The organism is Roseovarius sp. MS2, from assembly GCF_051447875.1.
Classification (GTDB): domain Bacteria; phylum Pseudomonadota; class Alphaproteobacteria; order Rhodobacterales; family Rhodobacteraceae; genus Roseovarius; species Roseovarius mucosus_A.
In genome coordinates, this window is sequence record NZ_JBKHVF010000005.1 from 1 (window position 1) to 56,272 (window position 56,272).

The 56,272-nt window shown below is 61.5% G+C and carries 52 protein-coding genes and 4 pseudogenes (1 of these 56 cut by a window edge); 31 read left to right on the plus strand and 25 right to left on the minus strand.

From position 1 onward, the window contains the following. From ACLGGT_RS21485 to ACLGGT_RS21520, 8 genes and pseudogenes are all read left to right on the plus strand, one after another. Positions 1–645 (plus strand): annotated as a pseudogene (locus ACLGGT_RS21485) (cytochrome c biogenesis CcdA family protein); the annotation flags it as partial. A 274-nt stretch (positions 646–919) separates the two neighbouring features. Further along, positions 920–1,090, plus strand: a complete 171-nt coding sequence (locus ACLGGT_RS21490) for a hypothetical protein (RefSeq protein WP_437197718.1) — start codon at positions 920–922, stop codon at positions 1,088–1,090. A 37-nt stretch (positions 1,091–1,127) separates the two neighbouring features. After that, positions 1,128–1,566, plus strand: a pseudogene (locus ACLGGT_RS21495) (prolipoprotein diacylglyceryl transferase family protein). 581 nt (positions 1,567–2,147) lie between these two features. Further along, on the plus strand, positions 2,148–2,309 hold the full coding sequence (locus ACLGGT_RS21500; RefSeq protein ID WP_437197622.1) for a hypothetical protein: 162 nt from the start codon (positions 2,148–2,150) through the stop codon (positions 2,307–2,309). A 174-nt stretch (positions 2,310–2,483) separates the two neighbouring features. Beyond that, positions 2,484–2,654, plus strand: coding sequence for a hypothetical protein (locus ACLGGT_RS21505; protein ID WP_437197623.1), 171 nt, complete (start codon positions 2,484–2,486; stop codon positions 2,652–2,654). A 42-nt stretch (positions 2,655–2,696) separates the two neighbouring features. Beyond that, positions 2,697–3,572 (plus strand): sterol desaturase family protein, encoded by an 876-nt coding sequence (locus ACLGGT_RS21510; RefSeq protein ID WP_437197625.1) that lies wholly within the window; start codon positions 2,697–2,699, stop codon positions 3,570–3,572. Further along, positions 3,569–3,973, plus strand: a complete 405-nt coding sequence (locus tag ACLGGT_RS21515; protein ID WP_437197627.1) for a DsrE/DsrF/TusD sulfur relay family protein — start codon at positions 3,569–3,571, stop codon at positions 3,971–3,973. The genes ACLGGT_RS21510 and ACLGGT_RS21515 overlap by 4 nt, the downstream gene beginning before the upstream one ends. Beyond that, a pseudogene (locus tag ACLGGT_RS21520) lies at positions 3,883–5,242 on the plus strand (ISKra4 family transposase). Before ACLGGT_RS21515 ends, ACLGGT_RS21520 begins: the two are co-directional and overlap by 91 nt. A 205-nt stretch (positions 5,243–5,447) precedes the next feature. Here the strand turns inward: ACLGGT_RS21520 and ACLGGT_RS21525 are convergent. The 3 genes from ACLGGT_RS21525 to ACLGGT_RS21535 form a co-directional block, all read right to left on the minus strand. After that, a complete protein-coding gene (locus tag ACLGGT_RS21525) occupies positions 5,448–6,290 on the minus strand; it encodes a hypothetical protein (protein WP_437197628.1) in 843 nt (280 codons plus the stop codon). 240 nt (positions 6,291–6,530) lie between these two features. After that, positions 6,531–7,187, minus strand: coding sequence for a hypothetical protein (locus ACLGGT_RS21530; RefSeq protein WP_437197629.1), 657 nt, complete (start codon positions 7,185–7,187; stop codon positions 6,531–6,533). A gap of 580 nt (positions 7,188–7,767) precedes the next feature. After that, a complete protein-coding gene (locus ACLGGT_RS21535; protein WP_437197630.1) occupies positions 7,768–8,652 on the minus strand; it encodes a WYL domain-containing protein in 885 nt (294 codons plus the stop codon). Positions 8,653–8,782: 130 nt separating this feature from the next. On the opposite strand from ACLGGT_RS21535, the gene ACLGGT_RS21540 reads away from it, so the two are divergent. The 5 genes from ACLGGT_RS21540 to ACLGGT_RS21560 all read left to right on the plus strand — a co-directional run bounded on the left by ACLGGT_RS21540 (position 8,783) and on the right by ACLGGT_RS21560 (position 21,029). Then, positions 8,783–11,446 carry a PD-(D/E)XK nuclease family protein gene (locus ACLGGT_RS21540; protein WP_437197632.1) on the plus strand — a complete coding sequence of 888 codons (2,664 nt, stop codon included), beginning with the start codon at positions 8,783–8,785 and terminating at the stop codon, positions 11,444–11,446. Beyond that, positions 11,446–14,847, plus strand: a complete 3,402-nt coding sequence (locus tag ACLGGT_RS21545; RefSeq protein WP_437197633.1) for a UvrD-helicase domain-containing protein — start codon at positions 11,446–11,448, stop codon at positions 14,845–14,847. The genes ACLGGT_RS21540 and ACLGGT_RS21545 overlap by 1 nt, the downstream gene beginning before the upstream one ends. A 127-nt stretch (positions 14,848–14,974) precedes the next feature. Next, entirely contained in the window at positions 14,975–16,228 is a 1,254-nt protein-coding gene (locus tag ACLGGT_RS21550) for a DUF6361 family protein (RefSeq protein WP_437197634.1), read from the plus strand. Next, positions 16,225–18,030, plus strand: a complete 1,806-nt coding sequence (locus ACLGGT_RS21555; RefSeq protein WP_437197635.1) for a phospholipase D family protein — start codon at positions 16,225–16,227, stop codon at positions 18,028–18,030. The genes ACLGGT_RS21550 and ACLGGT_RS21555 overlap by 4 nt, the downstream gene beginning before the upstream one ends. Beyond that, positions 18,027–21,029 carry a helicase gene (locus tag ACLGGT_RS21560; RefSeq protein ID WP_437197636.1) on the plus strand — a complete coding sequence of 1,001 codons (3,003 nt, stop codon included), beginning with the start codon at positions 18,027–18,029 and terminating at the stop codon, positions 21,027–21,029. Before ACLGGT_RS21555 ends, ACLGGT_RS21560 begins: the two co-directional genes overlap by 4 nt. 170 nt (positions 21,030–21,199) lie before the next feature. Here ACLGGT_RS21560 and ACLGGT_RS21565 read toward each other — a convergent pair whose 3' ends face one another. Then, positions 21,200–21,358, minus strand: a complete 159-nt coding sequence (locus ACLGGT_RS21565) for a hypothetical protein (protein WP_437197637.1) — start codon at positions 21,356–21,358, stop codon at positions 21,200–21,202. Positions 21,359–21,669: 311 nt separating this feature from the next. On the opposite strand from ACLGGT_RS21565, the gene ACLGGT_RS21570 reads away from it, so the two are divergent. The 14 genes from ACLGGT_RS21570 to ACLGGT_RS21635 are packed head-to-tail and all read left to right on the plus strand — an operon-like array spanning position 21,670 to position 33,083. Next, positions 21,670–22,029: a hypothetical protein gene (locus tag ACLGGT_RS21570; RefSeq protein WP_437197638.1), complete on the plus strand. Its 360-nt coding sequence runs from the start codon at positions 21,670–21,672 to the stop codon at positions 22,027–22,029. Next, positions 21,968–22,738, plus strand: a complete 771-nt coding sequence (locus tag ACLGGT_RS21575) for a lytic transglycosylase domain-containing protein (protein ID WP_437197640.1) — start codon at positions 21,968–21,970, stop codon at positions 22,736–22,738. The genes ACLGGT_RS21570 and ACLGGT_RS21575 overlap by 62 nt, the downstream gene beginning before the upstream one ends. Then, positions 22,735–23,025 carry a TrbC/VirB2 family protein gene (locus tag ACLGGT_RS21580; RefSeq protein ID WP_410304676.1) on the plus strand — a complete coding sequence of 97 codons (291 nt, stop codon included), beginning with the start codon at positions 22,735–22,737 and terminating at the stop codon, positions 23,023–23,025. Before ACLGGT_RS21575 ends, ACLGGT_RS21580 begins: the two co-directional genes overlap by 4 nt. A gap of 9 nt (positions 23,026–23,034) precedes the next feature. Beyond that, positions 23,035–23,313 carry a type IV secretion system protein VirB3 gene (locus ACLGGT_RS21585; RefSeq protein WP_437197641.1) on the plus strand — a complete coding sequence of 93 codons (279 nt, stop codon included), beginning with the start codon at positions 23,035–23,037 and terminating at the stop codon, positions 23,311–23,313. Further along, a complete protein-coding gene (locus tag ACLGGT_RS21590) occupies positions 23,303–25,687 on the plus strand; it encodes a type IV secretion system protein B4 (RefSeq protein WP_437197642.1) in 2,385 nt (794 codons plus the stop codon). The genes ACLGGT_RS21585 and ACLGGT_RS21590 overlap by 11 nt, the downstream gene beginning before the upstream one ends. Beyond that, the gene (locus ACLGGT_RS21595) at positions 25,684–25,899 is read left to right on the plus strand and encodes a hypothetical protein (protein WP_437197644.1); all 216 of its coding nucleotides are present in this window, start codon (positions 25,684–25,686) and stop codon (positions 25,897–25,899) included. The genes ACLGGT_RS21590 and ACLGGT_RS21595 overlap by 4 nt, the downstream gene beginning before the upstream one ends. A gap of 4 nt (positions 25,900–25,903) precedes the next feature. Continuing rightward, on the plus strand, positions 25,904–27,082 hold the full coding sequence (locus tag ACLGGT_RS21600; protein ID WP_437197645.1) for a lytic transglycosylase domain-containing protein: 1,179 nt from the start codon (positions 25,904–25,906) through the stop codon (positions 27,080–27,082). Beyond that, positions 27,079–27,876, plus strand: a complete 798-nt coding sequence (locus tag ACLGGT_RS21605; protein ID WP_437197646.1) for a type IV secretion system protein — start codon at positions 27,079–27,081, stop codon at positions 27,874–27,876. Before ACLGGT_RS21600 ends, ACLGGT_RS21605 begins: the two co-directional genes overlap by 4 nt. A gap of 26 nt (positions 27,877–27,902) precedes the next feature. Next, positions 27,903–28,550, plus strand: coding sequence for a virB8 family protein (locus tag ACLGGT_RS21610; protein WP_437197719.1), 648 nt, complete (start codon positions 27,903–27,905; stop codon positions 28,548–28,550). Continuing rightward, positions 28,547–29,263 (plus strand): TrbG/VirB9 family P-type conjugative transfer protein, encoded by a 717-nt coding sequence (locus ACLGGT_RS21615; protein WP_437197647.1) that lies wholly within the window; start codon positions 28,547–28,549, stop codon positions 29,261–29,263. The genes ACLGGT_RS21610 and ACLGGT_RS21615 overlap by 4 nt, the downstream gene beginning before the upstream one ends. Next, entirely contained in the window at positions 29,260–30,585 is a 1,326-nt protein-coding gene (locus tag ACLGGT_RS21620; protein WP_437197648.1) for a TrbI/VirB10 family protein, read from the plus strand. Before ACLGGT_RS21615 ends, ACLGGT_RS21620 begins: the two co-directional genes overlap by 4 nt. A gap of 1 nt (position 30,586) precedes the next feature. After that, a complete protein-coding gene (locus tag ACLGGT_RS21625) occupies positions 30,587–31,621 on the plus strand; it encodes an ATPase, T2SS/T4P/T4SS family (protein WP_437197650.1) in 1,035 nt (344 codons plus the stop codon). Between the two features lie 17 nt (positions 31,622–31,638). Beyond that, positions 31,639–32,058, plus strand: a complete 420-nt coding sequence (locus ACLGGT_RS21630) for a hypothetical protein (RefSeq protein WP_437197651.1) — start codon at positions 31,639–31,641, stop codon at positions 32,056–32,058. Beyond that, entirely contained in the window at positions 32,058–33,083 is a 1,026-nt protein-coding gene (locus ACLGGT_RS21635; protein WP_437197653.1) for a type IV secretion system protein, read from the plus strand. The genes ACLGGT_RS21630 and ACLGGT_RS21635 overlap by 1 nt, the downstream gene beginning before the upstream one ends. A gap of 196 nt (positions 33,084–33,279) precedes the next feature. On the opposite strand, the gene ACLGGT_RS21640 is transcribed toward ACLGGT_RS21635, so the two are convergent. From ACLGGT_RS21640 to ACLGGT_RS21670, 7 genes and pseudogenes are all read right to left on the minus strand, one after another. Further along, positions 33,280–33,801 carry a hypothetical protein gene (locus ACLGGT_RS21640; RefSeq protein WP_437197654.1) on the minus strand — a complete coding sequence of 174 codons (522 nt, stop codon included), beginning with the start codon at positions 33,799–33,801 and terminating at the stop codon, positions 33,280–33,282. Positions 33,802–33,980: 179 nt separating this feature from the next. Further along, positions 33,981–34,925, minus strand: a complete 945-nt coding sequence (locus tag ACLGGT_RS21645; RefSeq protein WP_437197656.1) for a toll/interleukin-1 receptor domain-containing protein — start codon at positions 34,923–34,925, stop codon at positions 33,981–33,983. Positions 34,926–35,055: 130 nt separating this feature from the next. Next, positions 35,056–35,304 (minus strand): hypothetical protein, encoded by a 249-nt coding sequence (locus ACLGGT_RS21650; protein WP_437197657.1) that lies wholly within the window; start codon positions 35,302–35,304, stop codon positions 35,056–35,058. A 394-nt stretch (positions 35,305–35,698) separates the two neighbouring features. Continuing rightward, complete coding sequence (locus ACLGGT_RS21655) at positions 35,699–37,021, minus strand: SbcC/MukB-like Walker B domain-containing protein (protein WP_437197658.1); 1,323 nt, start codon at positions 37,019–37,021, stop codon at positions 35,699–35,701. A gap of 359 nt (positions 37,022–37,380) precedes the next feature. Next, a pseudogene (locus ACLGGT_RS21660) lies at positions 37,381–38,214 on the minus strand (DUF2493 domain-containing protein); the annotation flags it as partial. Positions 38,215–38,584: 370 nt separating this feature from the next. Then, on the minus strand, positions 38,585–39,616 hold the full coding sequence (locus ACLGGT_RS21665) for a DUF7146 domain-containing protein (protein WP_437197659.1): 1,032 nt from the start codon (positions 39,614–39,616) through the stop codon (positions 38,585–38,587). Between the two features lie 3 nt (positions 39,617–39,619). Then, on the minus strand, positions 39,620–43,999 hold the full coding sequence (locus tag ACLGGT_RS21670) for a strawberry notch-like NTP hydrolase domain-containing protein (protein WP_437197660.1): 4,380 nt from the start codon (positions 43,997–43,999) through the stop codon (positions 39,620–39,622). 176 nt (positions 44,000–44,175) lie between these two features. On the opposite strand from ACLGGT_RS21670, the gene ACLGGT_RS21675 reads away from it, so the two are divergent. Beyond that, positions 44,176–44,469, plus strand: a complete 294-nt coding sequence (locus ACLGGT_RS21675; RefSeq protein ID WP_437197661.1) for a hypothetical protein — start codon at positions 44,176–44,178, stop codon at positions 44,467–44,469. Positions 44,470–44,493: 24 nt separating this feature from the next. Here ACLGGT_RS21675 and ACLGGT_RS21680 read toward each other — a convergent pair whose 3' ends face one another. The 12 genes from ACLGGT_RS21680 to ACLGGT_RS21735 form a co-directional block, all read right to left on the minus strand. Next, on the minus strand, positions 44,494–45,516 hold the full coding sequence (locus ACLGGT_RS21680) for a nucleotidyl transferase AbiEii/AbiGii toxin family protein (RefSeq protein WP_437197662.1): 1,023 nt from the start codon (positions 45,514–45,516) through the stop codon (positions 44,494–44,496). Continuing rightward, on the minus strand, positions 45,509–46,102 hold the full coding sequence (locus tag ACLGGT_RS21685) for an AbiEi antitoxin N-terminal domain-containing protein (protein ID WP_437197663.1): 594 nt from the start codon (positions 46,100–46,102) through the stop codon (positions 45,509–45,511). The genes ACLGGT_RS21680 and ACLGGT_RS21685 overlap by 8 nt, the downstream gene beginning before the upstream one ends. A 57-nt stretch (positions 46,103–46,159) precedes the next feature. Beyond that, positions 46,160–46,804 carry an antitoxin of toxin-antitoxin stability system gene (locus tag ACLGGT_RS21690; RefSeq protein WP_437197665.1) on the minus strand — a complete coding sequence of 215 codons (645 nt, stop codon included), beginning with the start codon at positions 46,802–46,804 and terminating at the stop codon, positions 46,160–46,162. Continuing rightward, a complete protein-coding gene (locus tag ACLGGT_RS21695; RefSeq protein ID WP_437197666.1) occupies positions 46,797–47,210 on the minus strand; it encodes a hypothetical protein in 414 nt (137 codons plus the stop codon). The genes ACLGGT_RS21690 and ACLGGT_RS21695 overlap by 8 nt, the downstream gene beginning before the upstream one ends. A gap of 75 nt (positions 47,211–47,285) precedes the next feature. Further along, entirely contained in the window at positions 47,286–47,483 is a 198-nt protein-coding gene (locus ACLGGT_RS21700; RefSeq protein ID WP_437197667.1) for a hypothetical protein, read from the minus strand. Between the two features lies 1 nt (position 47,484). Beyond that, the gene (locus tag ACLGGT_RS21705; RefSeq protein ID WP_437197669.1) at positions 47,485–47,862 is read right to left on the minus strand and encodes a DUF6915 family protein; all 378 of its coding nucleotides are present in this window, start codon (positions 47,860–47,862) and stop codon (positions 47,485–47,487) included. Positions 47,863–47,872: 10 nt separating this feature from the next. Then, positions 47,873–48,364, minus strand: a complete 492-nt coding sequence (locus ACLGGT_RS21710; protein WP_437197671.1) for a DUF6878 family protein — start codon at positions 48,362–48,364, stop codon at positions 47,873–47,875. 103 nt (positions 48,365–48,467) lie between these two features. Next, positions 48,468–48,986, minus strand: coding sequence for a DNA repair protein RadC (locus ACLGGT_RS21715; RefSeq protein ID WP_437197672.1), 519 nt, complete (start codon positions 48,984–48,986; stop codon positions 48,468–48,470). Between the two features lie 96 nt (positions 48,987–49,082). Continuing rightward, a complete protein-coding gene (locus ACLGGT_RS21720; RefSeq protein ID WP_437197674.1) occupies positions 49,083–49,583 on the minus strand; it encodes a hypothetical protein in 501 nt (166 codons plus the stop codon). Positions 49,584–49,673: 90 nt separating this feature from the next. After that, positions 49,674–50,873 carry a DUF932 domain-containing protein gene (locus tag ACLGGT_RS21725; RefSeq protein WP_437197676.1) on the minus strand — a complete coding sequence of 400 codons (1,200 nt, stop codon included), beginning with the start codon at positions 50,871–50,873 and terminating at the stop codon, positions 49,674–49,676. 123 nt (positions 50,874–50,996) lie between these two features. After that, a complete protein-coding gene (locus tag ACLGGT_RS21730) occupies positions 50,997–52,034 on the minus strand; it encodes a hypothetical protein (RefSeq protein WP_437197678.1) in 1,038 nt (345 codons plus the stop codon). A 184-nt stretch (positions 52,035–52,218) separates the two neighbouring features. Then, a complete protein-coding gene (locus tag ACLGGT_RS21735) occupies positions 52,219–52,623 on the minus strand; it encodes a single-stranded DNA-binding protein (RefSeq protein ID WP_437197680.1) in 405 nt (134 codons plus the stop codon). A 424-nt stretch (positions 52,624–53,047) separates the two neighbouring features. On the opposite strand from ACLGGT_RS21735, the gene ACLGGT_RS21740 reads away from it, so the two are divergent. The 3 genes from ACLGGT_RS21740 to ACLGGT_RS21750 all read left to right on the plus strand — a co-directional run bounded on the left by ACLGGT_RS21740 (position 53,048) and on the right by ACLGGT_RS21750 (position 55,314). Then, positions 53,048–53,368, plus strand: coding sequence for an H-NS histone family protein (locus tag ACLGGT_RS21740; protein ID WP_437197682.1), 321 nt, complete (start codon positions 53,048–53,050; stop codon positions 53,366–53,368). Between the two features lie 285 nt (positions 53,369–53,653). Further along, positions 53,654–54,244 carry a hypothetical protein gene (locus ACLGGT_RS21745; RefSeq protein WP_437197684.1) on the plus strand — a complete coding sequence of 197 codons (591 nt, stop codon included), beginning with the start codon at positions 53,654–53,656 and terminating at the stop codon, positions 54,242–54,244. After that, a complete protein-coding gene (locus ACLGGT_RS21750) occupies positions 54,244–55,314 on the plus strand; it encodes a helix-turn-helix domain-containing protein (protein ID WP_299566686.1) in 1,071 nt (356 codons plus the stop codon). The genes ACLGGT_RS21745 and ACLGGT_RS21750 overlap by 1 nt, the downstream gene beginning before the upstream one ends. A 93-nt stretch (positions 55,315–55,407) precedes the next feature. Here ACLGGT_RS21750 and ACLGGT_RS21755 read toward each other — a convergent pair whose 3' ends face one another. Together ACLGGT_RS21755 and ACLGGT_RS21760 are read right to left on the minus strand one after the other, a co-directional pair. Continuing rightward, positions 55,408–55,572 carry a hypothetical protein gene (locus ACLGGT_RS21755; RefSeq protein WP_317389062.1) on the minus strand — a complete coding sequence of 55 codons (165 nt, stop codon included), beginning with the start codon at positions 55,570–55,572 and terminating at the stop codon, positions 55,408–55,410. 387 nt (positions 55,573–55,959) lie between these two features. Beyond that, positions 55,960–56,272 carry the 3' portion of a hypothetical protein gene (locus ACLGGT_RS21760; protein ID WP_437197686.1) on the minus strand. The gene runs 161 nt beyond the window's last position, so the window shows 313 of its 474 coding nt (coding positions 162–474); its start codon lies beyond the right edge, outside the window; its stop codon occupies positions 55,960–55,962.

Genomic DNA, 56,272 nt, shown 5'->3' on the forward strand with positions numbered 1-56,272 from the left:
TGTGCTTCCGCTCGTGCCAGGCTATGTCTCCTATATCGCGGGGCGCTCGGTAGGCGACGCAGTGACCCCGGGCCGCGGCCAGGTTGTCTGGCTCAGCCTTTGGTTTGTGCTGGGATTCTCCACGATTTTCATGATCCTCGGGGCCTCGGCCACCGCCCTTGGGCAATCGCTGCTGCGCTGGCGCTATGAGCTCAACTTCCGGCGGTGGAATCATCATCCTGTTCGGGCTCTTCATGCTGGGGGCAGCACGTATTCAGGCGATGAGCGGGATTTTCGGTTTCACCTCGACCCGGGAGGACGCCCCACGGGCTCTTATGTGCTTGGGCTCGCCTTCGGCTTTGGCTGGACTCCCTGCATCGGTCCGATCCTTGGCGCGATCCTGACCGCCAGCGCGACAAGTGCCACCATTGGAGAGGCGTGACATTGCTTGCGATCTACTCCGCCGGGCTTGGCATCCCGTTCCTGATCGTCGCCGCCTTCACCGACCGCCTTACGGGTCGCCTGCGCGGTGTGGGACGTTTGGGCCGTCGTCTGCATCAGGGCAGGCGTGGTGATGATTCTTATGGGATCGCCATGATCACCGGTCAGCTCAGCGCCCTGTCATACTGGTTACTCGATGTGTTTCCGGTGCTGGGTCAGATCGGTGAACGAGCTCCCTCATATGCTTCGGAGTTCGGCAAAGGGAGGTTGTCCGCCATGACCGACGGCAATCACCGCCAAGTTCATAAAGAGGAATGTTGATGCGCGAATCGTAATTTCTTTCGGCTTCCTATCCCGAAAAGTAACAAAGGAGCATGATCCTTGCTTACCGCAGCAATACCATTCCCCGACATAGGAACGGACCTTTTTCATTTGATATCTGGGGATTCCCAGTTGCGCGCTCCGTTGGTATGCGCTCGCGTATATCGTCGGAATCCTCATAGGATGGCGTATCTGCTTGGCGGCTGTCCAACGTCCGCCAATCTGGCCCCATGAAGGCCCTCCGCTTGACCCACGACGAATCGAAAGTCTTTTGACTTGGATAATTCTGGGTGTGATCGTCGCGGCCGCCTCGGCTTTGTTCTGTTTTATCAGCCCAGTCATTTCCTAACCAACCCTTGGGAGATCTTCATGGTATGGCAAGGGGGATGTCGTTTCACGGCGGCTTTGCAGGTGTGGCCATGTCGACTCTGGTATTTTGCATCCGTCATAAGGCGCCTCTTCTGAGCACGGCAGACATGCTTGCCCTTGCAACTCCGCCGGGGCTGTTTTTGGGGCGTCTGGCCAATTTCACCAACAACGAGCTTGGGGCAGACCGACGATGTGCCATGGGCCGTTATCTTTCCCGCGAGCAGCGCAGACTTGTCCGGGCCTTGTCAGCCTTTGCGCTCGCCATCCTCGCAACTCTATGAGGCGCTTCTCGAAGGACTTCTGCTTGGACTTCTGCTGCTCTATCTTGCCTGGCGACGCGACTGGCTGAAAGCGCCGGGCGCTTTGGCTGGCGCGTTTCTAGTTGGATATGGGCTTGGCAGAAGTTTTGTGGAACTGTTCAGGCAGCCTGACGCACAGTTCGTGAGCGGCCGATAACCCGATCGGTCATGCACTTCATTTCGGTGCTTGGGGGTTGACGATGGGTCAGGCGCTATCGGTGCCGATGATCCTGCTCGGGACGGGACTATTACTTCACGCCATGGGCAAGACGAAAAGTCTGAAACACAATTGGGGGGTAAGTGACTTGCGCCGGATGAGCTGGTGCCGCGCTCTGCCACCTAGAGGCCTGAAGAGTGCGACCTGCAAGGCAGGTATTGACACGGGAGCGCCGAAGTCTTGGACCAGATACATGGTTGATAGAACGCTATCTGTTGTTGTCAGGCGGGAGTTGCAAATTCCAATCTATGCCAGATCAGAGCTTAGTTTTCTCAAGGTTTGGTGATCAGGTCGTCACCAAGTGACCGCTGATGTCGGACATCAGAACAACCGGGTTCCGTACTCACCGCCCGCCCGTCCTCGCGCCATTCGGGCAGGCCGCCGCCATGCGGCGCGCGTTGAAGCCGTGATGGCGGAGGCGGGCCACGGCCTGATGGGCGTAGATGCAATAGGGACCGCGGCAATAGGCGACGACTTCGGCTTCTGGTCGAGCGCGGGCAAAAGCCGGTCGAGATCGGCCAATGTCGTGTTCTGCGCGCCGGGGATTGGCCTGCGGCGAACTCGTCTTCGGGTCGGATGTCGAGCAGGGTGACGGCGCCCTGCGCCAGACGTTCGGCCAGATCGGCGCGGTGATCGGCTCGGGCGCGGGGGCCTCCCCCGAAGCCCTCGAGAAATATCCGTGACCTGCGCCAGATTGGCCTCGGCCACCTCGCTCAGCAACCCCATGAGCGCGATGCTGCGCGCGTCCTTCAGCCGGTAGATCACCGCCTTGCCCGCGCGGCGGCTGGTGACGAGCCCGGCACGGCGCAGCTGCTGCAGGTGTTGCGAGGCGTTGGCGACCCGAGAGCCCGTCTTGCGTGCGAGGCCTCGACCGCCGCCTCGGTCTGCGCCAGCTGTTCCAGCAGCATCAGGCGCGCGGGGGCGGCAAGCGCCTGCGCGACGAGGGCGTATTCCTTCAGGAGGGCTGTTTCGGGCTGGTTGACATGGCGGGAGCGCGCCTTTACTCAATCAAGTTATTACTTGAATGATAACCGTTCCACGTCGCCGCGCAACCCCCGAAGGATCTGCTCATGTCCGACATGCTCCTGAATGCAGAAGCTGCGATCCGCCTCACGATCTTTCTGGGCATTCTCATCGGCATGATGCTCTGGGAACTCTCCGCGCCGCGCCGGCGGCAGGAGATCCCGCGCGTGCTCCGCTGGACAAACAATCTCGGGCTGGTGGTGCTGGACACGGTGATCCTGCGGCTGACCTTCCTGTGCTTGCTGTCGGTCTGGCGGTGCTCGGGGCTGAAAAAGGCTGGGCCTCTTCAACAATATCGACGCACCCGCCTGGGTGGCGACCCTCGTCTCGGTGCTGGTGCTCGACCTGGCGATCTACCTGCAGCATGTGCTGTTTCACGCAGTGCCGGGGCTGTGGCGGCTGCACCGGATGCATCACGCCGACCTCGAATTCGACGCCACCACCGGCTGCGCTTCCACCCGGTCGAGATCGTGATGTCAATGGGGATCAAGCTGGCGGTGGTGGCGGCGCTTGGCCCGCCTGCGGTGGCGGTGCTGATCTTTGAGGTGCTGCTCAACGGCACGGCGCTGTTCAATTCACGCCAATATCGACCTGCCGCGCCGGGTGGATCGCTGGTGCGCCTGATCGTGGTGACGCCCGACATGCACCGGGTGCATCATTCCACCGATCCACGCGAGACCAATTCCAACTATGGCTTCAACCTGCCGTGGTGGGACAGGCTGCTCGGCACCTATGTGGCGCAGCCCGCCAAGGGGCATCACGGCATGGAAATCGGGATCGGAGCAGTTCCGAACGCGGCGCGATCTGTGGCTCGATCGGATGCTGGTGCAGCCCGGTTCGCGGCCCGGCCTCGGGCCATGCCCTGGACCCCCGGATCACAACGAAGGAGCCAACGAAATGAAACACCTGATCCTGCTAAATGATCCGCCCTACCGGCACCGAGCGCAGCTTCAACGGGCTGCGCATGACGCATGCGCTAGCCAAGCAGGATGACGAAGCTGAGATCACCGTGTTCCTGATGGCCGATGCGGCGCAATGCGCCAAGGCGGGGCAAAAGACGCCCGAGGGGTTCTACAATATCGAGCGGATGCTGCGCCGGGTGCTGTCGGCGGGCGGCCGCGTGCTGATCTGCGGCACCTGCATGGATGCACGCGGTCGGAGTGGACAAAACATGGGGGTCATCTTCGTCGTTGCGGCCCGTGCTAAGGTGAGTTCTTTGCGTGGGGGGATGCCATGGACGTACGGACTACAATCGAAACTACCTTCGACAACGGGGAGAAGCGCACTCATCAGCTTGACGGCATTTCTCGACCCTACCGGGTGACCTGTCCAGACGGGATCGGGTTGCGCCTTGAGGATGGGAAGAGGGTTGTCGAACAGATTCAGCGGGCAATTCTTTGCGATCAGGTTGAGGAAATCATCCGAGAAAGCCGCGTATGCCCGGATTGCGCCTCGGTTCGTCCCATTCATGACTATCGCACGCGCGATCTCGACACGCTCTTTGGGCGGGTTCGGGTAAAAGCCGCGCGCTTGCGCCGCTGTTCTTGTGATGCCAGGTCAGCGGCAATGCCCGGCGGACCTATTTCTCCGCTGGCCTATTTTTTTCCTGACCGGTCTACCCCGGAGCTGCAGCGGCTCCATGCGGAACTCGGGTCCCGGCATTCCTTTCGCGAAGCCGCGCGGCTGATGAAAAGCTTCCTCCCCTGCCATCCGCCCCATCACACCACGGTGCGTGACCGGTTGGGAAGAGTAGCCACTGCGCTCGAGAAAAATCGAAGGGCATCAGGCGATCCCGTTGAAGCACCGCCCAAAGGTGGTTTGACGGTTTTTCTGGACGGTGCGCATATCCGCTGTCGACCGGAGTATCAGCAGCGACACCTGGATCTTGTGGTCGTAAGATTGAAAGTCGCAATATGTGCCGACGATTTGGCTTGGTCGCCAATGCGACGGCATCGCCAGGCAGCCGGATGCGAGAAGAGCTGTCAGACTTTGGATGGAAGCCGGGCCGTCTGTTGACGGTAATCTCTGATGGCGAGCTTGCTCTCCCGAACCTCATACGGAATGCCATGGGTGGCGACGGCCAGGTGAAGCATATCCTCGACTGGTGGCACATCTCGATGCGCATTCGACATGTCGAGGCCGCCGTTCAGGGTCTGGTCCAGATACCGGGATTCCCTGGATTCCGGTGCTGTTCCAGCGCCCCGCGAAAAGCCTCCGCTGGTGGCTTTGGCATGGCAGAGCACGGGTCGCGGAAACATATCTGAAGGCGCTCATGTATGATTGCACCCGCCTTGCGGAAGAGCCCCTGGCTGTCCGCACCGCTGCCGCTCGTGTGCAGGCCCGTTGCGAGACACTGTACACCTATCTCGCGAACAACATGGAATCCCTCGTCGACTATGGCCGACGGTACCGTACCGGGCTGCCCATCTCGTCATCACGTGCCGAAGGATCAGTCGATGACATTGCCAATGCCCGCATGGGAAAGCGCAGAAGGATGCGGTGGTCGCCCAAAGGGGCTCACCGAGTAGCCGTCACAAGGGCCGCAGTTCTCGATGGTCGGCTGACCGTCGCAAACAGAAAACGCGCCGCATGACCCCCATGTTTTGTCCACTCCCGATTTAAGGGCTACGCGACACCGCCCAAGAGTGTTGACGAATATCTGTCGATCCTGACGCAACAAGGGCTGGTCGCAACTGTTGCTGACCTGGAGCAGTTTGCCGATCTGCTCTGATTGGCGCCATCGCGGGTCTTGGCGTACTCAACTCGTTTTGGCATTGCAGGTGCTAACCTCTCCATTGTCACCGCGCAATCTCCCCAGCCAATACAGCTCGACCATGCACAGCCAGCATGGCCGTGAACCGCTGGCATCCAAACTGGCGGATGACCTCGAGAACCCGCGCCTCATAAGCGGCCATACCGATCTTGCTACACAGGTCGGAAGCATGAAATTGGCGGTTTGTGCTCGGCGCGGCCTTGATCTGATCGCGTAGCTCACGCTCGCGCGGATCGAGCATCGCTTGCGGTTTGGGCACTTCTTTTGGCCGAGGTGTAGCGCCCGGCGCGGTGCGCCACCTGCGCATGAATCCGAGCAAGAACCCCGCTGGAACCTTCTCGTTGCCGCGCGCGCGGTTGAACGCAAGGAAGCGATCCCAGATCACTTGCGTGTCGACATTCCAGCATGGAAGCACGGTCTTCGCAGCCTTGATCAAGTCGGCCCAGCAAGTCTGAAACACGTCTGAAACTGCATTAATGTTGATATGTCCTGAGAATACAGTTTTGTTATAGTCTTTACTAGATAGTGATGTGTCGTCTCTACCTGACGCGACATCTTCGATCTCGCCTTCTTCATCAAAGGCTGTGAAGCGAAAGAGCCAGGGTGCATACTTGCCATTGGGCTTTTGGCGGGTGAGTTGCAGCTGGGAGGCTTCGAGTTCAGTCAAGAGCACGGTCAGATACTGGCGCGAGACGCCCATTTTTTCTGCGAGCGTAGATAGAGTGAACGCGGCCGTCCCGCGTGACAGGCCGTTGTAGCCTTCCTTCCAGGCAATGCCATCGAGGATGATCGTGGCCAATTTATGGGCGGATACGGAAAGCTCTGTCTGTGTGATCCGTCGCAAGATCAGGCCGGTTGTGGGTTCCATGGTCGGTGTCTCCTGAGAGAGCCGAGGCCATGCCGTGAGGTAACAACATTTTTGCCAGCAAAACAACTTTGCTGGTTGCAGAGGTTCGGACAGTGCGCTAGAAAAATCTTGTTCACGGGTTTTTTCTAACGCGGCGTCAGGCTTCACGGTCTGGCGTCGTTTCCCTTTTTGGGGTCGGTGCACAGTCTCTGGTGCAGGGTTTATCGGATACGGGCCGGCGCTACGCCGCCCCGCGCAGTGTCAGTAGCGGACCTCTTCGAAGCCGTAGTTTCCCTCGTGGTCGCGCCAATCCACGAAGACGGAGCGGTAGCTGATCGATCTGCAGTGAACGGGCTCCGGAAGTTGTGATGCTGGCGGAACATCGGCTACGCTCGATCGTGTCCAACGATAGTCGCCTTGCACCCCATATGAACCGAGGCGGGTGCTATCGTAACGGTTGCAATCCCCATCCCGGTTTTCGCGCTGGCTGAACTGGATGTGATAGACGCGAATGCTGCGAACGAAGTCGAAGGCATCGCCCGAGATGTCGATGTCAGCCTGTTCTTCTGCCTGCACCGGCAAAAAGAGCGGCGGGTCTTGCGGCACGCTGATCTGAGGCTCAGTTCGGAAAGCGATGTCGTAGAGCCGTTCCAACGGCGAAAGCGGGGCAGGGGCGCTGAACGACACTCCCATCGGGCAGCGCCAGATCTGTAGCGGCGGCTCGATCGGCCACGGTGTAATCCGCCGAATGAAGACGGACCGCGCATGGGCGCAAGGCGCCGATGCTGGCCAGCCTCCGGCCAGACAGAGCAAGATGGCGCAGTCAACCTGGTAGGCTTGCGCCTGCTCGACTGAACCGATGAGGCTCGATACGGTGATGGCAGCGGCGGCTGCCGCGCTTCGGACCCTGTGCTTCATGACGCCGACTCCCACTATAATGGTGCTGCGATACAAAACAACACGCACGATAGCAAGGCGATTTCATCGTATCCTGCTGTGTCGGCACTCAAGGCTTCGTCGGTAAAGGTTCGGACCTTTGCGGGCGCGCAAGCATTGATAGTGATGCGCGGCGGCAGTTCTCGAAGCAGTCTTGCGATAAGTGAGCGGCCAGATCATAAAGCGAGATACTGCGACTACGAGGGTACGGGTCGCTGGAAGCGCCGCCCTGCCTCGAAGCAGGGAGCAGCCGTCTACGAAGCGGCTGTCAAAAAACACAATAAATCCGTGGATTAGTCAGGCACGGTCGGCGGAGAAACCGGAAGCCTTCAAGCCGGGCTCAGCCGCGCCGGCGCCGTGATGATCTCAGCACCGATATTGAGCGCGGTCATCGCCGCGGCAGGCTAGCACTTGCTCGGGAAGGGGGACGGTTTTTGACGCGGCCAAGCCCACGTCTTGTCGGGTCGATAAGCCCAAGCAATCACGAGGCTCTCGTTGAGCACCAGCACGCTAGTACTGAAAGTCATCCGGTAACAATGATCCGGTACACAATAGCCAGAACTCACAGGGCGAAATTCGCCTTTTCCAGAGCTGCGGCTGTTTCAGCCCTGTTGATCACTACTATATGCTGGCTCCGGGCTGGCAATTGAGCGGCATCACCTAGAAGGCCTAGGCGTTTCAGCACATAAAAGAGCATCGCGTAGCGGGCGGTCAGAACGGCCGAACCGCCTGCCATCCCATAGTCCTTTGCGACCACCGCCTTCTGACTTTCAGTGAGGTCGGGATGCGGGCCGATCTTGACAGTAAAGTGCATCTGCCAAAGAGCGTCTTGACCAGCAGGTGCGCCTGCATCACCAAGTTCGCCCACATCAAGAATGCGCGGTAGGAGGAAGTCTTTGAACTTGTGAGTGATGTGGCAGTAGCCGCGCACATGCCAGCGAAAGCCATCATAGCCAAAGGCATGCGGTGTGATGCGACGCCAAGTCGGATCGGGGCGATCCTCGCTCATCGACTGATAGTGGAGATCGATTGATTTTACGTCCCGCACCGCGCTCAATACGGTGCGCAGCACCTCAGCGTTGATATCGCGGCGGGGTGTCAGCGCGATGTCGGTGTCGGGCATCTGAGTGATCCACGAATCCTTCAGTTCGATCAATCCCTCGGCGACCGAGCGCAGGCGTGACAGATAGCCAGAGGGGTCTGGCTTCAGGAAAATGGGCTCAAAATCCGGGCCGGCCACATAGCGCCTAGCGCTTTTGTCATAGAGCGCATTATGCGGCGCGCGCTCCTGATAGAGCGTTAAATCCTTCGATGCCTGCGGCACCGACACATCGAACATATCAATGATGTCCGAGCGGTTGACGCCGCCTTCCCAGAACAGCCGGAACTCAATGAATTCCAGGCGGCGTTCAACGCCCCACTTCAGTGCTGGCCCCTCGCTGATCATCCGCCTTCATTCCTTCACATCAGGAGGGCATAAAAACTATATGGACATATCTACGATGCCCATATATTTTTTATCTACACGATGGAGTCGCGTCAAGCGGAACCAGCGAGACAATAGGAGGAAGTTGGCGGTGAACACCAATCCTAATCGGCGCACGATCGTCGCGCATGGCCGTTTGGCGATACGCGAACTGCGCCTCGATGCCGCCCGGCAGAGGTTTCACGGTCTGCAGATTCTCTCCTTCGAGCAGCTCGCCGTCCGGCTGGCTGGAGGCTTCACGCGGCTAATCGACGACGAGAGCCTGCGCAGCGCGATCCAAGCAGCCTTGCCGGAAACGCCGCTGGGTGAGCTCGATGGCATCAAACTGCTGCCGGGCATGGTCGATGCAGCAGCCGATACGCTCCACAAGGTCTGGCGCTCGGGGATCGACTTGGCCGCGCGCGCCCATGACCATCAACGCCTCGCGTCGATTGCACGCCTTGAAGCTGCTGTTCAGGAGCGGTTGCTGCCTGGAATGATGCGCCCCGCCGATCTGGTGGCGGCTGCGCTCAAGCGACTGGTCCATGCACCGGCGGCCATCGGCCCCGTCGAGATCGTCGGCATCACAGAACTTTCGCCGAGCTGGCGTCCACTTCTGGCTGCGCTTTCGGAGCATGTACCAGTCTCATGGGTCGCAGGACCGCGCCCCGTCCCGGAATGGCTTGCCGCAACCGGGATCAAGGTGCATCGCTCGGATGCACGGACACCTGAGCAGCACATTATCAGCGCAGCCACCGGCTATCACGAAGTTGTCGAGGCTATCCGCTGGGCGCGCGAGCTGATGGTGACAGACGGCGTCGATCCTGCCGACATCGCCATCGCCGCCGCCTCGACCGCCGAATATGATGATCACTTTCTCGCCTTGCGTGGGGACGCCAACCTCGACCTTCACTTCGTCCATGGCATCAAAGTCACCACCACCCGCGAAGGTCAGGCCGCAGCGGCGCTTAGCGATATTCTGATCCGCGGGTTCTCTCAGACCCGCATACGCAGGCTCGCGGCGCTTTGCGGATCAGAAACCGGCCCGTTCCAGTCATTGCCGCAGGGGTGGCTGCGCGTTCTGCCCGCGGACGCCCCGCTTGCCTCGCTCAGCGCCTGGGATAGGTTGCTCTCTCGTCTTACGGCTGCGGACTGGCCCGATGAGCGGGATCACACGGCGACCTTGCGTGCGATCATCGATCTGCTCGCAAAGGGGCATGCGGAAGCCGACGAGGTCGGCGCAGCGTTCCTGACCGGTCGAGCGCTATCGATCTGGCGCAAAGCACTTCTTGCTGGCCCGTCCGTGTCGCTCGATAGAACGCTCGAGTATCTGAAGCAGGATGACGGCCTTGAGGCCTGCGTGTCGCCGGCATGGATGCCTGCAAGCGCGCTCGCGGCATCGCCGCGTCGCCATGTGCGCCTCATCGGCCTCAACTCCTCGCGCTGGCCGCGCGGAATTTCCGAAGACCGGCTCATCTCCGACCACATCATCCCCACCGCCGAACTCGATCCGCTTCCGATCGGCGCTGCAGACCGGCGCGATTTCGAGACCATCTTGGCGACAACCGAGATCGAGGTCACAATGTCGCGGGCACGTCGCGACAGCGAGGGCCGGCTCCTTGGCCGCAGCGCCCTGCTCGGCCCGGTCGTGGAAGAAATTTACATCGCCCGTAACGCCGTACCCACTCATGCTTTCAGCGAGACCGACCGCCTGATGGCGCGGCCACATGAGTTCGCCAGCGACACACAGGCCGCCAGCGCGCTTGCCACCTGGCGCAATTGGCATCGCAAGGAAATTACGCCGCACGACGGATTGGTTCGCGCGGAACACCCGTTGCTGCTCTCCATCCTGGCGCAGGTCCAATCGGCCAGCTCGCTGAAGATGCTCCTGCGTAGTCCACTAGGCTTCGTCTGGCGCTATGGCATGCGCCTGAGGCTGCCTGAAAGCGGCACCGACCCGCTGGTGCTCGACGCACTCGCGATGGGCGATCTCGTCCACATGACTCTTGACCTCGCGCTTCAGGATCTGGAAGCGAATGGCGGCCTTGCCAATGCAGGCGATGCCAAGATCTCCGATGCAATCGAAGTCGCAGCCGGGAGCGTCGCGGGCGTCTGGGAAAGTGAGCGGGCAGTCCCGCCGCCGGTTATCTGGCGACGTATGCTCGACGATGCCCGCACACTCGCAGAACGCGCGCTGACCTATCGGGGTGAGCATATGGACGACGCTCGTTCCTACGGGGAAGTGGCCTTTGGTGGCGCCTCGCCCAAGACCGGCGCCGGCAGTCCATGGGATACAGCGATCCCGGTCGCTATCCCCCAAACCGGCATTGCTATCAAAGGCTATATCGACCGGCTCGATCTTTCGGGTGATGGCACGCGCGCGCTCGTCCGCGACTACAAGACTGGCCGACCGCCCAAGGACGATATCGGCATCGATGGTGGCCGCGAGTTACAGCGCTGCCTCTATGCGTTCGCGGTGAAAGCCCTTCTGGGAGCGGGCGTGTCGTTCAGCGCCTCGCTGCTTTATCCGCGTACCCAGACCGACCTTCTGCTCGCCGATCCCGAAGCGACGCTTGGCGAGCTCACCGCCTATCTGCAGTCTGCGAGCACCAGCCTGAGCGCTGGCCATGCGCTGATCGGACCGGACACCGGCGGGACATATGACGATCTCGCCTTCGCGCTGCCCGCCAACGCTGGCGCGACATACTGCAAACGCAAAATGCCGGCTGCGACTGAGCTCTTCGGTGACGCTGCTCTAGTTTGGGAGGCCCAATAATGACCGTCGCTCTGAATATCCTGCGGGACGACGCTGCGCGCCGTACTGCGATCAGCAGCCATGACCAGTCGCTCCTCGTGGAAGCCGGTGCCGGTTCCGGCAAGACCGCCGTCATGGCTGGCCGGATAGCGGCCATGCTGGCGCAAGGCGCTGTTCCCAAATCGATCGCGGCGGTGACGTTCACCGAGCTGGCCGCGAGCGAGCTTCTTGTGCGCGTCCGCGACTTTGTCAGCGAGCTTGTCGCCGGGACGATCCCGACCGAACTCAAGATCGCTTTTGCCGGTGGGCTCTCCGAACAGCACAAGGCGCATCTCGCAGAGGCTGCTGCGCATATTGACGAGATCACTTGCTCGACCATTCACGGCTTCTGTCAGCGTTTAATCAAACCCTATCCGGTCGAGGCCGATATCGATCCCGGCGCGAGCGTCATGGATCGCAATCAGGCCGACCTCGCTTTCATCGAAATCGTTGAAGCGTGGCTGCGCGAACGGCTTTCCGGTGCCGAGGGCGGCCTCATTGCCGAGATGGTGCTCTATAACCCTAGCGAAACGGTTGGCCTTATCCACCGGATCGTCGAGAATCTGCGCAAGCGGCGTACCGTCGCCGCCCCCGCCGCTGACCCGCTTGCTCCTCATCTCACAGCGTTTCGGGCAGCGGCAGCGGAATTCGCGGAGTTCATCCGCACCGTGCCGGCCGTCGAGGAAGAGACAGCGGTCTTCGCCGAGCGCTTTGCGGAAATGGCGGATCGCCTTGAGGGCGGACCCGCAATAGATACGCCCGCCGGGCTCGTGCGACTGCTGACCCTACCGCCGCATCCCGACCTTTGCACCAAGGCCGGCACGTTCCTGGCCTTCAAGAAAAAGGGCAAATGGGTCGAAGCGGCCAAACGCGAAGGTCTCGCCAAAGCAGATGGCGAGCGGCTCAATCTCGCAGCGGAAGCAGCTTATTCGACATGCTGCGTGGCATGGCAGACGCTCACCCAGAATGTCGCGGGCCGTGTCCTTGCCGACTTGATCAGCGAAGTGCGCCCCTTACTCGATCACTTCCGCGACTATAAGCGGTCCGCCGCGTTGCTCGATTTCGACGACCTGATCTTCGCGGCGCGCGGTCTTCTGCGCGACCATGACGATGTGCGCCGCGCACTAGCCGGCCGCTTCACCAAAGTGCTGGTCGATGAGTTCCAGGACACCGATCCGCTCCAGACCGAAATCTTCTGGCGCCTATGCGGTGAGCCCGTGGAGGCTGGAGATGCGAATGATTGGACGAGTTTCGTCATCCGCCCCGGGGCCCTTTTCCTGGTGGGCGATCCCAAGCAGGCGATCTACCGTTTCCGCGGCGCCGACGTCTCGGCCTATGTCCGTGCCCGCAATGCGTTTGTCGCCCAGGACGAGGACAGCGTCCTGTCGATCTCGACCAACTTCCGGTCATGTGCTCCGATCCTGACCTTCGTGAACGAAAGGTTCGAGGGGCCGCTCTCGAGCGACGGCCAACCCGGCTTCATGGCGCTCGACCCCTTTCATGCCGATCGCGGGGAAGCGCTGTGTATTGCCGCACTTGACGTCGCGGTCGCCGGCGAGGACGGCAAAGCATCAGCCGAGCAACAGCGCGATGGCGAGGCCGAAGCCGTAGCGCAGATGTGCGCCCGGCTCATCGGCAGCGAAATGATCCTTGATCGGCGCACCGGCGCAGGGCGCTTGTGCCGCCCAGGCGACATCGCTTTGCTTGCGCCCACCGGCAGCGATCTATGGCGCTATGAGGAAGCCCTGGAGCGCTATGGTATCCCGGTCGCGACCCAAGCCGGCAAAGGCCTTTTTCGCCGGCAGGAAGTTCAGGATCTGATCGCGCTCACCCGCGTCTTGGCGGATCGTCGCGATACTCTCGCTCTCGGCGCGCTGCTGCGTGGGCCGCTCGTCGGCCTGACTGAAGAGCAACTCCTCGACATCATCTGGGCGCTGCCGCGCGCTGAGGACGCACCCGACAAACTTCCGCGGTTTGACATGGGCGTCGATCCGGCCGACATCGCGCATCCGTTGGCTCGTGCCACGATCGAGAAACTTCAAGCGCTCCAGCGTCAATGCAACAGCACCACGCCGCATGAGCTATTGTCTCACGCAATCGATGCGCTGCGGGTGCGGCCGATCCTCTTGGCGCGTCACCGCGGCCAGGCCGAGCGCGCGCTGGCCAATGTCGATCTCTACCTGAGCCTGACCTCGGCATTTGCGGTACGCGGGCTGCGCGCCTTTGCCGAGAAGATGACAGCGGCCTGGACCGACGAGGCACGCGCCGTCGAAGGGCGGCCGGACGCTCAGGAAGAAGCGGTTGCGCTCTACACAATGCACGCCGCCAAAGGGCTCGAGTGGCCGATCGTCGTCCCCATCAACACGATGACGGGGATTAAGGCGCCCGATAGCGCAGTCACCGACCGCGACAGCGACACTTTCTATTGCCCGGTCTTCGGCGTGAAGCCGGCAGGCTATGAAGCGGTGCTCGACGCCGAGAAAGCTGAACTCGACCGCGAACGCATCCGTCTCTGGTATGTCGCGGCGACCCGTGCCCGCGAATTATTGGTGCTGCCGCGCCTCGATGCGCCACAGTCCAAGTCCGCATGGATTTCGCTGGTCGATCTGTCGCTGGCCGAACTGCCGGCGCTCGATCTTTCGCATCTGCCCGAAGGGATGGGTGCGGCAGCGGAACAAGCAGTCAATATTCAGACTCGCGATAGCTTTGCTGCCGAAGCCGCCGCGATCCTCGATAAGCGCCAGCGCCTCGTCTGGCTCGCGCCAAGCCGCGATGAAAGCCACGCTGGCCCGGTACTGACGCCTGAAGCCGTGGATATCTGGGCGGCTGGCGATGACAGCCAGCCCGATGACAAAGGGCTGGCGCCGAACGTCCAGGGTGGGCGAGAGCGAGGCCTCATCCTCCATAAGCTGCTTGAAGAAGTGCTGACCGGCGAGACCGATGGCGGTGAGGCGGCGTTGGCCGATCGGGCTCAGGCACTTATCTTGGAAATCGGGAAGCCGGTGATGGACGATCCTGCCCTAGGCTTGAGCCACGACGAACTCGCCGGCTGCGTGGTACGGACGCTCAACCTACCGGAAATCGCCGAGCTGCGGCCCAGTCTGGTGCCTGAACTGACCGTTTATGCGGCGATTGAGGTTGAAGGGGTTGAGCAGGCAACGATCGGTATTGCTGATGCGACCAGTTTTGGCAGCGACGGCAAGCCTGCTGTCGTAATCGACTGGAAAAGTGATGTACAGCCGACAGCGGAGACCATTGAGCACTATCGCGCGCAGGTCCGCGCCTATCTCGACATGACCGGCACCGAACGCGGGCTGATCGTACTGGTGACATCCGGCCAGGTGATCACCGTCGAGCCAAGTCCGACAGGCGTCGCTGCCTGAAGCGCAGGGAGGCATGGAAGCGATGCAGAAGCGAACGATGGCAGTCAATAGTACGCGGCTGCCACCAAGCATTTAAATCCGCAGGCATTTATGCTCTGATTCGATCACGTCTAGGGGGGCGGGCCTCGTGTCATCTTTTGGTTTTACGTTTCTTTCGCGCAAAGCACTCGGTCAGGCTGAGCAAATGATGTTCGGCGGTAAGGCTGGCGTGCGCGACGAGGTCGGCTTTCTCATCGTCCACCAGCGCTATGCCGATCATTTCTTTCCAGGGACCTCGGTTCTGCAGACACGGTTACGTTATGCGCTCCTCATCCCTTGGCTCTATCAGAGCTTGCGAACGAGGCGCCCGATTCCCAAGGATTTTGCGCTGGCCTTTACCGATCTCGAACACGAACTGACCGGACGACTCAAATTTGCCGAGGGACTGGGCGGAGAGAAGGATGGCGTGATCGGTGGGGAGGTTTATCCCCGCGCGATAAGCCAGCCACCCGCCTATGTGTATTGGACTGCGCTCGCCAAGTGGGGCCTGATCGGCACTCGCCCTGACGGTCGTCCCTGGGGTCGCCCGGATATGGCCAAACTCCTCGCCTCATCCAGCAAACGGACAATCCACGACGACGACGGCAAACCTTTTGAGGCAATGGCTTGGCCGATCTCAGGGTTGATCGATGCCCCCGCAGATTGGGAGGACTGGGGAAACTGGAACGAGCGGTACAACGAGGATGGCGATGGAAAACTGACCCTCGACCTGACTCCTCGGGAGCAAAGCTATATCGCTGGCAAGTTGCGCGCCGTCCGTTCGCCGAACGACCCCGGCGAACCGTCGCTCTTGGCTAAACTGGTAGGAAAGCCGCTCGATGGCGCAGACCATTGCTGGGACGCAGCGATTGTATCTCTGGCCGGCCATGAAGCTCCGATGCTAAAACGCGCCGGCCAAGCTGCGGCGCTATCGGCGATAGGCAGGGCGATCTACGCAGCCTTGGTCGAGATCCTCAAAGAGAACAGAGATAAACGCCCGCAGCCTGATCGGCATCGATCGGCGCTCAAAGACACCGTCGATCAATGGGGCAAGCAAGCCTCTCGGCTTGATATGAACCTATTCCTTGACGAAATTGGGCATCTTCCACCGCCGGTCGAGGCTGTCTTGAAGGATACCTTCGCCTGGGTTCGGGCGGGCGGCAAGGATCCCATGTCGCTTCTTGATGTCTATGCCGGAGCCGAGGTGAGCAGGAAGGACGATCGCGCACGACTCGCTGCCAATCAGTTCGGTGTAGATCGCCGCATGGAGTGGCAAGGCGAACACCATGGGCAAGCCGATCCGCTCCACTATCGCTGGGGCAACGTAAAGCGCCTGCTGCGCGATCTGGAGGGTGTTGCATGAGCGACCGGCAAGCATGGCCCGGCCAACCCTATCTCGACGAGCTGCGACCGGGGCGACTGGAAACGGTCAGGCTAGCGCTCTTTGCAACCTATTCGGTTGACCTCTCCGCGGTCGCTGCGACGTTGCTGGCACTGATCGGCCGCAACAACGAGAAAGGCAGCGGCACAGCGGTCGATTTCGCCCAAGCGATCGATACGCTGCGTGATCGCGTCAGGATCATCATACAGCGCGGCCGGATCGCGCGACCAGTCGCGCTGCCTCGCATTGCAGGCATCCTCGATCAGTTTATCGCCGAGCAGGATCATGATGAACGTGATCGCAGCTGGCACCCCAAGATCGCCCTTGTTGCCTACGATTGTCCTAGAGGGGAAATCCGCTGGAAACTGTGGATCGGCAGTCGAAATTTGACTAGATCGCAGGATCTCGATGTTGGCGTTCTGCTGGACGGAACCAACAAGCGCGCGAAGGGTCGCGGCCGCCTTAAAGGCGTTGGTGCGCTGGCGGCAACTCTCGCACGGGCTGCATCGCGTACCGATGCCGAACACTTGGCCGAGCAGCTGGAAGCGATCTGGTGGCAGGCCCCAGAAGGCTTCCAGTTGCGCTCCCTGCTCAACGGGCTCGATGAAGATACTCCGCTTCCCGCACAGCCGCCCACCGGCCAGATCGATGGAATAACGGTCATCAGCCCTTTCTTGTCGCCCGGGTTCCTGAAGACGGCCGGCAAATGGGGACCGGACGGTTCCAGAACGCTGATTTCGTCGATGCCAGCTCTTGTAGATATGGCCAGTCGATCGAGCAAGCCGCTCAAGGCATTCTCAAAAATCCTAGCCTATGCCGCACCAGATATGCTGCCCGACAAAAGCGCCGTTGCGCTCCCAAGCAATGAGGCTGTCACCGAAGATGATGCTGAGCCGTCCCCGCTGGCTTTACACGCGAAGCTCGTTTGCTTTCATTTAGGCGAAAGGACGATCTTCAGGATCGGGAGCGCCAACGCGACCGAGCGTGCGTGGGCGGGCCGCAACTCGGAGGTTATGGTGGAACTGGAGGCTGGTGACGCATTCACGTCCGGCTTGGTTTTCCTGGTCGGGAAGGCAACGCCAGTCTCCATCGAGGAACTTGCTGCAACTGCAGCACCAAATGCGAGCGAGGCTGACGCGTTGGAAGAATCGCGCAAGATGCTAATGGCCTCGTGGCAGCCGATCCTGCGGCGCGACGGCGAGCGCTTCTTGATCGATGCAGGCGCAACGCCGTTGCTCGCATATCAAGCTCACCAGCTCGACGCTGGGTCCGTAAATGGAGATCTTCTGCCTTGGCCAAGCGGCGTTAGTCGGCTCGATCTCGGAACTATTCCCCTATCGCACCAATCCGCTTTCATTCAGGTTCAGATCAAAGGCCCGGACGGCGCCGTTCGATGGATGCAGCGGGTCGTTATCGATCCCCCGTTGGACGAGCAGCGCGACCTTGCCGCGCTCGCTAGTCATATGGGGCTTCGCGCATTCCACGACTGGATGCGCGCAATGCTGAGCGGAGACACGCTTCCGGTTGGCGGTGGTGACTGGGATGAAGATACTCGTTCGCCTGTAAAGCGTCATAAAGGCCAAGGCTATGATCGCCTGACGCTGGAGGACATTCTCACCGCCTGGGCGCGCGATCGAAAGGCGTTCGGTCGTGCCGATCGTTACTTTGCGCCCTACGTCGACGCACTTCTCGCGCATGGCGACAATCTCAGCGACGCGGAGAAGGTAGACTTGAATGAACTCGCGCAAATCTGGGCCATCGCACGGACCAGGCTCACGTTATGAGCGCTAGATCCATGCCTTTCCAAGCCGCGACGGTTAAGGCGGCTACCGCAGCCCTTTCGGGCGATAATCCGCTCCGTCGCTTTCTTGTCGCCGATGAGGTGGGTCTCGGTAAAACTGTTGTTGCGCGCGATACACTTGCCGCGCTCGCAGATAGGGCACGCAAGTTTACGGTCTATTATATCACCAGCGGGCTGAAGGTCGCCGACCAGAACAAGCTTGAGCTGCTGCGATTTCTCGACAAGGACGACGCTAAACATGCGCTGTCAGGCATCGATCGAGTCGGACTCATTCCCTTCGAGGAAAAGCGCAAAGGCAAGCTGCGTCTGTACGCTTTTACGCCAAGGACCTCATTCTCCAACTCCCAGCGTCTTTACGGAGGGAAGGCTGTCGAGCGTGCGTTCATCAAACTGTTGGTGGACGAGCTCTATCCGGGGCTTTCGGATGAATTTCCCGAAGGCTACATCGAATATGGGGCGACTTCGGGCTGGCCTTGGGCATGCGGTGCAGCCCAAGATAAATTCGACAATGTCTCTGGTGTCTTCAAAGCCGCCTATGGGCGTGCGCTACGTGCGGAATTTGGCAAGCCGGCACGCGAAAAAATTCTGCGTGCAATAGAGACAAGCAAGCACGGTCAGAGCCTGGGCCGGATGCGAAAGGCGCTTGCCCAAGCTGCGTTGGATTCCGCGCCTCCCGATCTCGTGATTTTCGACGAGTTTCAATGCTACCGCGACCTTCTCAACGCGGGCGAGGATAATCCGCTGGCGCGCCAATTGCTGGAAGGACAAGAAGGGGAAGCGCCGCCGCCGATCCTCCTCTTGTCTGCCACGCCCTATCGCTTTTACGCCGAACGCTGGGAAAACGGCACCGGAGCCGCACCACACCTCGAATTTTTTGAGATTATCGAGTTCCTGGGTGGCTCGACCATTCGCGCGGAGGCTGAAGCGCAGTTTTGTCGATTTGGTGATCTATTGCATTTGATTGGCCACTTGCCGCTCGACAATCGGCAAGCCGCTATCGAGGAGGCGCAATCCCTCAAGCATAGTCTGGAGGATCTCCTCACACCATTGATGTCGCGTACCGAACGTCCAGTGTTTCACCATCCAACAGAACCCGAACCCTACTCCGTAAGGATCGAACCCCATGATCTCGACGTCTATAGACACTTCACCGATCATGTATCGCCCAAGCTGGCAAGCAGCGCGATCGCCTACTGGCTGTCCGTGCCACTGCCCGCGCAAGCCTTGGGTGATCGGTATCAGATCTCTCGCGACATAGATTTTCCTGCAACGCGCAGTGTTCCACGCCTCGGGGTCACGAATTGCTTCAAGCCGCCAAGAGATGGCTGGGGAAGCGCCAAGCTGCGCGCGCTCAACAGGCTCGTGCCAACTGACGCGCTCGCGCTCCCGTGGGTACTGCCGTCTCTGACATGGTGGGCACCTTCAGGCCCTTGGACAAAAGTGACGCAGTCCCCCAAGATGTTGATCTTCAGCCGGTTCAGGGCGACTCCCCAGAGCCTTGCGGCTCTCGTCAGCCTCGAGGTCGAACGCAAGCACGTTGCGAAAGGCAATCTTCTCTACGCAGCCGCATGGAAGAAACGGCACCTCAATCCCAAGCCCAAACAAGGCCCGACGCTTGCCCTGTTTCATCCCAGCCCATTCCTCGTTCGAACTGTTGATCCCCTCGATGTGAAGGGGAAAGCGACAATAAATCAGGTCAGAGCCCGAGCGCGTCAGCAGATCATTCAATCGCTGCCGGCGTCGATTGCGGCCAAAGCACCGAATGCGCGCAGCAACCGGCGGCGCAAACCAGCATGGGCGGTCCTCGCTGCGATCGAGCGCGCCCAGAAAGCCCCGCTCGCCCGCGAGTTCAACTCGGTTCAGAAGTGCTGGAGCCGGGTCGCGCCAAAAGACATGGCGCTCCAAACGCTACTCAAACAACGCCAAGACGCCGATGCGATCACATGGCTCAGCGGCTGGGAACTCGATGCCTTGGTCGATATGGCGCTTGGCGCTCCGGGTGTTGTGGTCGGCCGAGCACTTTACCGCCACCTGCCCAGCCTGTTTGACTTCAACGAGCAGCATTTCACGCAGTTGGTGCGCTTCTGCTGGACGCGGCTGCGAACCTATCTTGATCGCCCCGTATTCTGGTCGATCCTGCCGGGGGAGGATGCGACCCAGAAATATCAAAGTGCGTCCATCGACGGCTGCCTTGAAGCGGTACTCGATGAACATTTTTGGCTGCGCAAATCAAAGGTCAATGCCGATGGGCTGATCGAGGATTTGTCCGCGGCGCTCGCTGCAAACGTCGGTACATTCGGGTTCAAGGGGGCTAAAAAACGCGACAAGATCCGAATCCGCTGCCATGCTGCAGTGCCGTTCGGCGGCACAGAAAAGGAAACGCAACGGCACGATCAAGATACCAATGAACCGCCACCGGCGCGCTCGGAAGAAATCCGCAGCGCGTTCAACACGCCCTTTTGGCCGCACGTCTTGGCGACAACCTCCGTCGGCCAGGAAGGACTGGATTTCCATAGCTGGTGCGACAGGCTCGGCCATTGGGATCTCTGCTCAAGCCCAGTCGATCTGGAGCAACGCGAGGGCCGGGTGCAACGCTTCGGTGGACTAACTGTACGACAGCCGCTTGCCCTCAAACTCGGTGAGCAGGCCCTAGCCCAGGCCCGAGGCCGAACATTGTCGCCATGGGATATAATCGCGCGCAACGCGGATGAGGCCTTTGCGGATGACAAGACTGGCCTTAGCCCGTGGTGGACTATGCAAGGCGCGGACCTCAAGCGGCACCTGTTCGCACTACCCCAGAGCCGCGACATAGATCGGTTCGCGAAGTTGAAGACGCAACGGTTGCTCTACCGCCTCGCCTTGGGGCAACCAAATCAGGAAGATCTTGTCGATTTGCTGACGCAAGACGACGTGGAAACCACGCGATCATTGCAAGCGCTTACCCTCGATTTATCTGCATTTTCCCGCATAAAACGCGAGTAAGTGCCTGTCGCTCTATACGCCTTGCCTATGCAGTTCAGGTGATGCAGCCGATCCGAAGCGCATAAGAAACACACTTAAAAGACTCGTTTGAGCAAGGAGTTATTGTTGCAATTCGCGCCTCGCCGCATTTTCCATGCTGCGGCGCCATCCGACCCCTTTCCGTCTAGCGGTCACTCAACCGCCTCGACAAACCGCCCGTAGTCCTCGCTCACCTCCCCGGCCTCGACAAAGGCCTGCGCGCGTTCCTCATCGAGGCAACGGAAGTAGTCCTGAACATCGGCGATGTAGGCCTCGAAATCCCCCCGGATCAGATCCGCGTAGGTGCGCATGTCCTCTTGAGACTGGGGAAGAAACGGTCGCTCAGGGGAAATGCAGGCAGCAGCCGGACCGGCCGCTCCAACGCCCAGGATCAGCAGCATCAAGGTTATATTGCGCGCACAGTTTATGTGCAGGGCAAAACTCCTTTGCCGCCTTTAAGATTGTCGATCTGTCGGGTATCACTCTTATCGAAGCAAGGCGATCTTCGTCAAGACGTTATTATTGTCTTGCTAACGTTTATGTTGTATTGTATCGCCCACGGTGTTTCGAACCCGTGGGACCGGTACTGCACCTCAGGCAGGAAAGGACCCAAGGGAAGGCCATGATAGAAGAAGCACCGAATGTGGTTACAGAAGACGGATTGCGCGGCCTGCTGGCCGAACACTACCTCATCGAGGTGGTCTGCAAGGATGGCGCCGAAAAGCGCCACAACAGTTGGTACGGCACATGGGTCATCCGTGCCGTTGCTGAAGACGGGCGTGACGACAAGATGCTCGTCACGAGCCGTAGCTATCTCAAGGTTCGCGAGTTCAAGACGATTGTCGGTCTTGTCAGCTTCCTTGCCGACATGGGCTGCACGACTGCCAGCATCCCGCTCATCGAAGGCGCCCGCGAGCGCCATGCAGCACCCGGGCGCACGCCCGAGCCAGGAACCGGCCCGGTTCTGGTCAAGGACAACTGACCGCGCATTTGCGCTCGTCGTTGCATTGGGTACAGGTGTTTGTTCAGCACCCCCGGCCCTTGCCGACGGTTTCATCTTCCAGGTCAGCCCCGATGGCCGACTGATCGACACGGCCGAGACCACGAGCGACCTGCGCTCGTTCACCGGCGACGACGACGCCCGGACTGGGCCCCTTCCTGATCGTCTCTTTCTCTTTGCAGCACCGCAGTCTCGTGGGGATGATGATCCCCTGAGCGATGTGACGGCTGCCGCAACGGTCGCCCCGCGCGCCGTCCGCGCCTCCCCCGAAATCCTCCACGCCATCGAGACCACGGCGCTGCGCTACGGCAGCCATGACGCCCTGCGTCAGGCGGGCCTGTCGGTCAGTGATTGGGCGCTCTTCTACCGCGCCAATATCGAGGTTGAGAGCGCCTATAATCCCGGCGCGCGCAGCCCGGTCGGGGCCATCGGGCTCGGCCAGCTGATGCCCGACACCGCGCGCGATCTCGGCGTCGACCCCCATGACATCGCCCAGAACCTCGACGGCTCGGCCCGTTACCTGCTGATGATGCTCGAGCAGTTCGGCGATCCCGCGCTGGCGCTTGCTGCCTACAATGCCGGTCCCCATGCGGTCACCCGCCATGGTGGCATTCCCCCCTTTCGAGAAACCCAAGGCCATGTGGCCCGTGTGACAGCCGTGTTCCAGCGGCTGAGAGGAGACCTGTCGTGACGTCCAAATCTTCCTTTGTCGCGCTCGGCGCGATGGCCCTGATCGTGCTGGCCAGCCCCGCACTGGCCCAAAGCATCGACCTATCGCCCGTACAGACGCTTCTGCAGGGCATCGTCGATGCGATCACCGGCCCGTTGGGCATCGTGATCGGCACGCTCGCGCTGATCGGCGTGTTCCTCTCCTGGCTCTTCGGCATCCTCGATTTCCGCCAAGCGCTCTGGGTGGTGGTCGCGATCGCGGGCATTGCCGCAGCGCCCACCATCGTCGCCGCCATCTGGACGACCTGAGTTCATCCCATGTCTGACCAGTCCCGCGTGTTCATCGGCCTTCTCAGGCCACCCAAGCTGATGGGCCTGCCGATCATGTACGCCATGGTCTGGCTCTTCGGCTCAACGCTTCTGTTCCTCTGGGTGCAGAGCTGGGTGGTGGCCGTCTTCGCGGGGCTGGCCTGGCCGGCGCTCTGGAAGGCCGCGGACTGGGATCCGAACTTCCTCGATGCTCTGGTGACAACGTTGCAGGAAACTCCGCCGACAAAGAACCGCAAGCTCCACGGAGGCGACAGCTATGCCCCGTGATGGAATTGCAGGCCAGGATGCAGACGCACTTGATCCGCTGACGGCGCTGCCCGCATGGGTCAAGGGCGAGATGCGGCTCTCGACGATGCTGCCCTACGTCAGCCTCGTCACCGACCGCACGATCCGCACGCGCGGCAACGAGTTGATGCAATGCATCCGGCTCGAGGGCGTGAACAGCACAACGAGCGAGGACGCCTATCTTGACCGGATCGGCGGGCTTCTGGCCGGGATCGTCGCACAGGTCGGGACGGAGTTTTCCTTCTACCTGCACAAGGTCTCGAAAGCGGTCGATGTGACCTTGCCGCCCATCCCGGGCGAGGGGTTCGCCACCGTCATCGACCAACGCTGGCGCGCGCATCTTGGCCGCTCAGGCTTACGCGACAAGACCCTGACCCTGACGGTCCTGAAGCGCCCCGATACCGGCAGCCGTCTGCCGTTCGGTCTGGGAGCGTCGCGCGCGCGCCTCGCGGCCGACACGACCCGCCGGCTCCGGAAGCTCGACGAGGTTGTGGGGTTTCTGCTGTCGTCCTTCGACGAACTTAAGCCCCGATTGCTGGCCGCGAGCACCGGCGAGCTTCTAGGCTTTCTCGGATCACTCAACACTGGCGAAGAGCATCCGCTCTTCCCGCGCTCGGCCCTTGGCGTGATTGCCGAAGACGTGGCCAATACTCGTGTCACCTTCCGCGGAACGACGATCGCGCTTTCAGATGGCGCCGTCGGCGACAAAGTGGGCGCGATCTTTGCGGTCAAGAACTACCCCGCCAAAACCGACAGCCTGATGCTCGACGAGCTGAACCTGCCCGTCGACATGGTGGTCACGCATTCTTTCGTGCCGATCAACGCCAACATCATGGCAGGCCGGATCAAGCGTCAGCTGCGCCTGATGCAGGCTGCCAATGACGGGGCCGTCAGTCTCGCGCAGGAGCTGGAACTCGCGCAGGACGATCTGGAATCCAAGCGCCTGATCTTCGGCGAGCACCACATGACGGTAGCTGTCTATGCGCGGTCCCAAGCCGCGCTCGACGACATCGCGGCCGAGATCCGCAACATATCCGCCACCTCCGGGATCAATCTCATTTCGGAAGCTTTCGGGGCGCGGGCGCATTTCATGGCGCAGCATCCCGGGAACACTGGTGCAAGGAGCCGCAAGGCCGCGATCACGAACCACAACTTCGCCGATCTCGCCACCTTCCACCGCACGCCCCTTGGCAAGACCGGGCCGGAGGTGCCCTGGGGCGTACCGATTACTCTCTTTCCGACACCCGAACGCAGCGGCTTCCGCTTCAACTTCCACGAACAGGGCGCACCGGATCGCGAACCCACAGGTGGCCACACGCTGATCCTCGGCCGTCCCGGCTCGGGCAAATCCGTGCTGGCGGCCTTCCTGATGACCATGGCCCGGCGCGCAGGCGCGCGGCTCTTCGTCTTCGACTATCGCGCCGGCATGGAAATGGCCGTCCGGGCACTTGGCGGCAGCTATTCGACCGTACGGGCGGGACGGCCCACGGGGCTCAATCCGCTCCAGACGGAGATCGACGCGCGTGGTCAGGCCTGGCTTGCGGACTGGCTCGCAAGCCTGCTCGAGCGCCGCGACCGGCCGCTGACCCCGGTGCAGACCAATCGGCTGCAGGAGGTCGTGCGCCAGAATGCCAGTGCCGGGAACGCAGGCCTGCGGAACTGGTCGGACTTCGCCTCGCTTTTGGTTTCGACCGATGACGAGGGCGACCTCTTTGAGCGCATGCAGGAATGGACATCCGAAGGGCGCTACGGCTGGATCTTCGGTGCGAACGCGGACGACACCTTCAGTATCGACGGCGACGTGGCAGGTTTCGACCTGACCGGCATTCTCGATTCCGAGAGCGAGCGGGAACGCATGGCGGTCCTCTCCTACCTCTTCCGCCGGGTTGAACGGGTGATCGAGGACCGCAAGCCCACGATCATCGTCATCGACGAGGCCTGGAAGGCACTCGACAATGCGTATTTCGCGGAGCGGCTTAGCAACTGGCTGGTGACCGCGCGCAAGCAGAACGCAGTCGTCGTGATGATGACCCAATATGCCAGCCAGCTCGAGCGCACGCGGACCGGCAAGACCATCGTGGAAGCGGTGCCGACCCAGGTGCTTCTGCCCAACATCCGCGCCTCGGCCGCCGATTACGCGATGCTGGGCCTCAGCGATAAGGAGCTCGACGTGCTTCTGGGTGTCGGCTCCGCCTCGCGGCTGGCGCTTGTGCGCGATGACCGCGGCGCAGTGGTGATCGATGCCGATCTGAGCGCCCTCGGCCCCCTCGTGACCATCCTCGGCGGCATGGAGAAGGGCGAGGACCTCGTCGGCCCGGATTACCGCGACCGCCCTGATTTCTGGAGAGTGACATGACCCGTATCCTCACCCGCAGCACCGTGCTGCTTGGCCTCGGCCTGACCCTAACAGCCTGTGCACAGCATAATCCTGCGCAAGCCAACTGCTTCAACTTCCGCGATGCGCCCGCGCAGGCGGGAACCGCCACGACGACGATCTCGACCATGGGGGCGGAAGTCACGCGGCGAGACACGGCGTGCGATTTCGTGATGGTGGGGGCGGGCGGCTAAGCGCATGCGGACCTGGCTTCCACTCTCGATGATCGGCCTTGCGCTGGCAGGTCCCACTGCGGGACCAGCCGTCGCCCAAGGCGTGCCGACCTTCGACCTGTGCCTCTTCGCCGAGCGGCAGGCGATCCTCGAGCAGACCGATCGGGATCTGGCGCTGCAGCAGGACCGGCTGACCCGCGAGGAGGAGCTGGCCGAGATCGAACGCCAGCAACTCGCCTCGCTTGAGTCGCTGATGGACGCCATGTCTCTGGGGTCCGGCGATGTCGCGGGCACCGTGGCCGGGTTAGAGGCGGGGCAGGGGGTAGTTCAGGGGTCTGGGGGCGACGTCGAAAGTGCAGCAGCCAGCCTCTACGCGCCCGAGGACAACAACCCGGCCTCGGCCCGGATGTTTGGCGATGCTCGGGAAGGGATCGAGGAGTTGATCATCCGCGCGGCCCGCGACACTCATAATTTGTCGGGCATCAGCCGCGCAGGGCTCTCGCTTGTTCAATGGCGTTGCCTCCTGCAAGCCCTGATCTGGCAGGAGAGCCGCTTCCAGATCGGGGCGCGCTCACCCGTGGGAGCCTTCGGTCTCACACAGATCATGCCCGGCACCGCAGGCGATCTCGGGATCTACCCGGCCTATTACGATGACCCCTACCTGCAGGTCACCGGCGGCGCGCGTTACCTCGCGCAGATGCTGAACATGTTCGATGGCAACATCATCCACGCACTCGCGGCCTATAACGCGGGCCCGGGCAATGTGCAGAATTACGGTGGCGTGCCGCCCTTCGCGGAAACCCAGCATTACGTCGTGGTAATCCCGCAGCAGTACAACAGCTACCTCGCTGCCGTCGGTGGCATCGATGCCCTGGGCACCATCGACCCGGTCCTCCTCGCCAACGCGAGCTTCAGCCTCTCGGCTCATGGCGCAGGCGTCTATGGGGACTATTCGCTGATCTCGGTGCGCGCGGCGGCCCTGCGGGTGCAGGATATCATCACCCGCATCGGGGAGACCGATGACCTGCACGAGGCGATCGCGCTGAACACCTATGCCCGGGCCGAGCTGGCCCGGCTGGTCGCGATCCGCACCCGGATCAAGGCCGCCCACACCCAGCCGCTCAGCGAGGAACAACTCGCCATGGCTGCCGCCCAAGCCGCCGAGCGACAATACATGAATTTCAATCAGGAGAATTTGCAGTGATCCCGCAATTTACCCGTTCCGTTTTCACAAGTGTGGCGGCCACCGCACTTGCCTTCGCTGTCAGTGGTCCTGTCGCCGCACAAGGCGTTCCCACGGTCGACACCCAGAACATTGCCCAGGAAATCCGCCAGCTTCAGCAGATGTTGCAGGATTTCGGGATCCAGACCGATCTTCTGGACAATGCGCTGGCGCAGCTCGAAACGCTGCAAGGCCAGCTCGATCAGCTGAACGAGATGTATGCGTCACTGACCGGGCCGCGCAGCATACTCGGCCTTGCCATGGGCGGCGATCTCGACGACCTCCTGCAGGCCAGTTTCGAAGACATCCCCGGCCTGATCCGGGGCATCCAGGCGGGGGATTGGTCGAGCCTGATCGGCCCCAACGCAGGGCCCCTGCGCACCCAGATGGAACAGGCGCTGGCGAGTGCAGGCTTCGACGAAGACTCGCTGCGCGAGATCGCCACCAGCGGCAATCCTGGTGCAGAAGGAGTGGCCACGCGGGCAACCACGGGTGCCGTGATGTCTGCGGCAGCCCAGAACAGCCACGCCGAGGCCGAACAGTCCCTCGAGCGGGTTGAACGTCTGGTCGAGATGATCCCGGACATGGAGGATCTGAAAGCCTCCATGGACCACAATACCCGCGTTACAGCAGAACTCGCCATCGCCATGACACGCATGTGGGAATTGGAAGCGATCCAAACCCTCGGCGCGGGCAATGCGGGCGTGGTGGATGCCGCCACCGTCGCCGAAGAGCGCCGTTACATGGACTTCACCCTGCCGAGCCTCGCGCCATGAGCAAGGCTCCAGATATGACGGCAGGCATGAGCACGCGCGAACTGGTCGAGGAGGAACTGATCCACGGCGCACTGCGCCGGGAGCAGCTCTGGCGGATGATCGGCCTTGGCGGGGCAGGCTTTGGCGTTTTTGGCTGCCTTGCGGCCGCTGCTGTCGCCCTGATGGTCGAGACGCCTCCGCCCGTCGTCGTGCCCTATGACCCCGCGACCGGTCTCGCTCTGCCGAACGCCACGGTCGAAACGGTCTCGCTTGCCGAGCGGCCCGCCATCATCGAGGCGCAGATCTACCGCTACATCCTGGATCGCGAGGCCTACAACCAGCTCGACAACGATCTGCGCGTGCGCCGCGTGCTGGCGCAATCCACCGGGGCGGCCGAGGCCAGCATGCGCACCATGTGGACCTCGGGGCAGGAGAGCTATCCGCCGTCTCGCTACGGTCCCGCCGCAGAGATGGCTGTCGAGATCGCCTCGATCACGCTGATCGGCGAGAACCGCGCGCAGGTACGCCTCAGAAAGCGCCTGACCAGCCCGCAAGGTGCGCAGGACGGTTCCTTCACCGCCACGCTGATGTTTGCCTTCCAACCCGAACGGACCCGCACGATCGACGACGTCTGGCAAAACCCCTTCGGCTTCACCGTTACCCAATATGCCATCCGATCGGACCGTTCCGAATGACCTCTGTTCCAGTTCTCAGATCCGTTCACGCCCTTCTGGTCGCCGGTGCCTTGGCGCTCATGGCGCCTGCAGCGCTGGCCGAGACCACGCCGCGCCCCGGCCCCCATGACAACCGCGTCCGGATCGCCACTTGGGAACAGGGGCAGGTTTACCGCGTCGTCACCACCCTGACCCGCGTCACCACCGTCGAGTTCGGCGAGGGCGAGACGATCCGCTCGATCATCGCGGGCGATACGGTGGGCTTCCAGTTCGATGGTGTCCCGGGTGGGCGGGCCTTCGCGATCAAGCCCGCCGCCTCGGGCGTCGCCACCAACATCACGGTCTACACGAACCGCCGCTCCTACTACTTCCACGTGGTCGAGGCGCGCGAGATCCCGCATTACGTCGTGCAGTTCCGCTATCCCGAAAGCCGCGTTCAGCCTACCCGGGCGGTCGCAGCTGAGGCTCCCAACGCGAACTATGCGGTCAGCGCCCGGGAAGAGTTCACGCCAACAGCCATCTGGGATGACGGCACCTTCACCTATTTCCGCTTTGCGCGGAATGCGCCGGTCCCGGCGATCTTCCGGTATTCCAATGGCAGGGAGCGGGCGGTGAATAGCCAGGCCCTGAGTGATGGCGTGATCCGCGTCTCCGGCGTGAACCGGCAATGGGTTCTTCGCTTGGGTGAAGCTGTCGTCTGTGTTCAGGACGCTGGGACCGAGGCCACATCATGAGCCAGGATACCGAAGATCTTGCCGCACGGCTTGCGGCGCTTGAGGGCACCACCGCTAAAGCACGGGCAAGCAAACGCCCATCATCGAGCGCTGCAATCCTTGGGATTGCCGGTCTCGCGGCGTTCGGTGGTCTCGCCTGGGCTGCCCTGCAACCGTCCCCGGATGCTCCAATGGTGACTGCGGCCCCCGAGGAGTTCCAGAACTCCGGGCCCGGCTTCGGGGACCTGGGACGCCCACCTGTAGCACAGGCAGCACCGACGCCTCCGGTGGAGACCGGTCCGACCGAATCCGAGCTTGCGCTGATGGAAAGCCTTGCAACATTGAGGTCCGAACTCGAAGAAATGCGGGCACGCCCGACTGAGACATCGGACAACGGTGCTGAACAGGCCATCGCAGACCTCACGGCTCAGATCGCGGCGCTGCAGGAGGGCTCCGCTGAGGCACAGCGCACGCTGGAGCGGCAGTTGACCGAACGCGACCGTGAACTTGACCAACTGCGCATGGACCTTGAGGTCGCGCGCCTGACCCCGCCCGCGCCGACGGATCTCGGCCCCAACGAGGAGGAACTGCAGCTGGCTGAACTTGAGCGGCGCCGTGCCGCAGAGGCTGAGGCGCGAGCAGAACGGATTGCGTCGCCCATGATCGCGTTTTCCGGGATGGGGGCAGGGACAGACCGCGAAAGTACGATTGAGGCTGCGCGCTTGAATGCCGATGAAGCCTTCGTGCGCGCCGGTGCACGGCCCGCGCCCGTAACGAGCGCTGAGGTAATTGTGAACCCAACGAACACGGTTATTCAGGGCACCATGATCCAGGCGGTGACCGAGACCGCGCTCGACAGCACGCTGCCCGGTGCAATTCGCGCCATTGTCTCCGAAGATGTCCATTCCTTTGACGGAACGCGCGTCCTGATCCCGCGCGGTGCGCGCCTGATCGGGCGATACCGCTCCGATGTGGCGCTGGCACAATCCCGGGTTATGGTGGCCTGGGACAGGATCATTCTACCTGACAACCAGACCGTAGAGATCAGCGCCTTCGGCGGAGACGAGCTTGGCCGCACAGGCACCACCGGTTTTGTCGACACTCGCTTTGCGCAGCGCTTCGGCTCGGCCGCGCTGATCTCGTTGATCGGCGCACTGCCAGCTGCCGCAGCGGGCCAGATCGATGACGAGGCGGCCGCCGATGTGGCGAGCGATGTCGGTTCGGATCTGCGCGACAGCACCCAAAGCGTGATGCAGGATTATCTCGCCATCCGTCCGGTGATCCATGTCGATCAGGGCACGCGGATCACGGTCATGGTCGACCGCGACCTGGAGATCTTCTGACATGGCCGCAAGCTATCTCGAAGCCTCGCTCGACAGGCTTGGCGCGCCCGTGCAGCGCGACGACACGATCGAGATCTGCATCAATCCAGACGGGCAGGTTTGGGGAGAGTTTCAGGGTGATCACTTCATGCGAGGGCTCGGCATCCCGCTCACCCAGACCGAGATCAAGGACCTTGGCAACCAGATCGCCTCGGCCGCATCGACAACACTCAGCACCAAGAAGCCAATCGTCTCGGTCTCGATCCTCTATCGTGATCGTCCAATCCGGGCGCAGGTCATTCAACCTCCCGCTGTTGAGGGAGGGTTTTCGATCTCGCTGCGGTTCTTCTCATCCCTGCCGCTGGAGGCGATCAAACTCGGGTTTCTCTATGGCAAGGAACGCAGCCTCGAAGGCCTGCGCCGAGAGAGGAACGCCGCGTTGCGCGATGTGGTGGCCTCGGGTGACATAGACGCCGCCCTGCGGTTTTGCGTCAAGAACAAGCTCAACATGATCGTCTCTGGCGGCACCTCGACAGGCAAGACGGTCGCAGCGCGCAAGATCCTCTCGCTGATCCCACCCGAGGAGCGGATCATCACCATTGAGGAGGCGGCGGAACTGCGCCCCGAACAGCCGAATGCGGTGACGCTGATCGCCGACCGGGATGCCGAGGCTCGGAGCGCCGATGTGCTCCTGGCCTCAACCCTGCGCATGCGGCCTGACCGCATCGTGCTGGGTGAGGTCCGCGGTCGCGAGGCCATGACCTTCCTTGAGGCGATCAATACCGGCCATGGCGGCTCGTTGACCACGCTTCACGCCGAGACTCCCCAACTTGCCGTACGCCGCCTCGCCATCGCCGCCCTGAAAACAGACGTTCCGATGACCTATGCCGACATGATCGATTACATCGAAGGCTCGATCGACGTGATCATCCAGGCCGGCCGTCATAATGGCGCCCGCGGCATCACCGAGTTCTTCCTGCCGGGGCAGGTGAGACATCCAGACCAGAACACGGGTCCAGCCGGGGGTGCCGAGCGCCCCACGGTCGCGGCCGAATGAACCGAAAGGAAACCCTCATGCGCCAGACCATCCTCGCCGCAGCTGTCACCCTGCTGGCCGCGCCACTCGCGGCCCAGACGTCGCCTCAGGTCACGAATGATCTCACCGTGACCGTCACGCCCCAGCAGTACCGGACCTGCAACGACCGGCCCGCACGACCGACCTGGATGGATGAAGTCCACCCGCGCGAGGCCTACAAGGCGCTGACGTTGATGGATCTGTACGAACTGCGCGCATGGGAACAGATCGTCGATACGGGCAACTGCGGCTGCGAAGTCCGCTTCCCGGCATGGGAAGATGCCTCTGAAGAATTCAACGAACGGTATCGCCTGGCATCAGCCGCGGAACATACGTCAGCGCAGCGGGACATCCGGCAGCAGCGCAACGAGCTGCGCCACGCGGTTCAGGACATCTGCGAAGCTCAGGGCAACTGGTAATGAGCGTCGTCAGCTGGCTGGTCGAAACTGCTGACGGTTTCCTTGTCGATGCGGCCGAGTCCCAGTTCGGGGCTGTGGCCAGCAATACCGGCACGATCGTCCTGCTGATGGTCACGCTCTCGTTGATCGGCGTCTGCATCAACATGGCCTTCCAGTTCCGCAGCATGGATGGGGCTAGCTTCTTCTGGTACCTGATCAAGCTGACACTGATAGGCCTCTTCGCGTTCAACTGGGCCAATTTCAACGCGGTGTCCAACGCCGTGATCGGAGGCCTCGACTATGTCGCCGGCGCGCTGGTTTCGTCCGTCGGCGGAGGTGGCGCAGGCGCAACCCATTTCGCGGGAGAGTTCGACAACCTGATTGAGCGCTTCGCGACATATTTGAACGCGATCGGCAGCAATCTGAACTGGATGACGGGCGCGATCCTCGGCGGCATCGGCCTCGTGCTCCTGAGCCTTCTTGGCTTCATGACTGGCATCGTCCTCATCTTCGCCAAGATGATGCTGACGCTGATGCTCGGCCTTGCTCCGATCATGATCGCTTTGTCGCTCTTCGATGCGACCAAGGATTTCTTCCACAGATGGGTCTCGACGACGATCAGCTACGCCTTCTACCCCATCGTCATCGCCGCCATGTTCTCGACCGTGGTCGGTATGGCGAATTCGCTGCTGGCCCAGCTCGGTGACCCGAACTCGGCCACCAACATCGGCTCGCTGGTCCCGTTCTTCGTGATGGTGTTCCTGGCGAAGGGCTTCGTTGCGGCAACACCACTGATCGTGCGGGGGATCTCTGGAAACCTGATGGTGGCTGCGGCTCCCGCTGTGGTCGCTGGATCGACCGGGATCATGCGGGGGATCTTCAATACCGACGGCGTGAAGGGCAGGGCGCGGATCGGTGCGCTCACGACGGGTGAGGCGATCGGGCGGGGGGCTGTGCAGGCACCCGCAGCTGTGCGGAGTGCGGCGGCAACGGCAAGCGCGCAGGTGGTACGGATGGCCGAGAGGGCAAAACGGTTGGGGCGGTGAGGTCCAACGCAGCTCTACAACAATGCGTGGCCATTGAACTTGGTCATGTCTATCCTTGAATACTGGTATGCGCCATTGCTGGCGCGCCATTCCCAATAAAGTGTTCGTTCACGCAACTCTCGGCGCGCCAGGCACAAAGTTGCCTGGAACACGGCGCAATCCTTGTAGCGTGACCCGCTGGCAAGCCGGTCAGCGATCATACGCCATGCTGATAGATCGGCGGGCGGCTATTGTCCAAGTCCCCTTGGTTCAAGAAAATTCGGTACCCTGTAAGGTGGAAGGCGACATTGCCGAGGTCCTTCGCAATTTCGAGCGTATCCACGTGGATGAAGTGGCGATAAGTAGCGCGGAAGCCATCGCTGGGTGCCGCACGGAAATGAATTCCTTCGGGTCCGATCGTCAGGCATGCATCTTGCTGTGGGTCGTTCATATCAGATAACGAAGATGCCGCGAAATCGGGCTGGATAATCCAGTTGATTCCGAAGGAAACACATTGCTCATCCGCTTCCCATTGGAAAATCCGGTGCCATTTAGCTTCGCCCTCACGCCCGAAATCAGAGTTCAAAAGCAAGACCGTCGGTTTGCTGTGCTCCTGAACTTCCAGTTCGGAAAGCTTTATGCCAAAGATTGGCTGATGACCGTATCTCTTGAGGAGAAACAGGGCACCTTTCGGCTCCTCGCCGAGAACCGCTGATTTGGCGTTCAAAGTGCTTCGCATACGTGTTCCTCTTAAAGAGCGGTCAATCCCAACACCGCCGAATATCGGTTCTGTGACATTCGGGACAATGCACCGCAGTGGTCGGACTGTTTTCACGGCGAGCCTCGCGGCGCTCGTACTCATCAAGAATTTCGACTTCGAAGCGGTGCCCGCAATTGTTGCAACGGAAATGAACACGCTCAGTCATAGCTGATTCCTGCGTTGCTTATGAACTCGTTCCAGAGTACCTCTGCCGCTCGTTCTGGCGTCAACCGCTCGTCAGTGTTGCCAAAGATGTTCATGGTTTGGATCAGGAACTGCTCGTAATCATCGGCCGAAATGTTGAAGCCGCCGTTTGCCGTATTGTCGCCAGCATTTTCGCTAAAGGAGTAGTAAATGTCGCCTAGGGCTACTTGCGCGCTACGACAATGTATCGAGATGTGGGCAGTACCATTTCGGTGTCCGCCGTTGACAACTGTTGCCCCAAAAGAGGTCGCACTTCTTTCAACGAAACGACCACGCAATCCATCGATTGAGTCGATTTCGATGATCGCTCGTCGGAAGTAATCCTTGATGGTGGCGAAGGCAGCATCGCGGAAGTCACCCTTGTCGATATGGTCGAACTGCCGTTTTGCGCGGTAGCGTGACATCGAGGAGCGTATGGCAGACGGCTCTTGGGCTACCTTCGCCGCCGTCGTCGCAGGTACAGCTTCGGCTTCGATGATACGTCGAAGCTCCTGCACGACATTGAGGTAGGCGGTGTTCGGGTTAGCCCATGCACTGATCGCCTTGCCGTCCGTCGGCACAGCCTTTAGTTGGCGCAACTCTCTCATCGCTTTCCAATCGCATTCCTCCACGATGATTGGCACCACACGGGCGGTCCCAGCGGCGTGGCGTTCAAGCGCTCGTCTCATTTCACGTTCAACACAGTAGTCGGATGCGATGAAGTCGGGGCTTACTAGGAGCAGGATAAGGTCGGACGCCTCCAGTTCCAGTTCAATCTCGGGGTCCAGTTCACTGCCAGCCAAGATGTTGCGATCATACCAGGTCTCAATGTGACCTTCTCTCGTAAGGTTCTTAAGGTGGACGTGCAGCCGGTCAAGCGCGGCATTGTCATGGTGGGAATAAGATATGAATGCTCGCATGTGCTCTACTCAAAATATTTTATGTTTGTTCATGGTACACTCTGAACGCTATTGGCGCGCGCAGCGCTGCATAGCGTAGAGCAATTAGACCATGGTGATGGATCCCAAAACCGTTGCTTACTATTTGCAATCAGCGCTTCTTGTTTGACTGGGACAAGACCGAACCGGCAAGTGCTTTCGTCCTTTCAGAGTAGCGACCGCTGCGAAGTACCTTTGAAGCCAAGTCTTCAATTTTTGCACCCGTTTGTCGATTGGTGTTGGACTGAGACAACGCTGAACCAGCAAGCTTGCGGGCGATCTGTGAAGAGCCAGGTTTGAAGAGCGTGTCGGCTGCAAGCGAGGCAACCTTGGTTGAAGTTCCTTTGCGATTAACCGCCATATTTATCTCCATGTGGTAATGTTTTTTCTTTTAGCTTCTAGATGTGATGTTGAACTCAAACGTACACAAGCTGCACGAGAGAAAGTTCTGAACTACAGCCTTGCCTCAAAAAGGTCTGGCGTGTCCTCGTCGCGCCGCCTGCTCATACCTTCGCCAAGATGCAGACACGGGTGTTTTATGCGTGTCAGGCCTCTGTCGCCCTCAAAGTGGGCCCACCCCCCTTTGGGCATGCCCACGCTTACGATCAGCGCACCGCAAATTGGACAGGTCCGCCTGAAGGATGCGCCCTTCCTACTTCCGCGATCGCCCCGAAGCGCCCAACTGCCGCGCACCGAGACTGTTCGCCCGGTCGACAGTCGGCGGGTGTGTTCATTGCGGTAATACCAGCGGTTCGTCATCCCAGTCCCTTTCTTACCTCGACCCGGCTTCCGCTTGTGGTCGATCGTACGTAGAAGCCTTGTGGTATGGCCTCCTGTACCAGTCCGACGTGCGAGATCAGGCCCACTGCCCGGCTGCCCTCTGTCAGTGCAGCAAGAACCTGGATCACTTGGTCCAGCGTGCCCGCCCCATCCTCTGTGTCGAGGCTGCCGAAGCCTTCGTCGATGAAGATGGTGTCCATCCGGATTTTGCCCGACAGGCTCTCGACCACATCGGCTAGCCCAAGCGCAAGGGCTAGTGCCGCGATGAAGGTTTCGCCGCCTGACAACGTGGCTGTCGGGCGCGACTTGCCGGTGTTAATGTCGAAGACCTCGATTTCGAGCCCACGCTTGCCGCGACCACCAGATGCCTCGAGTCCGCGCGTCAGCCGGTAGCGACCACGTGTCATAGGGTCGAGCCGCATATTCGCCGCCTCGAGAACTTGGTCGAACATTGCACCGATCGCGAAGGTCTCGAGTGTCATCTTGAAATCGTTCTTGCCATTGGCTAAATCGGCTAGTCCCCGGAGCGGCCCAGTTTCGGTCTCAAGCCGCTCGGTTTTGGCCAAGGCCTCGGCCAGCGATTCCTTGAACTTGGTAAGGGACGAAACATCTGATCTGGCCGCGGAGAGCGCATCGTTGGCGGTTTTCAATTCCTGGGTAACGTTTTCGAGTGCCTGCTGAAGCGGGGTGAGATCTGGGCGCTCGCGCTCCGCACAGGCGGCCCTTGCGTTCTGCCATGTCGTACGGGCCGCGATTAGGCCCTCACGATGATCGGATACCATCTTACGGTCGGCGTCGAGAGTCGGGAAATGCGCCTTGCAAGCCTCATACCCGGCTTTGTCCAGCCCTACCTCCGCCAGCCGAACGTCAAAATCACCTTGGGCCTTTTCCACGCGCAATGCCTGCGCGTCACGCGCGCGTTTCGCTGCTTCGAGTTGCTCTTGTGCACGTGTCAGCGCCTCGCTGGCCACTCGGTCATTTTCTATTGCCAGTTCCAGCGCCTTGGAGAGTTGGCCCTGCTCGCTTTGCAAAGCCTCCTGCCGTGCGACAACCGCCTCGGGCGTGCGCAGCCCTTCCGGCAAGGCCTCAACCACTGCATCGCGCTTGGCTCGCGCCTCAGCAAGAGTGGTCTCAGCCCGTCCTGCCACAGCGCGCGCTTTAGCCTCGACGGTCTCGACCTCGGTTACTTTCCGCTTCAAATCCGCCAGCTGCTCCGCCATCGCGTCAAGATCGACGGTTTCTCCAAGTGCCGCGAGGGTGCCATCCAGCCGTACAATTTCCGCTTCAAGTTCCGCCAACGTGCGCTCAGGGCGTTCCTGTTCGTCCAGCGTGCGTTTCTTTTCGTCTAGCCGCGCTCGGCAATTGTCGAGTTCGCTTTCCGCCCGAACCCTGGCTTCGGATGAGGTTCTCGCATTTGTCTGGGCGCTACGAAACGCCTCGGTCAAACCAGATTGTTCAGGTGTACCATAGGCCGGAGTGGGATGATCATGGGAACCACAGACAGGGCACGCCGCCCCTTCTGTCAACTTTTCAGCCAGAATGATCGCCTGCGTGCGCGTAAGCCGGGCCTCAGCCTCTACCAAGGCCGCATCGGCGGCAAGCGCCGCTTCGGTTCTTGTCGTCAGTTCGCTCGCTGCCGCTTCGACATCTTGTTGGGCACGGGTAGCACCTCCAGCATCGCGTCGTTGCGCTTGAAGGGCGCGGCCTTGGCGTGCTTGCTCCAGTCGGGCTTGAAGGCCACCTGCGTCACGCCGCGGGCCTCGGCCCATTTGGCGGCGATGAGTTCCGCGCCTTTGGGGCTTCCACCGTGGAGAAGGACCATGTCGGGATACTTGGTCCGGACCTGGTCTAGCTTTCCCCAGATCAGCCGGTGATCGTTGAAGTCGGTCCCGCCGGTGAGGGCTACCTTGGGTCCTGCGGGGAGCATCACCTCGGTCTCCGCGCGGCGCTTGGCGGCCAGGAAGTCGCGGCTGTCGATGAGCGCGGCAGTCATGTGCTGGCGGTTCACCATCGAGCCAGTGCGGGGCCGCCAGGCCGATCCTGTGTGATGGACGAACTCGGTGGCGGCGTGATCGCGCATCATGTCCATGCAGTTGCGCCGTTCGATTAAGGTCAGGCCTTCGGCCGTGAGGCGCTCGAGTTCGACCGATTTCACCTCGGAGCCGTCCTGCTCGCGCTGGAGACGGCGCTGCGCCTGTTCGTTTTCGTCGAGCGACCGCTCGATCCGGGCTGTGGCGCGGTGAAAGAGGTTGACCTGGCCCCAGAGCACCTCTTCGAGGTCGGGTTCCATGCGGGTGTCTTCAAGGCTCGCGACGAGGGCATCGAAGATGTCGGCGACGGCGACCGCAAGGCGCTGCCCATCGGGCATCGGGCGCGGATCGGGCTCATCAAAGGGGCGGTAGCCGTAAAGCTGCAACTCGTCGAGCGCATGGGCGGTCTGGGATGCGGTGTGAGCGGGTTCATACGTGTCGTCGTGAGTGTGGATCGTCATCAGTTTCTTGCCTCCGGGCCTGTCTCATCCGCGCGACAACCCGCGCGGCCTTCATGGGCTGCGAAAGCTGTCACTGGGGACGCCCCCTCACCCCGCCTTCGGGGCCGGAACGCATGTGGAAGAGGGCGGCAGGCAAGCTATTTGTTTCGCGATGCAAAGCGGGGGCTCGTCCCCCGCGGCGGAAATAGCTTGCCTGCCGCCCTTGATGGGGCGTCCCCTTTGACGGCCGCCTGCCCATCTCTTGAAGGCCGCTCGGGTGACGGGTGGATGAGATTTACCCGGGAAGAGGCAAAGGGGACGATCAACACCCGCGATAGGGATACATGACCCTGCCCCCGCTATCCTGGACCGCCCCTTACGGCGATGCTGCTCAGCCTGACAGGCGTTGGCGATCCTCTGGCCCGATCTGCCCTGCCAGATGCTGGCGCAGCGCCTCTTTGCCGTTCGCCCGGAGATCATCGTTGAAATCCCCGAGCCCTGGTTCCAGCACCCGTACGGCTATCCCGGCATCAAGGGCTCTGGCGCTCAACCTCTCTGCCGCGCGTTGCCCGGCCGGATCGCGGTCTATGGCGATGTAAAGGCGCTGCAGCCCCTCCGGCAACTGGACCGCCCCGAGGTGACCCGACGAGAGAGCCGCCCAGACGGGAAGGCCGGAGGCCGCCTCGGAAAGGGACAGCATGGTCTCGATGCCTTCGCCGACCACGAGGATGTCTTCATGCGGGGTCAGCCTGACGGCATTGCCGAGGAGGTGACCCATGGCACGCCGCTGCGTTTTGACCGCCGCCTTGCCCTTGCCGTCATGCGCCAGCCAAGTCCGATGCACACCCTGCAGGGCCCCTGCCCCATCGGTGACCGCAGCGATCAATGCTGGTCGGGGAATGCTCTTGGTCTGGCCGTCATCCCGATGCCAGCACTTCGGGTGGAAGCGAAGGGCACTCATCGTGCCCCCTTGGGAAAGGCCCCGGGAGCGGAGGTAGGTGTCAGCAAGCGTGCCTGCGACTGGCATAGAGGCTGCAAACAATCGCGCCGCTGCCGCTGGCGTGCCACCGGGGGCCTTGGCCTTCTTCGGCACTGGTGCATCCGGGGGGACCGGCTGCGGACGGCCCAAATGCGCCCGGGCCTCGGCCAGAAGTTCGGGAAAGCGCGAGATCCCGGTTCGCTCGCGGATGATGTCGAGGAGATCGCCATGCAGTCCGACAGCCGCGTCCTGCCATTTGCCACGGGCTCCCGGTCCTGATGTGGGTCCAGTCAGCCGCACGAAGAGCGACCGGCCGGGGTTGTTCTGCAAATCGCCGACGATCCAGTAGGACCCTTCCCGCCGTCCGGCGGGAAGGTAGGCGCGACACACGCTCTCTGCGTTCTCCGCCAGAGCGCGGATCACATCTTCAGTCTCGGAATACATGGCTCAGCACCCTCCACGCGCATGTAGTCCTGTCACGGGACAACGTGCAAGCAGACGATCAAGCACTGTGATGCCGCTGGAGTCTGCTGGGCAGAAGAGCCGCAGCTTCCAGGCGATGATCTCCGAGAAGAACCCATCTGCCTTCAGCCGGTCCTTGGCGGCCTCGGTGAAGCCAGAGAGTTCGATGCGGTTGACGCCCATAACGCGGGACCGGTGCAACTCCATCCCCTCGGCCAGCCGCACAACAGTCTTGCCCTCGAGAACGAGAGCATGGACTTGGGCCACCGTGAGTTGCGGCGCGTCGTTGGCCAGCGTGGTCGCGACCCAGGCGGGCGAGACCCGGCGGCCGATAATGCGCTGACCGTCATCGGTCTGCAGCCGGTAGACGCGGGTTTCATCCTGGGGGAGCTGCTTCCAGATCGGCAGCAAGAGGCCCGCCACGATATGCAGGGTGGTTTCCGAGAACTCCGGCACTTCAGCCAGTTCTGCCGTCCAGGCTTCAGTAAAGGCCGCGCGGTCGGCTTCCAGCCAGTGTGTGTCGTCCATGATCTTGACCGGAACCGTGCTCGCCTCCAGCGGGCGGATCAGCCGCAGGCGGGGTTCGATGGTGCCATCGTCCAGCATCAGGCTGGTCGCGGGCACCTGCACGGCAGCCCGGCCCGAGCGGCTGTTGACCAGCAGGCGTGCCTTTGGGTCGTCGAGCCAGTCGAGCGCATCGGCCAGTGACAGCGGCGTGTTGCGCTGCTTTTGCGCGATGCTCAGAAGCTGGGTTTCCGCACCGGAGCCGGGATGGGTGTAGATCACCCGTGCGTCCGTCACCTGAAAGCTTTCGGCGCGCAGCGTCTCGAGCCCGAGGTCGTAGACCCCGGCGGCGATAGCGCCCTCGATCCGTTGGTCGAGGAGTTCCTCGAAGGCCGCGAAGACCACAGCCTGCATGTCGATCGTCAGCGCCAGCAGGCGATTGAGGAAGGTCGTGATCGGCGGCAAGTCATCCTTCAGACCGTTGTCATCAGTCAGGCTGAGGCCGGTCGCATCCTCAAACGCCCCGAGCGAGCAGCCCGCAACATCGCCTCGATAGATGCGGCGGTAGAGTTGACGCAGGGCGTCGCGGGCATAGGGGGACTCCAGATTGTCCTCCGGCCGGAACAGACCCTGCCCGCCGGTCTGGCGCTGGCCGCGCGTTATCGCACCAAGCGTGTCGAGGCGACGCGCGATGGTCGAGAGGAACCGCTTTTCTGCCTTTACATCGGTCGCGACGGGCCGGAACAGCGGCGGCTGCGCCTGATTGGTGCGGTTGGTGCGCCCAAGGCCCTGGATGGCAGCGTCTGCCTTCCAGCCGGGTTCCAGAAGGTAATGAACCCGCAGGCGCTGGTTCCAGGCCCCAAGATCGGCGTGATAGCTACGCCCCGTGCCACCCGCATCCGAGAAGATCAGGATGCGCTTCTGGTCATCCATGAAGGCGGCGGTTTCCGCGAGGTTGGCAGACCCCGCCCGGCTTTCGACGACGAGCCGCGCCAAATGACCCTCGCCCTTGCGCACGATGCGGCGCGAGCGGCCCGTCACTTCCGCCACCAGATCGGTGCCGAAGCGCTGGACGATCTGGTCCAGCGCGCCGGGCACAGGCGGCAGGCTTGCCAGATGCTCGATCAGCGCATCGCGGCGTCGGACGGCCTCGCGGCATTCCACCGGCTGGCCATCGCGCGTGACCGGGCGCGAGGACAGATTGCCCTCGCTGTCAGTGAAGGGCTCGTAGAGCTGCACCGGAAAGGAATGGGCGAGGTAGTCCAAGACATACTCGCGCGGCGTGATGTCGACGCGGATGTCGTTCCACTCCTCGGTCGGGATTTCCGTCAAGCGGCGTTCCATCAGTGCCTCACCCGTCGAGACGATCTGGATGACCGCCGCATGACCCGCAGCCAGATCGGCATCGATGGATGCGATCAGCGTGGGGGTCTTCATCGAGGTGAGCAAATGGCCGAAGAAACGCTGCTTGGCGGACTCGAAAGCGGAACGTGCAGCGGATTTCGCCTGACGGTTCAGTGTGCCGCTCTCGCCAGAAATGTTCGCCGCCTCCAGCGCCGCGGTCAGGTTGTTGTGGATGATGGCGAAGGCCCCGGCATAGGCATCGTAGATGCCGCGCTGCTCCGGGGTCAGCGCGTGTTCCAGCATCTCGTATTCGACGCCGTCATAGGACAGCGAGCGCGCCGTGTAGAGGCCAAGCGACCGCAGATCGCGGGCCAGCACCTCCATCGCGGCAACGCCGCCAGCTTCGATGGCCTCGACGAATTCCGCGCGCGTCGCGAACGGGAAATCCTCCCCGCCCCAGAGGCCGAGGCGCTGCGCATAGGCGAGGTTATGGACCGAGGTCGCCCCCGTGGCCGAAACATAGACCACGCGGGCATTGGGCAACCTGTGCTGCAGGCGCAGACCCGCCCTGCCCTGCTGCGAGGCCATGGTATCGCCCCGCTCGCCTTTGCCCCCGGCAGCATTCGCCATGGCATGGCTTTCGTCGAAGAGGATCACCCCGTCGAAGTCGGCCCCCAGCCAGTCGACGATCTGGTCGACGCGGGATTTCTTGGCGCCGCGTTCTTCCGAGCGCAGCGTCGCATAGGTGGTGAAGAGGATGCCTTCGGTCAGGGAGATGTTGCGGCCCTGGGCAAAGCGCGAGAGCGGCGTGACGAGTAACCGCTCTTGGCCAAGGGCAGACCAGTCGCGCTGAGCGTCCTCGAGGAGCTTGTCGCTCTTCGAGATCCAGAGCGCCTTGCGCCGACCCTGAGCCCAGTTGTCGAGCACAATCCCGGCCGACTGGCGGCCCTTGCCCGCCCCGGTGCCGTCGCCAAGGAAGAAGCCGCGGCGGAAACGGACGGCGTCAGCGGCATCGTCCGGCGCGGCCGAGACCATGTCGCCGGTTTCATCAACAGTCCAAGACCCCGCGAGATACGCGCCATGCGCCTCGCCCGCGTAGATCACGGTCTCAAGCTGCGCGTCGGACAGAAGGCCATCGCGCAGGATGGCGGCTGGAAGCTTGGGCCGGTAGCTGGGTTTCGGAGGAGCGACCGAAGCCATGGCCGCAGATTGCACAAGCTTGGTCGGGTGCGGTTCCGCTCCGGGGATGTCGATCGCCTGCAGGCGGAAGGTCTCATAAATGGCATCCGACAGGCGCGTGCTGGCCCCGTCCTCGGTTGCATCGCGCAGGGTATAGGCGAGGTCTGCGGCCTCGATCTGCGCGGCAGTGTTGGTGGCGGGTGTTGCTGGCGTGGCGCGCGATGTGCTGATGGCTGCGCGCGTGGTGCGGGCAAGATTTCCCGGAAAGGGGAAAGAAGGGCCCTGCCCGGCGGGTGCGACATGCGCCAGTTCGAGGCGCGGGGGGACATGGGCGGTGATCAGCGAGAGCAGGTTGGCGACATCAGGCACTATCGGGCGCGTCAGATCGGCTGTGATGCCGCCCGCCTCGCCACCGCGGCATTTGTCGAAGACCGAAATCCGCGTCTCGAAGCTGGTGCCGTGCTTGGCGAAGGCCGCACCCGACACAGCACCCGTAAAGACCAGATGCGCGGTCTGGGTCAGACACGCGAAGGTTTCCGCCCAGGCGGGCGCATCGGGCGCGAAGCACGCACCGGTGATGGCGACCAACCGTCCGCCGGGGGCCAGACGCGCAAGCGCCGAGCGCAGATGCCGGGCTGTCGCCTCGGTGGTGCGGGCGTCGACATTGGCCACGGCCGAGAATGGCGGGTTCATCAGGATGACGCTCGGGCGCAGATTCGCGTCGAGATGATCGTCGATCTGTGCCGCGTCGAAGCAAGTGACAGGCCGGCCCGGAAACAGGCGACGGAGGAGATCAGCGCGGGTGTCGGCAAGCTCGTTCAGCGCGAGGCTGCCGCCCGCGATTTCTGCGAGGATGGCCAGAAGGCCTGTTCCGGCCGATGGCTCGAGCACCAGATCGCGCGGTGTGATCTGCGCCGCCGCCAGTGCCGCCAGCCCCATGGGCAGGGGCGTCGAGAATTGCTGGAAGCGCTCCATCTCTTCAGACCGCCGCGTATGGGTCGGCAAAAGGCCGGACACCTTGGCAAGGATCGGCAGCAGCGCTGCGGGTGATCCAGCCCGCGCCAACAGCGCGCGGCCAAACTTCCGCAGGAACAAGACCAGCGCTGCCTCGCCCGCCTCGTAGGCCAGTTTCCAGTCCCAGGCACCATCGGCATCCGAGCCGCAAAAGGCGCGCTCCATCTCAACACGCAGGCGCAGCGCGTCTATCTGGAAACCCTGCGCCAGATCAGGCTTCAGCGCCTCGGCCACGCTCAAGATCGCAGCGGCCGTATCGAGGGACGGGATGGGGACAACAGACGCAAGTGCGCGCTCGGTCGCAAAATGGGCGAGATGGGTCATCGGGAAACTCCGGAATAAGGGACAGGGTCAGGCCCGGACACCCTCTTTCGAGCATCCTCAGGCCTGACCTTCCCAGGCCCTCCTCTTCCTCTCAAACCCCATGGTTTCCGCAGGTGGCTTGATTTTGTTCCTGTTATGTTCTACCTTAAGAGCCACGCTAAGAAGGGAGATCCCCGATGGAAAGCACCACTTACGCCCTTCCCGCGACGCCCAAGCAGATCGCCTATGCGCGCGCGCTGGCCCTGCGCAACCAGACGCTTCTGCCGTGGGAGGTTCAGCAAGATCGGCGCTCCTTGAGCGCCTGGATCGACGCACAGGCCAAGCTGAAGCCGGGCACGCAGGACAGCCGCCCGACGTCAAAGCAGATCGCCTTCGCCGAGCGTCTCGCCCGCATCAAGCGCCGCGCCGTGCCAGACGAATGTTTCCGCGACAAGGGGCTGATGTCGAAATGGATCGACGGGAACAAGTGACTCTGGGTCCGATGTCCCTGTCGCCTATTCCGCTTTGAAAGCTGTGTTAACCCTGAATGCAATGTCAGCACACCGCTCCATCAAGACGTCAAATGGCTCTGGTGCCGTGGCAAGCAAACCATCTTCAGTCATCCGGCGATAATCGTCCGCGAGGAGGTCAAAGGCGTCACCACTTGGGACCAGTTGAAGATGTCCAGCAATCGCTGCGTCGTAGTTGACTTTTTCGCCATCGGCGGTCTTTTCAGTGAAGAACATCGTCTTATGACGAGCCACTGCGGCCGCGAGCGCCCGATCTTCGATGGCGGCAGCAGCAATGCCTGCCTCATCGAGCCTGGAAAGGTCGTGCCAGTGGCGCGAGAAGCGATCGCTGCGCAGGCGGTTCTGCAAGCAGAAGACGTGGACCGCTGTCGCCTTCTCCCAGAACGTTCGCTCGGCATGCATGACACGGGGACGCGCCACCGGAAACTCCACGCCTTCAATCGCAGCAGCAGCATCGCAGACAATGTCGCGCGCAGATGCAGGCTCGCCGGTAGAGCGCGCCCCGAATTCCAGCATCACGCTCGGCGAAACATATCCCGTACCTTGAGCGAGGTTGAGATAGTTGATGAACAACTTGTCGCCGTCGAGGCCAAGCTCGGCTTCGATCCCATCCTGCTCGAGGGCTTGCTGCAAGATCGGCTGGACGGTCCCTGCCACCCATTCGGGCAACGCCTGTCGGACACGTTTTGACCAACGCCGCTCTTCGCTGGATGAGACTGGCATGGCGTCCTCACGACCATCCAACAAATCCGGGATCAGCGCGCGGATATCAAAGGTCAGATCCACATCTTCGGAAAACCGGTCAATGACCTGATAGGCCTTCGAGAGCGAGGTGCCACCCTTGAAGACAAGGGTGGCACCGATGGGCGATCCGAATAGCTGCTGGATCGCCCAGACAACCCAGACGTCCTTTTCGAGCAGATGGCTTGGCCGCCCAAGCTGATCGGCTGCGACACCAAGCGCGTCCAGACGGTCGCCAGCGCTGAGGCGGAGGAACGCCTCAGCCATGGACCAGTTTTCCGATCACTCGTGCCAGCCAGGTCGGAAACTGCGGCGCGACAGTGATCAACTCCATCTTCGCTGTGTCCGTGAGCTTGGAACGCAGGATAGGCAGAGCGCCGGTCGCTTGCTCCGGCCCAAGCCAGGCAAGAGCACGCACGACCTGCCCGGAGGTCTTGTTCCCAAGGGTCAATTGCCAGCGCGGCGCGTGGCGTAGCTCGACCACTTGACGGCCAAGGCTGAGTACACGACTTCGACCAGAGGTGAGATAGACCGGCTGAACCGGCACCTGCGTCGTCAGGCCCAGGGCATTCGCAGCAGAAGCGCCGCTTGGGACGATCGTCTCGCCTCGCTGAACAGCCAGCGCTTCAATCGCCTGTTCGGCCGAGGGGCTACGCGGGCCAAAGCGCGTCTGGACCGGACGCATGTAGATCCCGCGTCCGGCCCGGATCAACTCTCCACGCGCGGCCAAGCGCGAGAGGGTCTGATCGACTGCCGCGCGCGAACCGAGGTGCAAAAGCCCCTTCGCTGCCAAGGGCACCCCCTCCGGCAACGTTGTTGCGACTTGCATAATGCTTTCGGTCATGCGCTCCATGATCGCTCCTTTGTCAGAAACATACGCGGTTTTCTGACAGTTTTCAACCCTGCGTTCTCACCCAAACCGCTGCCCCCCTTCCGTGAAGGTGTATTCATTGGCGATGATGCCGTCCTCAACGGTCTCGTCCGAAATCAGATGGTCATATTCACTCTGGAGTTGGCGGTAGAGCCAACGGGCGAGATCGCGGATCGCCTCGGTCACAATCTCTTCCGCATCCTCGGTGGGCGGCTGCCAGGTCGGGCTGTCGCGGGTGACGTCCACCGACATGGTGTATTCGTGATAGTAGCGGCCCCCATGGCTGACCTCGGCAGCGAGCTGGTAGAAGTTCCGCCGCTGGATGGCCTGCAGCCGGTTGGCGATACCGTGCAGCGTCGCGTCCTGGGGCGCATAGTCACGGATTCGTGCGGGCGCGCCCTTGGCATGGGACCAGTATCCCTCCAGACACGCCCCGTCGCCTTGGCTCCAGAATCCTGAGACCCAGATGCAGGGCTTGGCCCGCGTCCCTCCGCCCATCAGGCGGATGGGAGTGGTCTTGAGGCGGATGCCCAGAATTTCACAGATCCGCTCGAAATCCTCGTAGACCGCGTCCCACCAATCGTCTTGGGGCCCGAGCTCGCGATACCAGCTGCGCGCCTTTTCCTTCGCCGCATCCGAGAGTTCAGGGAACTGGTAGACTGTTGTGCAAATGACCTCAGGCATGTGCGTCCTCCCCGTTCAGCGCGGCGGCCAGCCATTCTTGCGTGCTCGTCCAGCCGATGGACTTGCGCGCGCCGAGATCGATGACATGCGCGCCGCCGCCGAAGGCGTCGAGGCGAGGCCGGGAACAGGTCAGACCATACTGGAACCCCCAGAGGCCGGTGAGGTCGAGGTCTTCGGCCAGGCGCAGCACGAAGCGGATAACCGCCTCGACATCGCCGTGCTCATCATCATGGATCCAGAGGGTGCTGCCCTCGGGCGCGTCCTGATGCACGAGGGTGAAACCCGCCACCTCCGGGTCGTCGGCGTCCTGATCCGCAGCGCGCAGGTCATGAAACAGCGCGCGAGCGGCCTTGTCGGGCGTGCCGACGTCGATCAGGCATGAGAAATGGGTGAAGTAATCCGCCATAGGGACCTCCTGAGATTGAGAAACCCGGCCAAGGGGCCGGGCACTGGATTGGGATGAAGGGATGGGGCAGAGCGATCAGCCAGATGGCGGATCGCCTGCTGCCTGACGCGCTGCGTGCGCGCAAAGCATCTGCCAGTAGAAGCGTCTACGCGCCGTTCGGAAGCTGCGCACGGCGCGCGTGTCGGGGTGCAGCGCCCGGACCGCAGCGCGCAGGACCGTGAAGGGCGACGCCGTCGGCGGCAGGCCAAGGCGCAGGTATGCGGGATCGGTCATGTCAGATGACCTCGACCACGAGCGAGGCGAGATGCGGATCGACCTGCGCTTCGATCCGCTCGGTCCGGCCCATCCAGGGCTCGGGCCGGATCGCCTTCACCCAGTCGGCGAAGCTCGGGATGAAGCCGAGGTCCTCCTTCACATGCTGCTCGCCGACCCAGCGGGTCGGGATGATGCGCCCGGTCGAAAGCGTGAGGGTCGGACCGAAAATCGTCTCGGCCATGAAAATACCCTCGGCGTGGTGCCGCAGGGCCCGATGCCGAAAATCGGCGGTGATCTCCTTGCTCTGGTCTAACCATGTATGCACCGCGATGAAATCATCGACCGTGCCGCCCCATTTCTTCACCGAGGACTGGGCGTGGTGATAGGGATGTGCCATCGCTGCCCCCTCAGAAATCGTGCGTGTAGAGTTCGGACGAGGTGAAGCGCTCGTTGAACTCGAGATGGATGCAGCGTACGGACGCGTCGAAGCAGAACTCACCCCACGCGCCGTCATTGTTTTCCCAATCGCCATGGGTGTCGGAGAGGAAGTCGTAGGTGAGCTGCTCGACGACATCCTCCAGTGAGAGCTTCCGCATCTCAACGTCGGGGTCATCCCAGGTCAGCGCGGCATAGGGGATTTCGGTCGTGGGGAAATCGACAGCCGTCTCGCCCGCCCAGGCGCCGATGCTTTCGATCTGGCCGCTGTCACCGGCACCGTCGAAGGTCACGGTGACATGGGTAATCCCGGCGGCCATGAGGCCATCGAACAGGCGGTCCTTGTTGCCGGGGCGCAGAGCGAGGGTCCGGGCGGTGCGTTCGGCATGCGCGGCAAGGATCGCCCCGAAATCGACGGTGGATGGTCGCAGCGGGGCGGCCAGAGTGGGTTCAGTCTGGGTCATGGATATCTCCGTTCGGTGAGGACAGGTCAGACCCCCCGGGTGGCGCACTCTTCGGGCCCCCGAAGGCTCAAACCCTTCCCAGCCCTCCTCCGTCTCTCGGGCATCACGCCGCGATCTGCAGCGCCCGGGCGGCAAAAGCGCGCCACAGCGGATCGACAAGGCGTGCGTCCAGAAGATCGGCCCGGCGACGCAACCGCTGCGCGAGATCGGATTCGTCCCATTCGGCAGCGCGGGCGGCTTGTGTGCGGGACTTGCAGGCTTCGATTACGACAGCGCGGGCCTCGACCGCGTTCGCAACAGGATTGCACCATGCGACTGCGCCGTCGCTGGCGGCCCCGGCCAGAACAAGGCGTTCGTCGCGATCAAGTATCGCAAGAAGCTGCGGAGCGGCATCAGGGCCGATATCTTCAGCATGATCGATCGCCCCTCGCATGGCTTCGGCCAGCGTATTGAAACGATCCAGAATCTTGGGGTGCGCCTGTCCAGACATCAGAGCTGCGGGCGTTCGCATCGCAGTCGTCAACGCAAAGGATAAACATGGATCGGGAGGCGTGTTCGGGAGCGCTGTCGCGAAACTTGTCGTGCGTGTTCTCGGTTGAATCTGGAAAGGAAGATCGAACATGTGGGTATCTCCGACGGTGCGGGAAGCCTCTCTCCCCACTTCACCCGTCAAAGACCAAACAGCTGCCCTCTCACTCGAAGGAGCGACAACGATCCGTCATTTGGACGCTGGTAAATCGCTCCATCGAACCCGCAGGTAGCGACCTTCGCGTTTTGGCAATTCCTTTCGGTCGATCATTCTGCCCGACACCTGAAAGTCCTCGTTGATCTTCACGACCAATAGCTTGTTGAAATTTCCATTTGTGTCGACCACGACCACGTCTTTCGTTTTGAACGGCGTAATGGTTTTAACTTCCACGTGGTCGTTGCCAAGCCTTCCATCAGCCCCTTGGGCATAGGTTTTATTCAGCTTGATGCCGTATGTGATAGCGCCAAAAAGTTCACCGATATCGCCGTAGACAGAAAGGTGAAGGCCCGTTTCCAGATGATAGCTCTCAGCAAGCGAGATAAGATCCTCAAAATAGGGGATCATGGACCTGATCGCGTTCGGGTATCTTGCGCCCCATTCCTTGTAGCGAAGCTGCTCGTCGATCTCCGACCAGGTAACCCATTCGCCATCATCGTAAAATGCGCGATCCGACCAATCTATTTCTTCCATTTATGTTCGCCCAACTTGAATCACTTCAAGCAAGTAGCAATTCAATTTGGCAATAAAGTGGCCGGAGGCAACAGAGCCTCCGGCACTGTGTCAGCCGACCCGGTCGAGAAGCTTCTTGGCGCGCCCCTCCATGTCGAGGCGGGCATCCTGCTGGGTCTTGTCGCGCGCCAGCCGGGTGATCCCCTGCACGAAGTCAAAGATGCTTTCCGGCGGGCGGCCCTCTTCCATCAGCACCTTTTCGATGATCTTGCCGCTCTCTGCCTTTGAAAAGCCCCGCTTGCGCAGAAAATCTGCGCGATCCTCATCGCTGCGTGCCACGATCTGCTGTCGCGCCGCCTTGATGCCGTTCACGAACCCCTGTGGTGAGGAATTGGCAAAGCGGGTGAGTGCGGGGGCCGCCTCATGGGCAAAGCGAGACGCGGCGTATTTCGAGTGGCGGATGCGGATCTCCTGAAAATCCTCGACGCCCCAGAGATTGCGGTTCTGGCATACCGCCCGCAGGTAGAAGCTCGCCATGCCGAGGGTCTTTGCGCCCACCTCCGAGTTCCAGCAGTAGAAGCCCCGGAAGTAGAGATCGGGCGAACCGTCGGGCAGCTTGCCCGCCTCAATCGGGTTGCGATCATCGACCAGGAACAGGAAGACGTCCCGGTCCGAGGCATAGAGCGTGGTCGTGTCGCGGCTGATTTCGACATCGGGGTTATAGACCCCGGTCGACCAGTCGAGCACGCCCGGCACCTTCCAGCGCGTGTCGCCGGTGCCATTGCCCGCGATGCGCTGCACCGCCTCGACCAGCTCGAAATCGTGGATGCGGCCATAATCGGGGCCGGTCACGGCGCGCAACTCCGTGCGGCCATCCTCGGTCTCGAAGGTTTTGACCTGCTCGGCGCGGTGGTTGGTCAGACCGTATTGCAGGTTGATTCCCGCCAGCGGCGCGGGCAACTGCCGCAGGTAGGAGGCAGGAGCGCCGACGATGCTGGCAAGCTGGCCAAACGCCCAATGCGTCGGCGCGACAGGCTCCTGCGCTTTCGGCAGCATCAGGTGCAACCGCTCGGGGTTGTCGCGCGCGGCCTCGACCCGGATGTCAGCTGTCTGGACAACCCTGCTGCAGCTGCGCTCGGAGCGGCCTTTCACATCGGCCCAGAGATCGTCGAGCGACAGATACCGCTCGTCATCGGGCCGGTTGAACCATTCGGACGATACCCGCCCGTTCCGCTCGCCTCGGCTCACATCCACCTTCCAGCCACCAGCCCGCACCGGCTGACCTGGATCCAGAACTTCTACAACGCCCATCGGCATTCCTCCGTGACAGGCGCCGGGAGCCACTCTCCCAACCCTCAACCCGTCACCGGAAAACCGGCACGCCTCTGACTCTAAAAATGCGGATACCCACCATCAGTCTTAGAGCAAGACCAATCAGGGGAGCTTTTTGTCGGGTACCAGTGCAGCCCAGCCACGCACAGCATCTTGGTGTGAGATTAACCATTCGCGCAAGGAACGCGTTGCGACAATCCCTGTGCGCACGGACTCAATCTGCTCATCAAAGGGCGTGAAATGATCCAACGCCGGAGTTGGCACCACCAGCATGAGACCGGCGCGCCCTGACTTACGCTTGTTTACCGTTGGGATAGCACGGATGCCCGTTCCGGCCAAATCTGCCGAGATTTGGGCAGCAAGTTCATTAAAATGATCGCCCCACGTGTAGAAGTTGATATTGGCATTTGCCTCGCGAAGCTGATGGACGATCCGCATCTGCGGCAAGAATGTCCATTTCGGTAGGGATTCTGGAGCGAAGATCATGGTCACACTGTCGGCGGCGCTTTCGCGCAGCATGGAGGGTCCAGGGACGAGCTCAGGTGCAGTTTCGCGCAACAGCGCGACATAACGTTCGGTAAATTGCCGCTTGGCTGGATGGACAACCTGGGTATAGCCGCGCCGCTGTTTCTCGATCGCCTGCCGCATCATACGAGCGCGGTGCGCAAGCCGACCACCCAACTCCCCTGTCTCACGAGCGGCGCGGGTTTCAAAAAACTTGGCGAGACTTTCGTAGCTGATTGCGTGGTCGAAACCCGCGGCGAAGACCGCATTTGCAGCGCGATATTCCTGCGGACAAACAAGGATCGTGCGTACTAGATGATAACCAGCCGCCTGTTCGACAGCTTCAGCACGATAGGATTCGGCCTGACGTGGCTGTTCAGATGTGTCGAGTTTGTTCTCGATCAACAACAGGACATCCCCAGCATTCGTCTGCACCCGAACCGAAATATCGATCTCGCGTCGACTGTGGATGCGGCGCACGGAGTGCATGACCGACGCGTGCTCAACTACCAATTCACTTAGGCTGATAGATCTTAGCATGGCCGAAATGAACAAAGGTGAGGCAGCAAATTCCTCGACTAGCAGAAGATCGATATCACGCTCAGTGGCGTGGGTCAGGACAAGCATTTCGTTCATACACAGCACCTCAGTCAGCAAGTTGTGCAACAACGACATGCGAATGTGGCATTGCTCGGGCGGGACGGTGACCAGTCTATTATTCGGTCCACTTCGTGACTGAAATGAAGGCAGGTCGCTTAAGCCGAACCCGGCGGGTGTTCCCGCCGGGCCCGAGGGGGAGACCCGGCGGGCGAGCCCGCCCTCAGAACGGGATCTCGTCGTCGCGGTCGACCAGCTCGGGGTTTTCATTCTCGGCCGACTTCGGGCGGCTCAGGAAGTCGACCTTCTCGGCGATGATTTCGCAGCCGTAGCGGTCGTTCCCCATGCTGTCGATCCACTTGCTGTAGTGGATGCGGCCGTGGACGAGGACCTTCATGCCCTTTTCGCAATGCTCCGCGACCGTCTTGCCGAGACCGTTGAAGCAGGTGATGCGGTGCCCTTCGGTGTCCATGACCCGGTAGCCGTTCTCGTCGCGCAGGACGCGACCTTCCGAGAGGCGGGGGCGAGAGGTGGCGAGGCTGAAGTTGGTGATGTTGGTGCCGCCCTGGGTGGTGCGGGTTTCGGGTTTTTGACCGATGTTGCCGGCGAGGATGACGATGTTTTGCATGATTAGCTCCTGTGTTTCCTGTCTTTGGGACCGTCCCTTCGACAAGACCCGGAAAAAGCCCGTCGGGTGACGCGTGCACGGTGGACGGCACGGACCCCGGAAACCCCCAGAGGACCGGGGTGGCGCGGGCAGCCCCGAAGGGGCAACTCGGCCCGGACTGACGCGGGGTTGCGCGCAGGAGACCGAACGGGATTAGGGGATTGTCAGTCGAAGGGATGGACCAGAAGCCAGAGAGGCACGGGGAGCCCATGCCAGAACTTGTCACCCTGCCGATCGGGACAGCCTGATCCCAGTCCAGCACCTCCTTGGCGGCGAAGACGGCGACCAACAGCCTTTGTCACCCCTGCCCTTGCCTCCCGGGAGTTGCGGCACCCTGCCGCGACGGGCTATCGATACCGGAACATTAAGGACACGGACCGCATCGATGGCTGATTACGATCTCGAGGCGTTGTCGCTTCCCGAGCTGAAGAAAATGCAGAAGGACGTCGCCAAGGCGATCTCCACCTTTGAAGATCGGCAGAAGGCGGAAGCCCGCTCCAAGGTGGAAGCTGTAGCCAGAGATCTGGGCTACTCCCTGGCGGAACTGGTCGGTACAGATAGCAAGCCCAAGCGCACCCCAGCTGCACCGAAATACCAGCACCCTAAGAACCCGGCCCTCACCTGGTCCGGTCGTGGGCGTAAACCGCTGTGGTTCGTGGACGCGCTGGCTGCCGGCACAACTGCCGGTGATCTGGAAATCCGCTGATTGATTACCAACCCTGCGGCTAAAGAACCCGAGGCGGATCGTTGCCCGACCCGGTCATTCGGGCCTAGAGCCCGCGCAGGACAGGAGCTGCCTCATCTGGGCGCTCGGTGCGACTGACCTGCCCCTCCGAGCGCCCGTCAGAGAGGGTGAAAAGCGGTCATTGATGTAGATAAGAAGCGGGTCCTGCCTCATAAAAATCACCCTACGAATTGAATTGTGAATAATTTGTCGTTGCTTTTGTAAATGGCATACCGTATCTTATCTTCAAAACCATAGGGGCCGAGCATGCCGATTCCAAATCAGGCGGTCGTCAAGCCGATCATTGACGAAATCCGCGACTCGATTGTCGCCATAATCCACGAATCTTGGGATGATTGGATGGCCAGCGATTTTGTTGGCGTGTGGCGTTGCAAACGTAGCCGTGCAAATTTCGTTTGGGAACAGATCATCGGCAAAGCGCATGCCGAACTCACGGACCTTGAAGGTGTTCACATCATCGAGGGCACCGAAACACTTAAATTCATGATGCAGGATCAAGTCCTTTTCCGGTTCAAAAAGGCGGACGATGCAGGACGCACTGCAAACGTTGCCACACAGATGGCACTCGCTTTTCACAATCACGAGCAAGATCTGCTTGGCTTGCCGGAAGTTCAACGCGTCGAGGTCGTCTACAAACTGAATAAGTTGGAAACAGCTGTGAGCGACATTTGTGTGGTTGCTCGTGATGGCGACCGTGTTGCTTGGGAGTATAGTTTGCTGGATGCCGCTGATGTGGTAATTCCCCTGCCGATGCCCGAGCCGGAACCAGCGCGTCCCGCCGCGAAGATTGTCAAACTTAAAGGCGCATCCGGCGAGCGCAAACAGCGCGATAAGTGATGCATACCAGTTTCAATCAAGACCTGCTGCGTATAGCGCGGCAGGCTCGCGGATGGAGTCAATCCGAGTTATCTCGCCGTTCGGGAGTATCGCAAGCGAACCTCTCTAAACTTGAAAACGGACTTATTGGGCCAACTGAGGACGTGCTTGGAACCGTAAGTGCTACTCTCGGCTTCCCCCAAAGCTTCTTCTTCCAGAACGACCGTGTCATCGGCTTGCCGATGAGTGTCCAATACCGGAAGCGTGCAAGTGTTGGTCAGAAAGCTATTGAGCAACTCGAAGCGGAGTTGAATATCAGAATTCTTCACATCAGGCGGTTATTGGATGCTGCCGACCTTGAGCCAGAATTGGCGTTGCCGCGTTTGGACGTCGACGAATACGACGGCGACCCTTCGAGAATTGCCGAACTCGTGCGGCGTACTTGGCTGGCACCCAGCGGTCCAATCCGAGACTTGGTTGGATGGGTGGAGCGGGCCGGTTGCATTGTTGTGCATTGCGACTTTGCTGCTTTGAAAGTCGATGGCTTCACAGTCCAGATTGCAGATATGCCCCCGTGCATATTCCTGAACCGTAACCAACCTGCTGACCGGCAGCGGTTTAGCCTTGCGCATGAACTTGGTCATGTCGTCATGCACCGCGTCCCATCACCAGAAATGGAAGATGAGGCGAACGAATTTGCTGCTGCGCTGCTGATGCCTGCTCGCGATATTCGCTCGCACCTTTCGGGTCGCCCTCTCACCATTCAAAGGCTCGCGGGTTTAAAGCCAATTTGGCATGTTTCGATGGCTGCGCTTCTCGTGCGAGCAACGACAATAGGCGCTATCACCGCAAACCAGAGTCAGTACCTATGGCGGCAAATAAGTTCCATGGGGTATCGCCGTACTGAGCCACCAGAACTTGATTTCAAACCGGAGGAGCCAACTGTTCTGCCGGAAATAATCAGGCTTCACCTCGATGAACTCGGCTACGATGTGTCTGATCTTGCAGAAGTGTTGCGCTCGACAGAGGACGATGTAAAAACGCTCCACCCGCTTCCGGCATCAAACGGACACCTTCGAGTGGTAAAATAGACGCTTCAAGTGCATGTAAGGTTTGGACAGCGCGACGACGCAGCAGGAGGCGCGTCTGCGCCACCGCGTGAGCCTGCCGAGGTAACCGTGTGCCTAAGCCCACGGGTCAATCTCGACCAGCACCTGAACCTCGTCGCCGTCGATTTCATCGGCGGGGACGGCGCCATAGGATCCATCCCCTGCCTGGAAGACGACGATCGAGACCATGAGCGTGGCGGCGAGGGAGGCGGCGAAGGCGTGTGCATCTTTGCGGGACATCTGTTTGGCTCCTGTCTTGGAGGCGGGGGACCATCCCCCGCGCGACAGGACCTCGCAGGCCCGAATACTGGCTGACATCACCGGGTGCGTTCGGCTCGTCCGAATCCGACCGGCGGCACGGGCTTGCCCGTAGTCCGACCCCTCGCGGGTTGATCTCGAAGACAGAATTCGGGGCAAGGAAGGGAGTGGCGAGCGGGGGATGGTCCCCCAACGTCAGGAGCCGATTGTCCCGCTGATGCTTCTAACGCCGCCAGCCTCCCGGCCTAGATCTTAGTTGAAGACGTCCTTCCTTGGGGATGGCTCCTTTGGCGCCCCGCGACATCGCGGGACAAGGTTGTGATGGTTGAGAGGCCCGCGCTGAGGCGGGCCCCTCGGTTTCAGTTGGGCTCAGGCGGCCAGGTCCGCGCCCCCTGCCCTTTCGCACTCTTCATCGCCAACGATTTCAAGTCGCGCATTGCGGTATCCTTCCTTGGCGATCCAAAGCTCGGCCGCAGTGATGGATTCCGCCAGATGCAGCAGCTCCGTGTTGCCGCCGAAGTCGAGGAGCACACGCACCTGCCCGGGCTTCGGCTCCTCGGCCACCTCGAAGACCAGGGCGCTGTCAGCCGAATGGCTGCGCATGATGGTGACGAGGATCACCCCGTCCGAGGAGAAGTTGCCCTCATGCAGCGTGAACGACGCAGGTGCCGTCCGTTTAGGG

Bases quoted from the DNA above. Each gene is read 5' to 3' on its own strand.
- ACLGGT_RS21500 (WP_437197622.1), top strand. From the start codon at position 2,148: ATGTCGTGTTCTGCGCGCCGGGGATTGGCCTGCGGCGAACTCGTCTTC.
- ACLGGT_RS21510 (WP_437197625.1), top strand. From the start codon at position 2,697: ATGTCCGACATGCTCCTGAATGCAGAAGCTGCGATCCGCCTCACGATC.
- ACLGGT_RS21515 (WP_437197627.1), top strand. From the start codon at position 3,569: ATGATCCGCCCTACCGGCACCGAGCGCAGCTTCAACGGGCTGCGCATG.
- ACLGGT_RS21525 (WP_437197628.1), bottom strand. From the start codon at position 6,290: ATGGAACCCACAACCGGCCTGATCTTGCGACGGATCACACAGACAGAG.
- ACLGGT_RS21530 (WP_437197629.1), bottom strand. From the start codon at position 7,187: ATGAAGCACAGGGTCCGAAGCGCGGCAGCCGCCGCTGCCATCACCGTA.
- ACLGGT_RS21535 (WP_437197630.1), bottom strand. From the start codon at position 8,652: ATGATCAGCGAGGGGCCAGCACTGAAGTGGGGCGTTGAACGCCGCCTG.
- ACLGGT_RS21545 (WP_437197633.1), top strand. From the start codon at position 11,446: ATGACCGTCGCTCTGAATATCCTGCGGGACGACGCTGCGCGCCGTACT.
- ACLGGT_RS21555 (WP_437197635.1), top strand. From the start codon at position 16,225: ATGAGCGACCGGCAAGCATGGCCCGGCCAACCCTATCTCGACGAGCTG.
- ACLGGT_RS21560 (WP_437197636.1), top strand. From the start codon at position 18,027: ATGAGCGCTAGATCCATGCCTTTCCAAGCCGCGACGGTTAAGGCGGCT.
- ACLGGT_RS21565 (WP_437197637.1), bottom strand. From the start codon at position 21,358: ATGCGCACCTACGCGGATCTGATCCGGGGGGATTTCGAGGCCTACATC.
- ACLGGT_RS21570 (WP_437197638.1), top strand. From the start codon at position 21,670: ATGATAGAAGAAGCACCGAATGTGGTTACAGAAGACGGATTGCGCGGC.
- ACLGGT_RS21575 (WP_437197640.1), top strand. From the start codon at position 21,968: ATGCAGCACCCGGGCGCACGCCCGAGCCAGGAACCGGCCCGGTTCTGG.
- ACLGGT_RS21585 (WP_437197641.1), top strand. From the start codon at position 23,035: ATGTCTGACCAGTCCCGCGTGTTCATCGGCCTTCTCAGGCCACCCAAG.
- ACLGGT_RS21590 (WP_437197642.1), top strand. From the start codon at position 23,303: ATGCCCCGTGATGGAATTGCAGGCCAGGATGCAGACGCACTTGATCCG.
- ACLGGT_RS21595 (WP_437197644.1), top strand. From the start codon at position 25,684: ATGACCCGTATCCTCACCCGCAGCACCGTGCTGCTTGGCCTCGGCCTG.
- ACLGGT_RS21600 (WP_437197645.1), top strand. From the start codon at position 25,904: ATGCGGACCTGGCTTCCACTCTCGATGATCGGCCTTGCGCTGGCAGGT.
- ACLGGT_RS21610 (WP_437197719.1), top strand. From the start codon at position 27,903: ATGAGCACGCGCGAACTGGTCGAGGAGGAACTGATCCACGGCGCACTG.
- ACLGGT_RS21615 (WP_437197647.1), top strand. From the start codon at position 28,547: ATGACCTCTGTTCCAGTTCTCAGATCCGTTCACGCCCTTCTGGTCGCC.
- ACLGGT_RS21620 (WP_437197648.1), top strand. From the start codon at position 29,260: ATGAGCCAGGATACCGAAGATCTTGCCGCACGGCTTGCGGCGCTTGAG.
- ACLGGT_RS21625 (WP_437197650.1), top strand. From the start codon at position 30,587: ATGGCCGCAAGCTATCTCGAAGCCTCGCTCGACAGGCTTGGCGCGCCC.
- ACLGGT_RS21630 (WP_437197651.1), top strand. From the start codon at position 31,639: ATGCGCCAGACCATCCTCGCCGCAGCTGTCACCCTGCTGGCCGCGCCA.
- ACLGGT_RS21635 (WP_437197653.1), top strand. From the start codon at position 32,058: ATGAGCGTCGTCAGCTGGCTGGTCGAAACTGCTGACGGTTTCCTTGTC.
- ACLGGT_RS21640 (WP_437197654.1), bottom strand. From the start codon at position 33,801: ATGCGAAGCACTTTGAACGCCAAATCAGCGGTTCTCGGCGAGGAGCCG.
- ACLGGT_RS21645 (WP_437197656.1), bottom strand. From the start codon at position 34,925: ATGCGAGCATTCATATCTTATTCCCACCATGACAATGCCGCGCTTGAC.
- ACLGGT_RS21650 (WP_437197657.1), bottom strand. From the start codon at position 35,304: ATGGCGGTTAATCGCAAAGGAACTTCAACCAAGGTTGCCTCGCTTGCA.
- ACLGGT_RS21665 (WP_437197659.1), bottom strand. From the start codon at position 39,616: ATGTATTCCGAGACTGAAGATGTGATCCGCGCTCTGGCGGAGAACGCA.
- ACLGGT_RS21670 (WP_437197660.1), bottom strand. From the start codon at position 43,999: ATGACCCATCTCGCCCATTTTGCGACCGAGCGCGCACTTGCGTCTGTT.
- ACLGGT_RS21675 (WP_437197661.1), top strand. From the start codon at position 44,176: ATGGAAAGCACCACTTACGCCCTTCCCGCGACGCCCAAGCAGATCGCC.
- ACLGGT_RS21680 (WP_437197662.1), bottom strand. From the start codon at position 45,516: ATGGCTGAGGCGTTCCTCCGCCTCAGCGCTGGCGACCGTCTGGACGCG.
- ACLGGT_RS21685 (WP_437197663.1), bottom strand. From the start codon at position 46,102: ATGGAGCGCATGACCGAAAGCATTATGCAAGTCGCAACAACGTTGCCG.
- ACLGGT_RS21690 (WP_437197665.1), bottom strand. From the start codon at position 46,804: ATGCCTGAGGTCATTTGCACAACAGTCTACCAGTTCCCTGAACTCTCG.
- ACLGGT_RS21695 (WP_437197666.1), bottom strand. From the start codon at position 47,210: ATGGCGGATTACTTCACCCATTTCTCATGCCTGATCGACGTCGGCACG.
- ACLGGT_RS21700 (WP_437197667.1), bottom strand. From the start codon at position 47,483: ATGACCGATCCCGCATACCTGCGCCTTGGCCTGCCGCCGACGGCGTCG.
- ACLGGT_RS21705 (WP_437197669.1), bottom strand. From the start codon at position 47,862: ATGGCACATCCCTATCACCACGCCCAGTCCTCGGTGAAGAAATGGGGC.
- ACLGGT_RS21710 (WP_437197671.1), bottom strand. From the start codon at position 48,364: ATGACCCAGACTGAACCCACTCTGGCCGCCCCGCTGCGACCATCCACC.
- ACLGGT_RS21715 (WP_437197672.1), bottom strand. From the start codon at position 48,986: ATGTTCGATCTTCCTTTCCAGATTCAACCGAGAACACGCACGACAAGT.
- ACLGGT_RS21720 (WP_437197674.1), bottom strand. From the start codon at position 49,583: ATGGAAGAAATAGATTGGTCGGATCGCGCATTTTACGATGATGGCGAA.
- ACLGGT_RS21725 (WP_437197676.1), bottom strand. From the start codon at position 50,873: ATGGGCGTTGTAGAAGTTCTGGATCCAGGTCAGCCGGTGCGGGCTGGT.
- ACLGGT_RS21730 (WP_437197678.1), bottom strand. From the start codon at position 52,034: ATGAACGAAATGCTTGTCCTGACCCACGCCACTGAGCGTGATATCGAT.
- ACLGGT_RS21735 (WP_437197680.1), bottom strand. From the start codon at position 52,623: ATGCAAAACATCGTCATCCTCGCCGGCAACATCGGTCAAAAACCCGAA.
- ACLGGT_RS21740 (WP_437197682.1), top strand. From the start codon at position 53,048: ATGGCTGATTACGATCTCGAGGCGTTGTCGCTTCCCGAGCTGAAGAAA.
- ACLGGT_RS21745 (WP_437197684.1), top strand. From the start codon at position 53,654: ATGCCGATTCCAAATCAGGCGGTCGTCAAGCCGATCATTGACGAAATC.
- ACLGGT_RS21750 (WP_299566686.1), top strand. From the start codon at position 54,244: ATGCATACCAGTTTCAATCAAGACCTGCTGCGTATAGCGCGGCAGGCT.
- ACLGGT_RS21755 (WP_317389062.1), bottom strand. From the start codon at position 55,572: ATGTCCCGCAAAGATGCACACGCCTTCGCCGCCTCCCTCGCCGCCACG.